General features: G+C 35.9%; 57 protein-coding genes (2 of these 57 cut by a window edge). 34 read left to right on the top strand and 23 right to left on the bottom strand.

The annotated features are described in order from the left end of the window. Window positions 1-920: the 5' portion of a PLP-dependent aspartate aminotransferase family protein gene (locus ABYK18_RS01920; RefSeq protein WP_373034898.1), read on the bottom strand. 316 nt of this gene lie to the left of the window's left edge; the window shows 920 of its 1236 coding nt (coding positions 1-920); its start codon is at window positions 918-920; its stop codon lies off the left edge, out of view. Between the two features lie 49 nt (window positions 921-969). Between ABYK18_RS01920 and bioD the strand changes: the two genes are divergently transcribed. The 17 genes from bioD to dxs all read left to right on the top strand — a co-directional run bounded on the left by bioD (window position 970) and on the right by dxs (window position 17988). Next, window positions 970-1617 (top strand): dethiobiotin synthase, encoded by a 648-nt coding sequence (gene bioD / locus ABYK18_RS01915; RefSeq protein ID WP_373034897.1) that lies wholly within the window; start codon window positions 970-972, stop codon window positions 1615-1617. A 20-nt stretch (window positions 1618-1637) separates the two neighbouring features. Then, entirely contained in the window at window positions 1638-2528 is an 891-nt protein-coding gene (locus tag ABYK18_RS01910; RefSeq protein WP_373034896.1) for an aspartate carbamoyltransferase catalytic subunit, read from the top strand. Beyond that, window positions 2518-3456, top strand: coding sequence for an aminodeoxychorismate synthase component I (locus tag ABYK18_RS01905; protein ID WP_373034895.1), 939 nt, complete (start codon window positions 2518-2520; stop codon window positions 3454-3456). The genes ABYK18_RS01910 and ABYK18_RS01905 overlap by 11 nt, the downstream gene beginning before the upstream one ends. Before the next feature lie 218 nt (window positions 3457-3674). Then, the gene (locus tag ABYK18_RS01900) at window positions 3675-3857 is read left to right on the top strand and encodes a hypothetical protein (RefSeq protein ID WP_373034894.1); all 183 of its coding nucleotides are present in this window, start codon (window positions 3675-3677) and stop codon (window positions 3855-3857) included. A 3-nt stretch (window positions 3858-3860) separates the two neighbouring features. Further along, window positions 3861-4841 carry a transaldolase gene (locus ABYK18_RS01895; RefSeq protein ID WP_373034893.1) on the top strand — a complete coding sequence of 327 codons (981 nt, stop codon included), beginning with the start codon at window positions 3861-3863 and terminating at the stop codon, window positions 4839-4841. After that, window positions 4838-6022 (top strand): type IV pilus twitching motility protein PilT, encoded by a 1185-nt coding sequence (locus ABYK18_RS01890; protein ID WP_373034891.1) that lies wholly within the window; start codon window positions 4838-4840, stop codon window positions 6020-6022. The genes ABYK18_RS01895 and ABYK18_RS01890 overlap by 4 nt, the downstream gene beginning before the upstream one ends. Window positions 6023-6075: 53 nt before the next feature. Further along, complete coding sequence (locus ABYK18_RS01885; protein ID WP_373034890.1) at window positions 6076-6615, top strand: 50S ribosomal protein L25/general stress protein Ctc; 540 nt, start codon at window positions 6076-6078, stop codon at window positions 6613-6615. A 2-nt stretch (window positions 6616-6617) separates the two neighbouring features. Beyond that, complete coding sequence (pth, locus tag ABYK18_RS01880) at window positions 6618-7175, top strand: aminoacyl-tRNA hydrolase (RefSeq protein WP_373034889.1); 558 nt, start codon at window positions 6618-6620, stop codon at window positions 7173-7175. A 69-nt stretch (window positions 7176-7244) separates the two neighbouring features. Then, window positions 7245-8315 carry an LptF/LptG family permease gene (locus tag ABYK18_RS01875; RefSeq protein WP_373034888.1) on the top strand — a complete coding sequence of 357 codons (1071 nt, stop codon included), beginning with the start codon at window positions 7245-7247 and terminating at the stop codon, window positions 8313-8315. A gap of 148 nt (window positions 8316-8463) precedes the next feature. Further along, window positions 8464-9672, top strand: coding sequence for a diaminopimelate decarboxylase (lysA, locus tag ABYK18_RS01870; protein WP_373034887.1), 1209 nt, complete (start codon window positions 8464-8466; stop codon window positions 9670-9672). 1 nt (window position 9673) lies between these two features. Beyond that, window positions 9674-10450, top strand: a complete 777-nt coding sequence (locus ABYK18_RS01865; RefSeq protein WP_373034885.1) for an HAD-IIA family hydrolase — start codon at window positions 9674-9676, stop codon at window positions 10448-10450. Beyond that, window positions 10447-11535, top strand: a complete 1089-nt coding sequence (gene pheA / locus ABYK18_RS01860; RefSeq protein ID WP_373034884.1) for a prephenate dehydratase — start codon at window positions 10447-10449, stop codon at window positions 11533-11535. The genes ABYK18_RS01865 and pheA overlap by 4 nt, the downstream gene beginning before the upstream one ends. After that, window positions 11525-12619, top strand: coding sequence for a histidinol-phosphate transaminase (gene hisC / locus ABYK18_RS01855; RefSeq protein ID WP_373034883.1), 1095 nt, complete (start codon window positions 11525-11527; stop codon window positions 12617-12619). Before pheA ends, hisC begins: the two co-directional genes overlap by 11 nt. 18 nt (window positions 12620-12637) lie before the next feature. After that, complete coding sequence (gene fliF, locus ABYK18_RS01850) at window positions 12638-14350, top strand: flagellar basal-body MS-ring/collar protein FliF (protein ID WP_373034882.1); 1713 nt, start codon at window positions 12638-12640, stop codon at window positions 14348-14350. Next, window positions 14350-15375: a flagellar motor switch protein FliG gene (fliG, locus tag ABYK18_RS01845; protein ID WP_373034881.1), complete on the top strand. Its 1026-nt coding sequence runs from the start codon at window positions 14350-14352 to the stop codon at window positions 15373-15375. The genes fliF and fliG overlap by 1 nt, the downstream gene beginning before the upstream one ends. A gap of 9 nt (window positions 15376-15384) precedes the next feature. Then, the gene (gene fliH / locus ABYK18_RS01840; protein ID WP_373034880.1) at window positions 15385-16161 is read left to right on the top strand and encodes a flagellar assembly protein FliH; all 777 of its coding nucleotides are present in this window, start codon (window positions 15385-15387) and stop codon (window positions 16159-16161) included. A gap of 6 nt (window positions 16162-16167) precedes the next feature. Beyond that, window positions 16168-17988 (top strand): 1-deoxy-D-xylulose-5-phosphate synthase, encoded by a 1821-nt coding sequence (gene dxs, locus ABYK18_RS01835; protein WP_373034879.1) that lies wholly within the window; start codon window positions 16168-16170, stop codon window positions 17986-17988. Here the strand turns inward: dxs and ABYK18_RS01830 are convergent, their stop codons facing one another. Further along, window positions 17989-18426 carry a nucleoside deaminase gene (locus ABYK18_RS01830; RefSeq protein WP_373034878.1) on the bottom strand — a complete coding sequence of 146 codons (438 nt, stop codon included), beginning with the start codon at window positions 18424-18426 and terminating at the stop codon, window positions 17989-17991. A 4-nt stretch (window positions 18427-18430) separates the two neighbouring features. Next, window positions 18431-19186: a peptidoglycan editing factor PgeF gene (pgeF, locus tag ABYK18_RS01825; protein ID WP_373034877.1), complete on the bottom strand. Its 756-nt coding sequence runs from the start codon at window positions 19184-19186 to the stop codon at window positions 18431-18433. A gap of 32 nt (window positions 19187-19218) precedes the next feature. Between pgeF and ovoA the strand changes: the two genes are divergently transcribed. The 6 genes from ovoA (at window position 19219) to ABYK18_RS01795 (ending at window position 24662) form a co-directional block, all read left to right on the top strand. Further along, entirely contained in the window at window positions 19219-21318 is a 2100-nt protein-coding gene (gene ovoA, locus ABYK18_RS01820; RefSeq protein WP_373034876.1) for a 5-histidylcysteine sulfoxide synthase, read from the top strand. Next, window positions 21315-22505: a PatB family C-S lyase gene (locus ABYK18_RS01815; RefSeq protein ID WP_373034875.1), complete on the top strand. Its 1191-nt coding sequence runs from the start codon at window positions 21315-21317 to the stop codon at window positions 22503-22505. The genes ovoA and ABYK18_RS01815 overlap by 4 nt, the downstream gene beginning before the upstream one ends. A gap of 15 nt (window positions 22506-22520) precedes the next feature. Further along, window positions 22521-22739 (top strand): hypothetical protein, encoded by a 219-nt coding sequence (locus ABYK18_RS01810; RefSeq protein WP_373034873.1) that lies wholly within the window; start codon window positions 22521-22523, stop codon window positions 22737-22739. A 1-nt stretch (window position 22740) separates the two neighbouring features. After that, on the top strand, window positions 22741-23166 hold the full coding sequence (locus ABYK18_RS01805) for a pyridoxamine 5'-phosphate oxidase family protein (protein WP_373034872.1): 426 nt from the start codon (window positions 22741-22743) through the stop codon (window positions 23164-23166). Window positions 23167-23396: 230 nt separating this feature from the next. Next, entirely contained in the window at window positions 23397-24089 is a 693-nt protein-coding gene (locus ABYK18_RS01800; protein ID WP_373034871.1) for a dUTP diphosphatase, read from the top strand. Window positions 24090-24092: 3 nt separating this feature from the next. Then, window positions 24093-24662 carry an ABC transporter ATP-binding protein gene (locus ABYK18_RS01795; protein ID WP_373034870.1) on the top strand — a complete coding sequence of 190 codons (570 nt, stop codon included), beginning with the start codon at window positions 24093-24095 and terminating at the stop codon, window positions 24660-24662. Between the two features lie 8 nt (window positions 24663-24670). Here the strand turns inward: ABYK18_RS01795 and crcB are convergent, their stop codons facing one another. Genes crcB through ABYK18_RS01760 form a run of 7 tightly spaced genes read right to left on the bottom strand, consistent with a single transcriptional unit; the run spans window position 24671 to window position 29803 of the window. Further along, window positions 24671-25057 carry a fluoride efflux transporter CrcB gene (crcB, locus tag ABYK18_RS01790; RefSeq protein ID WP_373034869.1) on the bottom strand — a complete coding sequence of 129 codons (387 nt, stop codon included), beginning with the start codon at window positions 25055-25057 and terminating at the stop codon, window positions 24671-24673. Then, window positions 25026-25724 carry a lysophospholipid acyltransferase family protein gene (locus ABYK18_RS01785; RefSeq protein ID WP_373034868.1) on the bottom strand — a complete coding sequence of 233 codons (699 nt, stop codon included), beginning with the start codon at window positions 25722-25724 and terminating at the stop codon, window positions 25026-25028. The genes crcB and ABYK18_RS01785 overlap by 32 nt, the downstream gene beginning before the upstream one ends. Then, window positions 25702-26829: a hypothetical protein gene (locus ABYK18_RS01780; protein ID WP_373034909.1), complete on the bottom strand. Its 1128-nt coding sequence runs from the start codon at window positions 26827-26829 to the stop codon at window positions 25702-25704. Before ABYK18_RS01780 ends, ABYK18_RS01785 begins: the two co-directional genes overlap by 23 nt. Continuing rightward, window positions 26829-27503 (bottom strand): phosphoribosylformylglycinamidine synthase subunit PurQ, encoded by a 675-nt coding sequence (gene purQ, locus ABYK18_RS01775; protein WP_373034866.1) that lies wholly within the window; start codon window positions 27501-27503, stop codon window positions 26829-26831. The genes ABYK18_RS01780 and purQ overlap by 1 nt, the downstream gene beginning before the upstream one ends. After that, window positions 27503-27742 (bottom strand): phosphoribosylformylglycinamidine synthase subunit PurS, encoded by a 240-nt coding sequence (gene purS / locus ABYK18_RS01770; protein WP_373034908.1) that lies wholly within the window; start codon window positions 27740-27742, stop codon window positions 27503-27505. The genes purQ and purS overlap by 1 nt, the downstream gene beginning before the upstream one ends. Window positions 27743-27747: 5 nt before the next feature. Then, window positions 27748-28461, bottom strand: a complete 714-nt coding sequence (gene purC / locus ABYK18_RS01765) for a phosphoribosylaminoimidazolesuccinocarboxamide synthase (protein ID WP_373034865.1) — start codon at window positions 28459-28461, stop codon at window positions 27748-27750. A 7-nt stretch (window positions 28462-28468) separates the two neighbouring features. Beyond that, on the bottom strand, window positions 28469-29803 hold the full coding sequence (locus tag ABYK18_RS01760; RefSeq protein ID WP_373034863.1) for a S41 family peptidase: 1335 nt from the start codon (window positions 29801-29803) through the stop codon (window positions 28469-28471). A 143-nt stretch (window positions 29804-29946) separates the two neighbouring features. On the opposite strand from ABYK18_RS01760, the gene ABYK18_RS01755 reads away from it, so the two are divergent. The 6 genes from ABYK18_RS01755 to ABYK18_RS01730 all read left to right on the top strand — a co-directional run bounded on the left by ABYK18_RS01755 (window position 29947) and on the right by ABYK18_RS01730 (window position 35102). Next, the gene (locus ABYK18_RS01755; RefSeq protein WP_373034862.1) at window positions 29947-30387 is read left to right on the top strand and encodes a hemerythrin domain-containing protein; all 441 of its coding nucleotides are present in this window, start codon (window positions 29947-29949) and stop codon (window positions 30385-30387) included. 17 nt (window positions 30388-30404) lie between these two features. Further along, complete coding sequence (locus tag ABYK18_RS01750; protein ID WP_373034861.1) at window positions 30405-31694, top strand: hypothetical protein; 1290 nt, start codon at window positions 30405-30407, stop codon at window positions 31692-31694. Window positions 31695-31701: 7 nt separating this feature from the next. Next, window positions 31702-32217 (top strand): shikimate kinase, encoded by a 516-nt coding sequence (locus tag ABYK18_RS01745; protein ID WP_373034860.1) that lies wholly within the window; start codon window positions 31702-31704, stop codon window positions 32215-32217. Continuing rightward, window positions 32210-32635, top strand: a complete 426-nt coding sequence (locus ABYK18_RS01740) for a thioredoxin family protein (RefSeq protein WP_373034859.1) — start codon at window positions 32210-32212, stop codon at window positions 32633-32635. Before ABYK18_RS01745 ends, ABYK18_RS01740 begins: the two co-directional genes overlap by 8 nt. Window positions 32636-32637: 2 nt before the next feature. Beyond that, complete coding sequence (gene hisD, locus ABYK18_RS01735; protein ID WP_373034858.1) at window positions 32638-33930, top strand: histidinol dehydrogenase; 1293 nt, start codon at window positions 32638-32640, stop codon at window positions 33928-33930. A gap of 86 nt (window positions 33931-34016) precedes the next feature. Further along, window positions 34017-35102: a PAS domain S-box protein gene (locus ABYK18_RS01730; RefSeq protein ID WP_373034857.1), complete on the top strand. Its 1086-nt coding sequence runs from the start codon at window positions 34017-34019 to the stop codon at window positions 35100-35102. Here the strand turns inward: ABYK18_RS01730 and ABYK18_RS01725 are convergent. Genes ABYK18_RS01725 through ABYK18_RS01715 form a run of 3 tightly spaced genes read right to left on the bottom strand, consistent with a single transcriptional unit; the run spans window position 35092 to window position 39096 of the window. Then, window positions 35092-37149 (bottom strand): ATP-binding protein, encoded by a 2058-nt coding sequence (locus tag ABYK18_RS01725; protein ID WP_373034856.1) that lies wholly within the window; start codon window positions 37147-37149, stop codon window positions 35092-35094. The two genes, ABYK18_RS01730 and ABYK18_RS01725, sit on opposite strands and share 11 nt — an antisense overlap. Then, the gene (locus ABYK18_RS01720; RefSeq protein WP_373034855.1) at window positions 37142-37711 is read right to left on the bottom strand and encodes an SCO family protein; all 570 of its coding nucleotides are present in this window, start codon (window positions 37709-37711) and stop codon (window positions 37142-37144) included. The genes ABYK18_RS01725 and ABYK18_RS01720 overlap by 8 nt, the downstream gene beginning before the upstream one ends. After that, entirely contained in the window at window positions 37711-39096 is a 1386-nt protein-coding gene (locus ABYK18_RS01715; RefSeq protein WP_373034854.1) for an HD domain-containing phosphohydrolase, read from the bottom strand. The genes ABYK18_RS01720 and ABYK18_RS01715 overlap by 1 nt, the downstream gene beginning before the upstream one ends. A gap of 285 nt (window positions 39097-39381) precedes the next feature. Here ABYK18_RS01715 and ABYK18_RS01710 point away from each other — a divergent pair, with 285 nt between their 5' ends. From ABYK18_RS01710 to ABYK18_RS01700, 3 genes are read left to right on the top strand one after another with little or no spacing between them, the layout of a single operon-like run. Further along, complete coding sequence (locus ABYK18_RS01710; protein ID WP_373034852.1) at window positions 39382-40020, top strand: 4Fe-4S dicluster domain-containing protein; 639 nt, start codon at window positions 39382-39384, stop codon at window positions 40018-40020. Next, window positions 40020-40922 carry an NrfD/PsrC family molybdoenzyme membrane anchor subunit gene (gene nrfD, locus ABYK18_RS01705; protein ID WP_373034850.1) on the top strand — a complete coding sequence of 301 codons (903 nt, stop codon included), beginning with the start codon at window positions 40020-40022 and terminating at the stop codon, window positions 40920-40922. The genes ABYK18_RS01710 and nrfD overlap by 1 nt, the downstream gene beginning before the upstream one ends. A 12-nt stretch (window positions 40923-40934) precedes the next feature. Then, on the top strand, window positions 40935-44351 hold the full coding sequence (locus tag ABYK18_RS01700; protein WP_373034849.1) for a molybdopterin-dependent oxidoreductase: 3417 nt from the start codon (window positions 40935-40937) through the stop codon (window positions 44349-44351). Between the two features lie 39 nt (window positions 44352-44390). On the opposite strand, the gene ABYK18_RS01695 is transcribed toward ABYK18_RS01700, so the two are convergent. Continuing rightward, window positions 44391-44888: a redoxin domain-containing protein gene (locus ABYK18_RS01695; RefSeq protein WP_373034848.1), complete on the bottom strand. Its 498-nt coding sequence runs from the start codon at window positions 44886-44888 to the stop codon at window positions 44391-44393. A 99-nt stretch (window positions 44889-44987) separates the two neighbouring features. Here ABYK18_RS01695 and ABYK18_RS01690 point away from each other — a divergent pair, with 99 nt between their 5' ends. Continuing rightward, a complete protein-coding gene (locus tag ABYK18_RS01690) occupies window positions 44988-45476 on the top strand; it encodes a nitrous oxide reductase accessory protein NosL (RefSeq protein WP_373034847.1) in 489 nt (162 codons plus the stop codon). Window positions 45477-45520: 44 nt separating this feature from the next. On the opposite strand, the gene dnaK is transcribed toward ABYK18_RS01690, so the two are convergent. Continuing rightward, the gene (gene dnaK / locus ABYK18_RS01685; RefSeq protein WP_373034846.1) at window positions 45521-47413 is read right to left on the bottom strand and encodes a molecular chaperone DnaK; all 1893 of its coding nucleotides are present in this window, start codon (window positions 47411-47413) and stop codon (window positions 45521-45523) included. Between the two features lie 31 nt (window positions 47414-47444). Next, the gene (grpE, locus tag ABYK18_RS01680) at window positions 47445-48008 is read right to left on the bottom strand and encodes a nucleotide exchange factor GrpE (RefSeq protein WP_373034844.1); all 564 of its coding nucleotides are present in this window, start codon (window positions 48006-48008) and stop codon (window positions 47445-47447) included. Window positions 48009-48192: 184 nt separating this feature from the next. On the opposite strand from grpE, the gene ABYK18_RS01675 reads away from it, so the two are divergent. Continuing rightward, window positions 48193-50190 (top strand): hypothetical protein, encoded by a 1998-nt coding sequence (locus ABYK18_RS01675; protein WP_373034843.1) that lies wholly within the window; start codon window positions 48193-48195, stop codon window positions 50188-50190. Here ABYK18_RS01675 and ABYK18_RS01670 read toward each other — a convergent pair. The 7 genes from ABYK18_RS01670 to ABYK18_RS01640 form a co-directional block, all read right to left on the bottom strand. Continuing rightward, entirely contained in the window at window positions 50170-50610 is a 441-nt protein-coding gene (locus tag ABYK18_RS01670; RefSeq protein WP_373034842.1) for a hypothetical protein, read from the bottom strand. The two genes, ABYK18_RS01675 and ABYK18_RS01670, sit on opposite strands and share 21 nt — an antisense overlap. Further along, window positions 50607-52523, bottom strand: coding sequence for an EAL domain-containing protein (locus ABYK18_RS01665; RefSeq protein ID WP_373034840.1), 1917 nt, complete (start codon window positions 52521-52523; stop codon window positions 50607-50609). The genes ABYK18_RS01670 and ABYK18_RS01665 overlap by 4 nt, the downstream gene beginning before the upstream one ends. Further along, window positions 52517-52948 (bottom strand): hypothetical protein, encoded by a 432-nt coding sequence (locus ABYK18_RS01660; RefSeq protein WP_373034839.1) that lies wholly within the window; start codon window positions 52946-52948, stop codon window positions 52517-52519. Before ABYK18_RS01660 ends, ABYK18_RS01665 begins: the two co-directional genes overlap by 7 nt. Continuing rightward, a complete protein-coding gene (locus tag ABYK18_RS01655) occupies window positions 52949-54805 on the bottom strand; it encodes a TonB-dependent receptor plug domain-containing protein (protein WP_373034838.1) in 1857 nt (618 codons plus the stop codon). Window positions 54806-54863: 58 nt separating this feature from the next. Further along, window positions 54864-55268, bottom strand: a complete 405-nt coding sequence (locus tag ABYK18_RS01650) for a ComF family protein (protein WP_373034837.1) — start codon at window positions 55266-55268, stop codon at window positions 54864-54866. 182 nt (window positions 55269-55450) lie between these two features. Next, the gene (gene lepA / locus ABYK18_RS01645) at window positions 55451-57241 is read right to left on the bottom strand and encodes a translation elongation factor 4 (RefSeq protein WP_373034835.1); all 1791 of its coding nucleotides are present in this window, start codon (window positions 57239-57241) and stop codon (window positions 55451-55453) included. 14 nt (window positions 57242-57255) lie between these two features. After that, window positions 57256-57671: the final stretch of a ribose-phosphate pyrophosphokinase gene (locus ABYK18_RS01640; RefSeq protein WP_373034833.1), read on the bottom strand. 511 nt of this gene lie beyond the right edge of the window; the window shows 416 of its 927 coding nt (coding positions 512-927); the start codon falls outside the window, past its right edge; the stop codon is at window positions 57256-57258.

Here is a 57671-nt window from a genome sequence, read left to right as displayed (position 1 = left end):
TGGTTGATGTTTAAGCCATTTTTCTCAAGTGCTAAAGCTACTGTCTCTACACTCTTGCTTATTCTGGATAGTCTAAGAGGAAGTGTCTCAAGTCCAAGAATCGTTTGATAACTTGCATTTGCATTTGCACTCATTCCGAAGTCTCTTAGTGCTCTTTTTTTCGCATTTGCAAACAGTGCCATTTTCCCTGCACCTTTTATAAACTTTGCTAAAAAGTCATATCTTGTAGACTTTAGTTTGTCATCCTCCTCATTAACGGCTCTAAATACTGCACAACCACCAAGAGCTGATGAGTTGCCCGAGATGATTTTAGTAGTTGAATAGATGCTGATATCGGCACCTAGTTTTAGGGGAGAGATGCAAAGAGGAGTGATGGTATTGTCAACTATTAAAATAACCCCGGCATCATTTGCAATTTGAGCTATGCGTTTAATATCCGGAAGTCTCATATTTGGATTTCCTACACTCTCTAAAAAGATGATCTTTGTACTTTCATTTATGGCATCTTGAATCTTCGTAAAATCATCAACATCGAAAAAATGAGTCTTTACTCCAAAGCGGGTCAGAGTCTCGGAAAAAAGTGCATATGTTCCGCCAAAAAGACCGCCGATAGAGATAATCTCGTCACCGGAGGCAAGAAGTGACATACAAGTCATGGTGATTGCTCCCATACCTGAACTCGTTGCTACGGCTGCAACTCCGCCGTCCATCTCGGCCATGGTGGATTCCAGTTTTGCTGTTGTCGGGTTGCCCATACGAGAGTAGAGAGGCTTTTTAACACTCCCCTCAAAAATTGCTTCTGCAATTTCCGGTGTGCCGTAAGAAAAAGATGCAGAATTTGTAATAACGGGACTGACTGATCCTTCTTTATTCCCAACTGACTGGACAAATTTGGTACAATACTCTTCAAAATTATTCATTAATATATGCCTTTAAATTATAAGTGATTATACCAAAGTAGAGATAAATATGACAAAACGAATTTTTATTACAGCGACAAACACAGATATCGGTAAGACATACACGACAAAACTGTTGTTGCGTGAGTTTGCATCCAGAGGCATAAGAGTAGGTGTAATAAAACCTATAGAAACCGGTGTTGTTGATGATTTTGCTCCTGATGGTAGTGAGCTTTTAGAATGTGTAAAAGAATTAAACAAAGAGTTTAAAGATCTCTGTGTAAAAGATATAGTGCCAATCACTTATGAACTGCCCGCCGCTCCGTTTGTCTCATCAAACAATGCAAAGTTGAATTTGCAGCAACTTGATAAAACTGTAGCAAAGCTGGAAGAACTTTGCGATGTGCTGATCATAGAAGGTGCAGGCGGGCTTTATGTTCCTATTGATGAAGATATGATGATGGTGGATCTGATAAAGCACTTTGGGGCATCTGCACTTCTAGTGACGCATTGTTCACTTGGGTGCATAAATGATACGCTTCTTAGTGAAAAAGTGCTCGAATATAAAAAAATCAAGCATGCCGTAGCTTTTAATTGCCGCGAAAATGATGAGAGTTTTTCAACTGTTTCTGAGCCATACTTCTTAAAAACACAATTTGATGTGCTCAAAGTTGATAAAAATATTGACACCATTTGCGATGTCTTGTATAATCTGTAAATTTATTTAAAAAGATGAGCATGCGACACTTAATCCGTACAGATGATTTTACAGTAGAAGAGATAGAAGAGATTTTTGCAGATGCAAGAAAGTTTGGCGCAAAAAAGAATGGTGATGTCAAGTTCGATAGAATCTTACAAGATAAAATTGTAATCACACTATTTTTTGAAAATTCTACCAGAACTAAAAGCTCATTTGAGATTGCGGCAAAAAGGTTGGGTGCTGAAATGGTCCACCTGGATGCTGCAAAGAGTTCTACGAAAAAGGGTGAGACTCTTGTAGATACCGCAATGAACCTAGATGCTATGAATCCGCATGCAATTATTGTCCGTCATCAAAATGCAGGTGTTCCCAAAATCCTCTCAAACCATACCAAGTCTGCAATAATTAATGCAGGAGACGGTGCTCATGCGCATCCGACTCAGGCACTGCTTGACCTTTTTACGTTAAAAGAGCATTTTGGTGATGTTAAAGGTAAAAAAATAGCTATAGTCGGAGATATTAAAAACTCCAGAGTCGCTAATTCAAATATCGAACTTCTAAGCAGATTCGGTATGGAAGTCATCTTAGTTGCCCCACCGCACTTTTTACCAAAAACGACACTTAGAACAACTCACTTTTTAAAAGAGGTTATTGATGAGGTTGACGTGATTATGAGTCTCAGAACTCAGACAGAGAGACACTCGTCACAAAGCTATGCTTCACTCAAAGATTATGCAAGCGATTTTTGTATAACTACCGAGTTAGTCGGAGACAGAGATATCATACTGCTTCATCCAGGCCCTGTTCATAGAAACATAGATATTTGTGATGCACTCTTGGCAGATGAGAGATGCAAGGTCTTAGAACAGGTTACAAATGGTGTGTCTATAAGAATGGCGGTACTAAAAAAACTAATACATGACGTTTAAGCATCTAAATGAGCTTGGTAAAGAGAGAAAACCATTTTTATTTATAAGTGATTTTCTTGCCCAGAACATTGAAGTAATTCCTTTAGATGAGCTGGACAAACATGATGTTGAGTTTTGTATAGACGAAAATTATGTATTTAAAAAACATGCTCATAGTTTTGAAAAAAAAAGTATAGGGTTTGATAACTATAAAAAGAAGTTTGATAAAATCATAGAACATATAAAGTCAGGCGATACATATCTCTTAAACTTGACGGCTCCGACAATAATTAAATCCGACCTCACACTTAAAGAGATTTATGACTATGCAAATGCCAACTATAAGCTGAGGTATAAAGATAAATTTGTCTGTTTCTCCCCCGAAAAGTTTGTTCGCATAAAAGACTTTGCTATTCATACTTACCCGATGAAAGGGACTATAGATGCATCTATAAAAGATGCCAAAAATAAAATACTTCATGATGAAAAAGAGATGGCAGAACATACGATGGTCGTAGATCTTTTGAGAAACGATCTTTCTATAGTCGCTGTAAATGTAAAAGTGCAGGAGTTTAGATATGTCCAAAAGATAGATTCCGGAGAGAAAGAACTTTTACAGGTCAGTTCACATATCAGCGGTGATGTCGGAGAAGATTGGCATGAGAATATCGGAAATATATTAGAATCTATTCTTCCAGCAGGAAGTATCAGCGGGACGCCGAAAAAAAGTACTTTAGAAATCATCCAAAATATAGAAGGATATGACAGAGGTTTTTTTAGCGGTGTATTTGGCATCTATGACGGTAAAAGCTTTGACAGCGGTGTGATGATACGTTATGTTGAGAAAAACAAAGAGGGATATATCTATAAAAGCGGCGGAGGAATAACTTTGGACAGTGATGCTCTCTTAGAGTATAATGAACTATTAGATAAAGTATATTTACCCTAATAAAGGATTCTGCAAATATGAGACTCATGCAAAAAGTTTTATTTTTTACAGTTGTGCTTACTCTTCATATAATCCTGTTATATCTTTTCGCGCTAAGTTTTTACACGATTTATTTTATAGTTTTGTTTTGCGCTTCATATCTTATATATAAATATTATAATCACTTCTCATACAAAATACTTTTTATATTCTCTGCTCTTCTTATAGGCTTAATCAATATGAATATATATGACGAATACCTCTTTGAATTATATCTTTACTTTGATGCGCTTGATAAAAACATACATGTCAACAGTGAAGTAATGTATGGATTGATAGCACTTCATATGATTGTTTTAATTAATTTAAAAAAATTTGAGAGTTTTTGGGTTATAATGGATAAAAAAATATTTAGGAATTAAAGTATGTATATAGATAATTTGAAGTTTTCATTGTGGGCCGATTTTATTGAAAGAGATTATTTAGATAATGAATTTAAAGACTTAATCAATGATGGAATCATCAATGGAGCGACTTCAAATCCGGCTATCTTTAAAAATGCCATTTTAAATTCTCCTGCATACAAAGAACAACTTGCATCTTTGTCTGCTCTGACTCCAAAAGAAAAATACGAAGCCGTTGCAAAATACGATATAACAAAAGCAGCAGATATTTTAAAACCTCTCTATGATGCTGGTGATGATGGTTATGTCAGTATTGAGGTTGACCCTTTTTTATGTAATGATGCAGATGCGACTATAAAAGAGGGTAAAAGACTTTTTGCAGAGATAGCACGTGACAATGTTATGATAAAAGTCCCTGCAACAGAAGCGGGATATAAGGCTATGCAAGAGCTAACGGCATCGGGGATACCTGTAAATGCTACTTTAATCTTTAAAAAAGAACAGGCTATATCTTGTGCTGAAGCATTTGCGCGTGGATGTGAGAGGTATGGAAAAAAGGTTGATACGGTAATCAGTATTTTTGTAAGCAGAGTTGACCGCGCTTTAGATTCAATACTCGGTGAAAGAGGTGTTGAAGTCGCTCTTAGCGGCATATACAACACAGCAGATATCTACGCAACTATAGAGGTTATGAATGTTCCCGGATGCAGAGCACTTTTTGCAAGCACAGGTGTAAAGGACGACTCATTGCCGGCTTATTATTATGTTGATGAACTGCTTGCTTACAATAGTGTCAATACTGCTCCCATAGATACGATAAAGGCCTTTCATGCAAATGGAGTTAAACAAAAAGCCCTTCCAATTCCACAAGAAGTAATAGATGAGCATTTTATTAAAGTAAAAAATGCAGGTATTGATTTTGAAGCTGTTTTAGATAATCAGATTTTTGATGGACTAGAAGCTTTTAAAGATGCATTTAACGATATATTGGAGACCTTATGAGTAATACAGTAGATGTAAGTAAGTTAACTTTTGTCCAGTTAAACAAGATTAGAGCCTATCTTAAAAAGATGATAGAACTCGGAGGAAGTGACCTCCATGTTAAGGCAAATTCCGTAATCCGTGCAAGAATTAATGGAAATATTGTTCAGTTTGCAGGTGAAATTTTAGCTAAAGATGATGCATTGACCTTTGCAAAAGAGCTGCTTAAAGGAAGATTTGGAGAGTTTATAGAAAAAAAAGAGTTAGACTTGGTCTATCCATTTGATGAGAGAAATCGTTTTCGTGTTAATATTTTCTTTCAAATGGACGGTATATCTGCAGTGTTTCGTGTTATTCCGGTGAATATTCCAACTATCGAAGAGTTATATTTTCCTGATGTTGTGAGAAGTTTTACTCAAAAAGAGAGAGGGCTTGTTTTAGTAACGGGAGTAACAGGTAGCGGTAAATCAACTACATTGGCTGCACTGATAAATGAGATAAATAAAACAAAAAAGAAGCATATTATCACCATAGAAGACCCGATTGAGTTTGTACATAAAGACAAGGGCTGTATTATTAATCAACGCTCTGTCGGGCAAGATACCCTCTCTTTTGGAAATGCACTTCGAGCAGCTCTTCGTGAAGACCCGGATATCATCCTGGTAGGGGAGATGAGGGACAGAGAGACTATAAATCTCGCTCTTCACGCTGCAGATACAGGTCACTTGGTATTTTCAACTCTGCATACTTTAGATGCAAAAGAGACTATTAACCGTATTATTGCGACCTTTCCGACAGATGAGCAAAACCGTGTAAGAACATCTCTTGCAGGGGTTATAGAAGGTATTATCTCTCAAAGACTGATCCCTACGATAGATGGTGGAAGACGAGCCGCCTTGGAAGTATTGGTTCGTACGCCGACAATAGAAAAACTCATTATGGAGAATCGTGATTATGAGATTAGAGATTTTATAGAAAAAGGTAAGGAACACTATCATTCTCAAAGTTTTGATCAATCTATTTTAGAACTTTATAACGAAGGAATCATAACAAAAGAAAAAGCAAAAGATTATGCAACAAGTGCTTCTGACTTGGAGCTTAAAATGAGCGGTCTTTCATCAGGGCAAAACTCAAATAGCCCATCAAATGAAAATAAAGAGATTAAGATTGATAAAAGTGATGATATTTTTGATTTAAAGTAGATTTTAATTCTTTGTTGTGTATAATCCCGAACATTTTTTATTAAGGATTTAATATGTTAGAAGGCATAATTAGAGAGAGTATTGGCAAAAAGGGCACTAAAGCACTGCGTCGTGATGGATATCTAATTGCTAACATTTACGGAAAAGGGCTTGAGAATATCAATGCTGCATTCAAAATGAATGAATATATCCGTACTGTTCGCAACAAAGATACTTTAGCATTTCCAGTTTCAGTGAATGGTAAAGAGATGAATGTTGTAGTTCAATCATATGAATCTCATGCGGTAACTGGTAACCTTTTACACGTTGATTTAATGGTAGCACAACCAGGTGTTGAAACTACTTATAACGTACCTGTTGTAGCAGTTGGCGAAGCGAAAGGTCTTAAAAACAAAGGTCTAGTTCATATGGCTAAACCTCGTTTAACTGTTAAAGCAGCTATCGAGAATCTTCCAAACAGCATTGAAATCGATGTTACTGAAATGGATACTGGTGATTCTAAACTAGTTCGTGATTTAGTGGAAGCTATTCCAAACGTTAAAATTTTAGATGCTGATCGTGTAGCACTAATAAGTATTATTAAAGCTAAATAATCATGCTTATAGTCGGACTGGGTAATCCTGGCCCGGCATATGCAAAAAATCGCCATAACATCGGCTTTATGGTTATAGATGAGCTTATTCGTAGAAACAATGCTCAAAAATTATCTTCTTCATCGTTCAATGGTGAAATTTTCAAATTTTCAAATCATTTTTTATTAAAACCTATGACATATATGAACTTATCAGGTAACTCGATTTTAGCTGTTAAAAAGTTTTATAAGGTAGATGAAGTAGTTGTAATACATGATGATTTGGATTTGCCTTTTGGGGCACTTCGCTTTAAATACGGCGGCGGTCACGGCGGTCATAACGGACTTAAATCTGCGGATCAGATGATAGGGCGTGATTATGCTAGAGTTAGACTCGGAATTGGAAAACCTGAACATAAAGGCGAAGTTTCTTCTTATGTTTTAAGTGATTTTTCCTCAGCGGAGACCGAGCATCTTGACGGTTGGATCACGCATACATGCGAAGCCGTAGAGAATCTGCTTGAAAATTCATTAGAAGATGTGAGCTCTAAATACACAATTAAAAAATTTCAGCTAAAATAACATTTACAATTATAAAATAGTTTTCTCGCCGATGAGCCTGACTTTAGCGATTGTCTGATAAGGAATAATTTGTTAGCATTTAGATATATCTCTTTTCATTACTTAAAATACTTCTCGGTTATCTTAATTGCATTGGTTATGTTTCTTGTCGGATTTGACTATATGGAAAATGCGGATACTCTCTCTTCTTCAGCAAACTTGGTTCTGATTTATTTAGTTTATAAAGCTTTTTTTGCAATAGACATGCTACTTCCGTTGTCTCTTATTTTTGGCATGATATCAACGAAAATTTTTCTTATCCGTTCAAATGCACTTGTCTCTTTTTACTCTCTTGGTTATTCAAGGGTAGATGTTTTGAAGCCTTTTGTTGTTGTCTCAACAGTCATAATTGTCATATTTGTATCTCTTCATGCACTGCCGAGTTTTTCCCGTGCAGATGAGTTTTCCAACAATATTCGTAAAAATGCAGCTTATTTAAGCCCTACAAGAGACTTATTTTTCACATATAAAGATAAATATATATATTTTTCCAAGATGCTGCCTCTTCAAGAAAAAGCTGAGGACGTAAGGGTTTTTAGTATAAAAGAAAATAAGCTTAAAGAGGTTGTTATGGCAAAAGCCGCTACTTATCGAGATGAATATTGGCATATTGCAGAGGCCGATATTATTACAAAACCTGATAATATGAGCTTTGAATCACCGGGTATAAAAGTCGATCATGAAAAAGGGTTAAATATATTGCAAGGGTTTCGCCCAAAAATGCTCGATCAGGTCTATGAAGGTAAAGTAAACTTTACAATTACGGATGCAATAGATGCACTCTTTTTACTTCATGACCAAAATGTTGATACACGCAGCATAAAAGGTGCTTTGTATAAGATATTTGTATATCCTTTCTTTGTGCCTTGTTTGGTAGTGATTATATTTTTCTTTGTTCCGATCAGTGCAAGATTTTTAAATGTTTCGCTTTTTAGTTTTGGTGCGATCCTTGCGACACTTTTAGTTTGGGGAATACTTTTTATGTTTATTGAACTCTCAAATAATAAGACTATTCCAAGTGAAGCAGGAGTTATTGCACCTGTAATTGTCTTATTTTTGATAGCACTTAGACAGTGGCGTAAATATCGCTTGGCAACTTAATAATCTCACATAATTTGGAGTTGTCCAAATTATGCTCAGTCACTAAAGATTCGCCTTTTGCGAGAGAAGGCAAGTGACGATTCCTTTATAACAAAAATATAAGCACTTTTTGGATAGAATCTCTTAAAAAATATTTGGAAATTTTATAATGAACTATAAAGAACTGGCATCTGAGTATAAAACACCATTGTATGTTTATGACTTGGACTATATGGGTGAACAATATCAAGAGTTAAAAGAGGCTTTTAAAGGCAGAAAATCTATCTTGGCTTATGCTGTAAAAGCAAACTCAAATCTCAGTGTGGTAAAACACTTTGCGGATTTGGGAAGCGGGGCAGATTGTGTTTCTATCGGTGAAGTGCGCCGTGCATTTCTTGCAGGAATCCCTGCATATAAAATTATTTTTTCCGGTGTTGGCAAGAGTGACGATGAGATTCGTGAAGCAATAGAAAAAGATATTCTTTACATCAACGTAGAGAGTGAAGCTGAACTGTTTCGTGTTGAATCGATTGCAAAAGAACTGGGTAAGATCTCTCGCATCAGTATTCGTGTAAATCCAAATATTGACCCTAAAACTCATCCGTATATCTCTACTGGATTACATGACAACAAATTCGGTGTTGATCTCGACAGTGCAAAGAGAATGTATATCTTTGCAAAGAACTCAGAAGCTCTTGATCCGGTCGGCGTTCATTTTCATATCGGTTCTCAGCTTACGCATCTGGAACCTATTTATGAGTCGGCGGTCATCGTAGCTGATATGGTGCGTTCATTAGAAGCTATTGACATCAAGTTGAAGTTTTTTGATATTGGCGGTGGACTTGGAGTTACTTATGATGATGAAGTCACGATCAAACCGTATGATTATGCACAGGCAATATTAGCAACGTTAAAAGGGCTTGACCTAACTGTAATCTGTGAACCGGGAAGATTTTTAACTGCAAATGCAGGTTACTTTTTGACAAAAGTTCTTTATGAAAAACAAAACGGTGCTAAAAAATTTGTGGTTGTAGACGGTGCGATGAATGATTTGCTTCGTCCTAGTCTTTACAATGCATATCATAAAATAGAAGCCATTACAGACTCTGCCTCAGATGCAAGAAAAGTTGATATTGTCGGCCCGGTTTGTGAAAGCGGAGACTTCTTTGCCAAAGATTATATGCTTCCTGAGTTAAACCATAATGACCTGCTTGTCGTTCACAGTGCCGGAGCTTACGGTTTTGGTATGGGAAGTAACTACAATACGCGCGGAAGAAGCGCGGAAGTAGCAGTACAAAACGGAAAAGCAAGACTTATAAGAAAAAGAGAAAACTTTGAAGATTTAATCGCTTTAGAGAAAGAGTTCTTGGAAAACTGATATGTACTTTATCGATGTGCAGGGCACTCTAATCAGCGACAGTGATAAGTCTCCGATTCGCGGAAGCATAGAGTTTATTCAGATGTGTAATGAAAAAAAAATACCATATATGGTCATTACAAACAATACCAAAAAAGCGTCTATAGATTTCTATGATTATCTGCGCTCCATAGGTTTTGATTTTGATTTTTCAAAATATCTTGACCCTCTGATGCTTTTAGAGTCCCGTGTAGCAAAGGACTCTGTGGCAGCTTACGGTGCAGATGAGTTTTTAAAAACACTCACAGCAATGGGATATGCTTTAAATTATGAAAACCCTAAGACAGTGCTAGTCGCTATCAAAGAAGATTTCAGTGCAGATGAATATTCTCAGATGATAGAGTTTTTACTCTGCGGTGCAAAACTCGTAGGTATGCATGAGACTTCAATATATGCTAAAAACTCTAAGAGATATCCTGGAGTCGGAGCTATTTTGAAGATGCTTGAGTTTGCAACTTCTGTGACTTATGAAGTCGTAGGAAAACCAAGTGAGGCTTTTTATAACGAGTCATTGGCAAAGTTAAAAGAGCAAGACAACAGTGCTGAGTTTAGTAAAGTGACAATGATAAGCGATGATGTTAAAGGCGATTTGGGTGGAGCAAAAGAGATGGGAATGAAGACCATCTTTGTGACAAGCGGAAAGTATAAAACCGCAGATGAGATAGTCCCGTTTTTAAAATCTGAACTTAGACCGGATGAGGTTTACTGTGATATGCAAGATATTTTGGAGGCTGTATGAAAACTTTAGATGACTGTAGAGATGCCATAGATGCTATTGATAATCAAATATTGGATCTTCTCAACAAAAGGATGAAAGTTGTTGAGAGAGTCGGTGAGATTAAAAATGAGTCTGGCGGTGCGATATATAGACCTGAGAGAGAAAAGGCTATTATAGAGAGACTTGAAAAGCAGAGTATAGAAGCAGGAGGAGCACTGAATAAGAGTGCTATTGAAGCGATATTTTTAGAGATATTTGCAGTTGCGAGAAATTTGGAACGTCCTGAAAAAATAGCTTATCTAGGACCTGAGGGAACATTTACCCATCAGGCGGCTGAGAGTCGCTTTGGTGCTATGAGTGATTATCTTTCTCTTAGTTCTATTCAATCCGTTTTTAAAACTCTCGAGTCAAAAAGAGCTAAATTCGGTGTAGTGCCTATTGAAAACTCAAAAGACGGTATTGTCGGCGAGACACTCGATCTGCTTGCTAAGAGTTCTGTGAAAATCGTGGCTGAACTCTATATGCCGATTCATATGTCTTTTGTCACTCATGCAACAAAACTTGAAGACGTAAAAGTAATATATTCTAAAGATAAGGGTTTTGGACAGTGTAGAGAATTTCTCTCAGAACATGGTCTTATAAATATAGAGCATATACCTGTGGAATCTACTGCAAAAGCGGCAATTTTGGCTTCTGCAGACCCAAAAGCGGCTGCTATTTGCAGTCATATAGCAGCTAAACTTTACGGAGTGCCTACAATGTTTGAGAATGTTGAGGATGCACATGACAGCAGTACCAGATTTGTAATTTTGAGTGATTTTAAAAATGCAAAGAGTGAAGATGACAAGACTTCTATTTTAGTGCGATTAAAAGATGCCGTGGAAGCAGGGTCGCTGGTTCATTTTTTACAGGATTTTGATGCAGAAAATATAAATCTTTCTAAAATCGAGTCCCGTCCTTCAAAAGATCAATCCGGTTTCGGGTACTGGTTTTATATAGATTTTTACGGACATATAGATGATGAAAATATACAAAGAGCAATATCTAAACACAACAGTGAAGTAACATGGCTTGGAAGCTATGTAAAGGGTGAAAATGAAATTTAATGCAAAGATGCAAGATATAAAAAACTATGAGGCCGGAAAGCCAATAGAGTTAGTTGTAAGAGAATTCGGCATAGAACCAAAAGACATTATTAAGTTAGCCAGCAATGAAAATCCAAATGGTTGTTCTCTAAAAGTTCAAGAAGCAGTATCTAAAATAATCTCTAAAATGGCTCTTTATCCGGATGATTCAATGCTGGGCTTAAAAAAAGCGCTAAGCAAAAGATTTGACGTAGAGGACGATAATGTAATCATCGGCTCTGGAAGTGATCAGGTTATAGAGTTTTTAATTCATGCAAAAGCAAATTCAAATTCTAAAATCTTAATGAACTCTATAACATTTGCTATGTATGAGATATACGCAAAACATGTTGGAGCGCAAATTCTTAGAACATCTTCGCAAGAGCATGATTTAGAGGAGTTTTATAAGCTTTATTTAGAGGAGAAACCTTCTATTATCTTTATATGCACACCCAATAATCCGACAGGAGATGCTATAGAAGCTGTAAAACTTTTTGAGTTTGTAAAAAAGATAGACAGTGATACTCTTGTAGTTGTTGATGGTGCTTACATGGAATATGCACTTGCTAAAGACGCTTCTAAAGAAGTAAAACCAAAAGATTTAATAAATCAGTTTGACAATGTCATATATCTTGGAACTTTTTCAAAAGCTTACGGTCTTGGCGGAATGCGTGTCGGTTACGGTATCGCAGATGCAAAAATCATAAAAGAGCTGTACAAACTCAGACCTCCATTTAACATTACAACACTCTCTTTAGAAGCTGCCACAGTTGCTTTAGAAGACGAAGAGTTTGTAAATAAAAGTGTAGTTGATAATTTTAATGAGATGAAACGCTATGAAGAGTTTGCAAAAGAGCAAAAAATAGATATAATTAACAGCTATACAAATTTTGTTACATTATGTCTAAATTCGAGTCAAAAATCATCTAAAGTTGCAGATCTTCTTTTGCGTAAAGGGATGATAGTCAGAGATTTAAGCGGGTATGGAATTAACGCCATAAGAGTAACAGTCGGCACAAAAGAGCAGAATTCACGTTTTTTTGAGTTGGCATCAAAAATTTTGTAATTATAAAATGGGAAGTTAATGGATTTTAAGATACTTTTTTCTCAGTTAGTTGTTCTGTATTCAAAGCTAACTAAACAGCAGAGAATTATTATTGCTGCAGCTATTGTAGGTATAGTGGCATTTTTAATATTCATGGTTGTATATACAGCTCAAAAAAAGACTGATGATAGTTTTGAAATCTTATTTAACTCTTTAAGTTCTGAAGATGCAGCTAAAGTTGTAGAACAGTTAGAAAAAGACGGCATTGTTTATAAACTAGAAGATAACAACGTTATTAAAGTTCCAAAAGATATTGTCTATAAAGAGAGAATAACTATAGCTTCTATGGGGATTCCTAAAAACAGCGGCGTAGGATTTGAACTTTTTGACACACAAGAATTTGGTGCTACGAGTTTTGACCAAAATGTTAAATACCTTCGCGCTCTGGAGGGTGAACTTTCCCGAACTATTAATGCTCTTGGTCCGATAGAGTCGGCCAGCGTAAGTTTAGCTCTTCCAAAAGAAACACTTTTTATTGCTAAACAAGTTGACCCTAGCGCTTCGGTTATGGTGCAGTTGGTTGAAGGTCAAAAACTGTCGGCTAAACAGATACGCGGTATTAAAAACCTTGTATCCGCAGCAGTACCTAAACTCACTTCCGACAATGTAATGCTTATAAACAGCGATGGAGAAACACTCGGTGATGAAGATGAGATGGCTCAGATGAGTGAGCTCTCAGCCGTACAGCAGAAGTTTAAAACAAAAGAAGAGAAAAAAAGACAGAGAAAGATCATACAGGTAATATCTCCTTTTGTAGGAGGAGATGAAAAAGTTGTTGCTCAGGTAACAATAGAATTTGATTTTTCAATTCAAAACTCCACATCTGAAAAATTTGATCCTGAAAATGTTGTAAGAAGTGAGCAGGTCAGTGAAGAAAAAAGAGAGGGAGGAACTCCGCCTGAGATAGGCGGAGTTCCGGGTACAGTTAGTAACATTGGTCCGGTTCAAGGGCTAAAAAGTAATCAGACAAGTGAAAAGTACGAGAAGAACACAGGTACGACTAATTATGAAGTAGGTAAAACCGTATCAACTACCAAATCGCAGTTTGCACGTATAAAAAGAATAAGTGCTGCTGTTATAGTAGATGGCAAGTACAAATATAAACTCGGTGAAGACGGTAAACCTACGTCAGACCTCGAGTATGAAGCATTGGAAGAGAGTGATTTACAGGCTCTTTCTTCACTAGTGAGTCGTTCGATAGGGATTAATGAGGCAAGGGGCGATGAGATAAGCGTTAAAAACTTACAGTTCAAAAGAAGTGACTCTCGCATTGAGATTAATGGTGTGACTCAAGCGGTTACGTTTAGTCAAACTTATTTAGTTCCATTTTCGGGAGTGTTTAAGTATCTTTTTGTACTCCTTTTACTTCTTATACTGTACAAAAAAGTTATATCTCCATTTGCTCTTAGAATGCTTGAGGTCTCTAAAGAGGATGAAGAGTTTGAACGCCCTTCACTTGATATAGACGATGACGAAGAAGAAGATTTGGTAGAAAAAGTTCAACAGATGCGTAGAAAAGTGGAGAGTCAACTTGGTGTTGGTGAAGGCTTTAATGAAGATGAACTTAAACATGAAGTACTACTGGAAAAAGTCAGAACAATGGCTGAAGATGCACCTGAAGAGATAGCGGCACTGCTTCAATCACTCTTAACCGAAGAGGAAGAAGTTGTCAGAGAAAAGAGGACAAGGTAATGAATTTAAGTCCAACACAACAAGCAGCATTCGATGAAATGAGTATGGCTGAGAAAATCGCTATTTTGCTAATGCAGCTCGGTGAAGAATCTACAGCGGCAATTTTCTCAAACATGACGGTAGATGCTATTACGGAAGTCTCAAAGTTCATTGCAGGTAATAGAACAGTAGAAAAAGCTGTTGCAACAGCGATTCTTGAAGAATTTCATGCTATTTTTCAATCTGGGCAATTCCTTACTACAGGCGGTATGGAGTATGCAAGAGAGCTTCTTTACAGAACGCTTGGACCGGAAGAGGCAAAGAAAGTTTTAGAAAAACTCTCAAAAAGTATGCAAAATACTCAAAATTTCTCATATCTTTCAAAAATCAAGCCTCAGCAATTATCAGACTTTATCATTAATGAGCATCCGCAGACTATTGCACTTATTTTAGCTCACATGGATGCAACGGAAGCTGCAGATACTCTGCAATATTTTCCTGATGATCTACGTTCTGAAGTTGCTATGAGAATGGCAAAACTAGGAGATATCTCTCCTTCAGTTATTAAAAGGGTCTCAGCAGTGCTTGAGTCTAAACTTGAATCTCTTGCTTCATATAAAGTTGAGGTTGGAGGGCCGAGAGCTGTTGCAGATATCTTTAACCGTCTTGGTGCAAAATCTGCAAAAGCTACACTTTCTCAAGTTGAACAGGTAGATGAAGAGCTCGCAACGCTTATTAAAGAGATGATGTTTACCTTTGAAGATATCGTGACATTAGATAAGGCTGCTATTACGGAGATTTTAAAAACTGTGGATAAGAAAGAGCTTATGCTTGCTCTAAAAAGTGCACCTGAAGAACTTAAGGAGAAATTTTTCTCTGCAATGTCTGAGAGAGCTAAAGATGCATTTGAAGAAGAGATGCAGTTCCTTGGTGCTGTTAAAATGAAAGATGTTGAGAGTGCTCAAAGAAAAATTGTTGAACTTGTTAACGGACTTGCTGAGGCTGGAACAATACAAATGGGTTCAACTGACGAGATGGTAGAGTAGGCAATAACAATGGCAACAGTAATCGCAAACGAAAGACTGACAAAACATACTATAGATAAGTATACTTTTAAAGTTTTACCTATGAAAGCGCCTAGTGGCGAAGAGTCTGAACCGGCACCAACAAAAGAGCATAATCCAGGACGCAGAGACAGTGACATAGATTCCAGTGCTTTGAGTCAAAATTCAAAAGATTCATTAATAGAGTCATTAATGAAAAAAACAGATGATATGTCGTCAAATTTTATAAAACTGCAGATGAAACTAGAAGCTATGACAGAGGAGCATACAGCAGAATTAGAAAAAGTAAAAGAAGCATCTTTTAACGAAGGAATAACTGCCGGAAAAGAGTTGGCAGCCAAAGAGCTTGAAGGCAATGTGTCAAATTCAATAGCCCAATTTTCCGCTTCTGTAGCTAAATTAGAACAAAGTGCCGCAGAGTATGAAAAAGCTTTAGAAGGTATCAAAAGTGAGCTGGTAAGTGCAGCCATAGATATTTCTAAAGAGGTTATAACTATTGAGTTGAATGAAAACTCAACAAAGATAGCAGAAATTTTATCAAAAGAATTAATAAAAGAGTTACAAAGTGCATCAAAAATAACACTCAAAGTAAACCCGAAAAACCATGGTGAGATTTCTCAAAGCCTGGGTTTACTGGAACATGTAAATATTGTTTCGGACAATGCCGTCAGTGAAGGCGGTGTTATTGCGATAAGTGATGCGGGAAATATAGATGCACAGATATCAAAAAGATTTGAAAGAGTAAAAAGAGCAGCCCTAAGTGAATAAAAAAATATGAATATTAAACAAAAAAGTATAAAAGAACTAGAGGTTCTTTGCCAAGATATAAGAGAAGAGATTTTAAGAGTAGTTAGTAAAAACGGCGGGCATTTAAGTTCAACACTTGGTGCAACAGAGCTGATTGTGGCGATGCACAGAGTCTTTGACTCGAAACAAGATCCCTTTATTTTTGATGTTTCTCATCAATCATATGCTCACAAACTTCTAACTGGCAGATGGGAAGACTTTGGTACGCTTCGTCAATTTGGCGGAGTATGCGGTTACACAAAACCAAGTGAGTCAGAACATGATTATTTTGTAGCTGGACATAGCTCAACATCTATTTCTTTAGGAGTCGGTGCTGCAAAAGCCATTGCCCTAAAAAATGAACAAAGCAGCAGAATACCTGTTATTATGATAGGTGACGGTTCTATGACTGCTGGTATGGTTTATGAAGCACTAAATGAACTCGGCGATAGAAAATATCCAATGGTCATCATACTAAATGACAATGAGATGAGCATCGCAAAGCCAATTGGTGCAATCAGCAGGATGCTTAGTTCTGCGATGGCATCCCCGTTTTATCAAAAGTTTAAAAAACATACTGAAAACTTTGTAGATAATTTTGGTGACGGTGCTCACTATATTGCTAAAAGAATGGAAGAGAGCTTAAAGCTTATCACTCCCGGTATGATGTTTGAAGAGATGGGAATCAATTATATAGGTCCTGTTGACGGACATAATCTAACTCAGTTAATAGATATTATGCAAACGGCAAAAAAACTTAATCAACCTGTTATCATTCACGCTCAGACTTTAAAAGGCAAAGGTTATGATATTGCTGAAGGTCAAGAAGAGAAGTGGCATGGAGTAGGCCCGTTTGACCTCAGCAACGGAGCAAGTTCTAAAAAATCATCTTCTAAAAGTGCAACACAGATATATACTGAAGCTCTTATGCATCTGGCAAAAAATGATGATAAAATTGTCGGTGCTACGGCGGCTATGCCAAGTGGAACAGGTCTTAGTGAATTAATGGAAGCTTATCCAAATAGATTCTGGGACGTGGCAATCGCAGAACAGCATGCGGTAACCTCAATGGCAGCTCTTGCAAAAGAGGGGTTTAAGCCATTTTGTACAATCTACTCCACATTTTTGCAACGTGGATATGATCAAGTGATTCATGATACATGCCTGATGGATCTTCCTGTTGTCTTTGCACTTGACCGTGCCGGGATAGTCGGAGAAGACGGTGAGACTCACCAAGGTGTTTTTGATATAAGCTTTTTAAGAGCTGTGCCAAATATGACTCTTTTTGCTCCAAGAGATGAGAAATCATTTCATCAGGCGTTAGGTTTTGCTGCAGATTATCAACATCCGTGCTCATTAAGATATCCAAGAGGTTCTTTTACCGAAACAGACTTGCCTGAATCAGCTCCGTTTGAATTAGGCAGATCTCAACTGCTCCGCTCAAATGAGAGTAATATACTTTTCATAGGTTACGGAAACGGTGTGGGACGTGCATATGAGACAGCAGAACTTTTAGATGCAGACGTAAATATACTAGACCTAAGGTTTGTAAAACCGCTTGATGAAGAGAAGCTGCGTGATATGGCAGCTAAACATAAAAAATGGTTTGTATTTAGCGACAGTTCAAAAATGGGTGGTGTAGGTTCTGCTATTTTAGAGTTTTTGGCATCAGAGAAGATTTTAGATGTTGAAGTTGAGAGTTTTGAGTATGAAGATGAGTTTATAACTCACGGGAATACAAAACAGGTGGAAGAGTCTTTAGGGCTTTTACCTAAACAACTGGCTAAGAGAGTAGAGGCACTCTCTTAGTTATTCTCCTATATCTTCATTCCATAATTCTGGAGATTCTTTTATAAAAGAATCCATCAGGTTACAGCACTCTTGATTATCTACAACTTCTACCTCTACACCTCGTGATTTTACATATTCTTCAGGACCTTGAAATGTTTTATTTTCTCCGATTATTACTCTTTTGATTCCATATAAAAGTATCGCACCGCTACACATGTCACATGGAGAAAGAGTTGAGTAAATAGTGGCTTTTTTGTAGTCACTAGCACTAAGTCTTCCTGCATTTTCTAAACAATCCATTTCTGCGTGCAAAATGGCACTTGATTTTTGAACACGTCTGTTGTGCCCCCGTCCTACTATTTTATTGTCAATGACAAGCACAGAACCGATAGGGATTCCACCCTCAGCTAAGCCTTTTTTTGCTTCTTTGATAGCTTCTCGTAAAAAAATATCCATTTTCTTATTCCTTCATCATCAATAGACCGGCGAATCTTCCGGTTATTCCATCTGCTCTATATGAGAAATACTTGTCATTTTTGCAACAGGTGCATTCATTTAATATTTCAATATTTTCTTCTTTTATGGCAGAAGTGAGCAGTTGAGTCATTAAGATTTTGTTTACATCTAAATAAAAGGAATCATCTCTTTTTTCTACAGCATAATCAAGATTCAGTTTTTTTGCTTCTTCGTAAATCTCATAACCGACTTCATAACAGCAGACACCGATATCAGAACCAATACTCACAAATATATTTTCTGTATGAGAGTCATATATGTTAGTAAAAGTGTTGATGACATTTTGAACTATATTTTTAAAAGCACCTTGTCGTCCTGCGTGTGCAACTGCTATGACTTTTTTTCTATCATCATAAAAGAGGATAGGGCTGCAGTCGGCCACCATAACCATAAGAGGTGTGTTCTTTTTATTGCTTATGAGGGCATCACAGGCAGGTGGATTGTCAAATTTGTCTTTTGCATCAACAACATGGACTATATTTGAGTGTATTTGCTTCATGTGAACAAGCGTTCTTCTGTCGTAACCAAGCTCAGATGCCAATATGTCGTGGTTTCTTGTCACAACCAAAGGGTCATCTCCTACGTGAAAGGCAAGGTTTAAAGAATCATATGGAGCACTGCTTAATCCTCCATCCTTAGTAGTGAACGCATGAGTTAAATTTGAGAAATTATTTAATATAGGACTTTGATAAATTTTCATATAATGATTATAACAAAATTTAAAGGCTTAATTTGAGTAATATTAGTATGTATCCCGTAACGCTTGATGGAAGCGATGTACAAAAAAAGCGAGAAGAGATAAGAGAGTATTTTCATAACACATATACTCTCTTTGAAAAAGTGTTTGAATTGTTAAAAGACGATAGCGTGTTTTACAAAAAATCTGAGCTTACCCGCCATCCTATGATATTTTATTTTGGACACACGGCAACATTTTTCGTAAACAAGCTAATAAATATGAAAATCATAAATGAAAGAGTAGATGCAAACTTTGAGTCAATCTTTGCCGTAGGTGTCGATGAGATGGCTTGGGATGATGTCGATTCTAAAAACTACGCTTGGCCGAAAGTCGATGAGGTCAGAGAGTATAGAGCAAAAGTCAAAGAGCTTGTGGATGAGCTGATCATGAACATGCCTCTGACTCTTCCGATAACTCAAGATTCCGATATGTGGATAATCCTTATGGGCATTGAGCACGAGCGGATTCATATTGAGACTTCTTTGGTTCTGCATCGTCAGATGCCCATAGAGTTTGTAAAAGAAGTCGATACATTTAAGATTTGCACTCACAGTTCTCACGCCCCTGCCAATGAGATGATAAACATAAAAGGCGGACATATAAAACTTGGAAAAGATGAGTCTCATCATCTCTATGGCTGGGATAATGAGTATGGCAATTATGAAGAGGATGTAAAAGATTTCAAAAGCTCAAAATATCTTGTAAGTAACGGTGAATTTATGGAGTTTGTAAACTCTGGAGGTTATGAGTGTGAAGATTTTTGGGATGAGGAAGGGAAAGATTTTTTAAAATACACCAAAGCCTCGCATCCGGTATTTTGGGTATTAGATGATGGGGTATATAAGTATAGAGCACTGAGTAAGATAATAGAGATGCCGCTTGACTGGCCCGTTGATGTAAATGCCCTTGAAGCAGAAGCGTTTTGCAGGTACAAGAGTAAAAAAGAGGGTGTGACATATACTCTTCCAAGTGAAGCTGAGTATAGAGCTCTGTATAATCATGCGGGTCTTGAAGATCTGCCTGGATTTCATGAGAGCAGGGCAAACCTTAACTTCTATCACTTTTCAAGTTCATGTCCTGTCAATGAGTTTAGCTTCAATGGAGTCTATGATGTAGTAGGAAATGTCTGGCAGTGGAGCAGAACCCCGATAAGAGGCTTTGAGGGCTTTAAGGTGCATGAAGCTTATGATGATTTCTCAGTACCTACATTTGATGATAGACATGCCATGATTCTGGGTTCATCGTGGGCTAGCAGCGGGAATCTGATAATGAAGCATTCACGTTACGCCTTTAGAAAACATTTTCCTCAAAATGCAGGTTTTAGATATGTCATCTCGGATAATACCGATGAAGCTCAAGCCGATGTATATGAAAGTGATGAATTAGTCTCACAATATTGCGAGTTTCAGTACGGTGAGACTTATTTTGGTGTCAATAATTTTGCCATAGAGTGCGCAAAAATAGCTTCAAAATATGCACTTAATAAGACAAAAGCACTGGACTTGGGCTGTGCGACGGGCAGAGCTACGTATGAGCTTGCAAAAGAGTTTGATGAGGTTGAGGGGATTGATTTTTCTGTTCGTTTTGTTCAAGTCGGAGCAAATTTAAAGGAAACGGGAGAGATAAAATTTCGCTTACCTGAAGAAGGCAGCCTTTTTAGAACAAAAAGTGTCACCATCGAAGAGTTGGGATATGAAAATTTAAAGGACAAAGTCTCTTTTTGGCAGGGAGATGCCTGTAACCTAAAACCAAATTTCAACTCTTATGACCTTGTAATAGCGACTAACCTGATTGATAGGCTCTATAATCCAAGACTATTTTTAGATACCATAGATGAGAGGCTAAACGATGAGGGCGTTCTTATTTTGACTTCTCCATATACTTGGCAGGAAAGCTCTACAGCAAAAGAGTTGTGGCTTGGCGGTTATGTAGATGCAGAGGGCAATGAGGTTAGGACTTTAGACACGCTAAAAAATATTTTAGGTGATAGATTTGAGTTGATTCATCTGCAGGACTTGGAGTTTGTTATAAAAGAGACTCCAAGAAAGTTTCAGCATACTATCTCACAAGTAAGTGTTTGGAAAAAACGTTGAAATACAGCTTTGAAAAATCAGCAGACAGAGAGCATACAAATGCAGAAAAGTATGCTCTAAGAGAGAAGCTCTTTGGTACAAAAGATGTGTTGCCCGTATGGGTTGCAGATATGGACATAGATACTCCTGATTTTGTATTGGATGCTGTAAAAAAGAGACTGCAACATCCAATCGTAGGATATGAAGAAGTGCCTGTTAGTGCCTTTGAAGCTCAGATAGAGTGGATAAAAAAAGAACACGGCATAAGTTTTGAGGTAGAAGATATGTTCTACTCACACTCTGTAGTAGCATCTATGAGTCTCGCTATTGAAGCCTTTAGTGATGTCGGTGATAAAGTGATAGTTCAGACACCAGTCTACCCTCCGTTTTTTCACAGTGTGATGAAACATGAGAGAGAACTGCTGAAAAATCCTCTAAAGCAAAACGCGGACGGAAAATATGTTTTTGACATAGAAGATTTAAAGTCAAAGATTGATGACAAAACAAAACTTCTGCTTCTGTGCTCGCCTCATAATCCAGTGGGAAGAGTTTGGCATAAAGAAGAATTAGAAGAGATTTTACAAGTCTGTTTAGAGCATAATATAGTCGTCTTTAGCGATGAGATACATTCAGATTTAGTCTATGCTCCAAACAAACATATCCCTTTTGCATCAATCAGTAAAGAAGCAAGAGATATCACGGTAACTGCAATAGGTGTGGGAAAAACTTTCAATATGGCAGGCTTTGCGATGAGCAGTGTCGCTATACAAAATAAAGAGTTAAGAGAAAAGTTTTCAAAATGTTATAAATGTGTTCATTTTGCCGAAGGCTCAGTTCTAAGTCATGCTGCATTTGAATCTGCATATATAAACGGTAAAGAGTGGCTTGAAGATTTAAAGAAGCATCTGCAAAAAAACTACAAGATGCTTCAAGAAGTCTGCGAAAAATACAGCGAGCAAATAAAAATAATACCTATTGAGGCAACATATTTAGCTTGGCTTGACTGCCGAGGTATGGATCTAAGCTCAAAAGAGTTGAGAAGGTTTTTTGTTGAGGAAGCAAAGCTTGGTCTTAATGCCGGTCTTAGTTTCGGCAGAGAGGGCGATGGTTTTATGAGATTGAACTTTGCGGTATCAACTACAATAATGTTAGAAGTAATTAAGCGATTAGACAAAGCACTTTCGCTAAAATATCGCAAATTATTATAATAGTAGGAAATTACATTGGCAGCATTTGATTGGGATGAATATAAAGAGTTTAAAAAGTTCAGTGGTAAAGATGATAAGCTTCAGGTAGCTATAGACTTTATGAGAAGTTACTACAACATGAGTGGTCCAAGAGAGCTATATGAGATGCTAAGAGAAGATGACATTGGTAAAATGATGTTAGAAAAAAGAGATATTACAGATGCAGAAGGTTTAGAGAACTTTATGTTTCAGTAATATGAATAGTGACTTAGAAAAAATAGTAAAATTTATAAAAGAGCACCATGTTCTGAGTCTTGCAACTTTTGCAGACTCAGAACTTAGTGTTTGTAACCTCTTTTACGCTTTTGATGAAAAAGAGGTCTCTTTTGTCGTTGCAAGCAGTGACGACACAACGCATATACAACACATATTAAAAAATCCAAATATTGCCGGAACTATTGTTTTAGAGACAAAAACTGTCGGTAAAATCCAAGGTTTGCAGTTTAGGGGAACTTTCTCGCTTTTAAAAGATGAAAATCTTAAAAAGCTGTACTTTAAAACATTTCCTTACGCCTTGGCAATGAGTCCAAAACTTTGGAAGATAAAAATAGAGTATTTTAAAATGACGGACAATAATCTAGGGTTTGGAAAAAAGATTATTTTGAAGGCGCCTTTTCTTTAAACATCGAACAATCCATACCACTGCTTTGAAAAACTACAAGTGAAGGAATTTGCTGTGATTTAAAGCCATAGGCCTTACACCCGTGTGGCTGGTTTTTCTGCCAGGTTACAAAATAAAATTGGCATCTTCTGCAATTGATTCTTTTCATAAATCTTTCTTTATTTAAGTAGGGAATTCTAGCATATTAGATAAAATAAACGAATTAATTTATTAAAAAGAGAACTTAACCTATGGACAAAATATTATTAATGCTACAGCTTCAAGCACAACTAAATGATGCTACAAACGGTGAGAAGTGGACTAAAGGTGTTACAAAGAATGGAAAAGAGATCAATTGGAAGAGATGCATTTATATGGAATGTGCAGAGATGATCGACAGTTTTTCATGGAAACATTGGAAAAGCATCCATCAAGAGCCTGACTGGGAGAACTTGCAGATAGAAGTCATTGATGTGTGGCACTTTATAATGAGTTTGGCTATTGAGAATTATTCACAAACTCTAAGAGGCCAAATTGAAGATTTAGCTATAAATATTTCAAGCCTAGAGAGCTTTGCTGCCATAGACACAAATAATGAACTTTTTGGATCTCAAAGAGATATTATCAAAAAAGTTGAGGATATTATGCTTGCCGTTTTGAGCCATGATGAACTTGACCTGGATGCTCTTGTAACAGACTTTTTTGATTTGGCTCTAATGAGCGGTCTTGACTTAGAAACTTTGTACCGTCTGTATGTAGGTAAAAATATTTTAAATCAGTTTCGTCAGGATAACGGTTATAAAGACGGTTCTTACATCAAAGTTTGGGACGGCGAAGAAGATAATGTTGTCATGAAACGAATTTGGGAAGAAAACGGTGATATTAAGCCTGATACTCTTTATAAAGAAATGACCAAACTATATTTAGCCCTTACTAAGAGTTGATTATTGAGCCAGATATTAGAAGTTAAAAATTTATCTTTCGGATATAAAAAAGATGTTTTACTTTTTAATGATCTCTCAATCACTTTAAAAAAAGGTGAGATAAAGGCTATAGTCGGAGCCAGTGGTGCAGGTAAGAGTACACTTTTTGAGTTGATACTGGGTAACTTAAAACCTATCAGCGGAAGTGTGAAATGTGCAGAAGCATCCGAAGTCTTTCAAGACCCTTACAGCTCATTTCACCCAAGTTACTCTTTGTTAAACCAAATAAAAGATGTGGCATCTACGGATGAGATTGATGTTTATCTTAAAAATCTGAATCTTGAACCCAAAATACTTTCAAAACTTCCGCATGAACTCTCAGGCGGGCAGCTTCAGCGTGCTTCCATACTTAGAGCGATGCTGATGAAACCGGATATCTTACTGTTAGATGAGCCGACATCTGCTCTTGATAATGTCATACAGCTTGAAGTTATGAATATGCTGATGAACTCTCTTGATAAGATGGGAATGCTTTTAATCACACACGACTTGGAGCTTGCAAAGTGGTGTGCTGATGAGATTATTATGTTATAACTATGTAATTATTTTAAAAAATATTTAGCAGCATAAAATCCGCCACCGGCCATAAAAATAGTTCCAAACGAATTTAGCGAGATATTTGCAAGTGCCAAAAAGATATGACCGCCTTCTAGGAGTAAAAAACTCTCTATGGCAAAAGTCGAGTATGTTGTAAGGGCACCTAGTATTCCTGTTGAGAGAAAAGATTTTGCAGAAAGAGAAAAAAGTGTAGTATACATAAAATAAGCGATGAGTATACCCATTAAAAAACTGCCTATCAGGTTTACTCCAAGAGTACCAAACGGAAGATCATGAGGTAGTCTGTGAGATATCAGACCATTGAAATATGCTCTTAAAACAGCTCCGATAAAACCGCCGCTACCTATGGCCAGGATTGTTTGCCAACTCATCATCATATACCTTTTGCATTTTTGCTCTTAACTCATTTAGCCATTCTTTGTCATTTTTATCGGCTATAAACGATTCCATATAAATTACTTTTATACGACCCGGTTTGTAATAAAAGTTTTTAACATTGTAATATTTGGCTGTTTGCATAAGTACTACTGGTTGAACACGAAGTTTATATTTGTCTGCAACCATCTTAGCACCTGATTTAAAAGGCAGCATTTTTCCCTTTGTTGAACGTGTCCCTTCTGGAAACATGGTGATTGTTCTGCCTTTATCAAGTCTGCTTTTTGCATCTTTTAAAAGTTTAATAAGGGAAGTTTTACTTTCTCTTTCAACTGCTATATCTTGTGGCAGTTTTAGAGCAAGTCCAAAAAAAGGTATCTCAAAAAGCTCTTTTTTTGCAACCCATGCCAAGTCTTTATTTGTGATAGTCTCCATAATTCCTATGTCTAAGTCACTTTGATGATTTAGTAAAAACATCTGAGTCTCGGGATCTTCTTTCCCTTGGATATCAACTGAATAGAAAGTCGTAAGTCTGATTATCCATGCGGATATTTTTCTAGAGTATGGTCTCGGGACAATATAATAAAGCAGTATCATCAAGCCTAAAGAAGATAATATGACTATTGTCGCAAAAAGCCAACTAATCCTTGCAAATATCTTCATTTTTCACCCAACCTATTTTTTCATTTTTTAGTTTTACTTTTACAAAATCTTTTATGCTTCCCTCTTTTTGCAAATGGTATACGCTGCTTGTTCTTTCAAAAATTGTTCCATTATTAACAGGAAGAAGGTAGATGCTAGATCCTACCTTTATACACACCTCTTTAGAGGGTACTCCAATATAAGCAATATAAGCTAAAGGGATAAGAATAAAAATCAAATATATATACTTTTTTCTCCACAGTATAAAAATAAATGCTACAAGGGCAATTATACCTGCTATAGTCATTTTTAATCTTTGACGAGATTGATCGATCGGTTTAAGGTCAGTTTGTGTAGTCACACTGTCATCATTTACTATTATAGGAATATTTAGACGTAAAAACTTGTTTTTTTCCAAGTTAAAGTATGTAAATGAGAAGTTTTGAATATCTTTATTTATTACAACGTAATAAACTATTTTAGAGTCAAAGTGTGATTCTGTAATTGATTCGATACCTTGCTTATAAACATTCTGGAGTTTAAATGCACTGATATCACAGTTTGTAGCAGTCGCTACAAAAACTACTATATTGTGTTGTTCATCATAAGAAGTAGTCTTATACTCAAGCAATTCGAAAGAGTTTGCAATTATATTTGAAAAGTTCTTTTTTGGATTAAGAGTTACTACATTTAGCTCTTTTCCGTTGAGTGTGGTATCTTTATACACAGTGTTATTATAATCATGCAGCGTGGCAGTAAAGTCCGGCAGTACAGCTTTGCTTGACGTTGTTAAAAAATAAAAAGTATCATGGTAATATTTAGGGTCTTCTTCTCTATATGGAATCTCATTAAGGATTTTAAGACCTTCATGATTGGTAAGTTCGTAAGTAATATCTACAAAAGAAGGAACAGTGGAGAGAGTTTTGAGAGTTACGGAAAATATTTCACCTTTTATAACTCTATCGGGTGTTTTTTCAAAACTAAGATATAAAACTTTTGGTAAATCCGGAGTTATTTGATTATTTTCATATGAATTATATGTGTTGTTAGTATCATTAATGATAGTAGTAGTTTCATTTGAGCTTAGGGTTGTAAACAGTAACAACCCTAAAAGAAGTAAACGCATCACGCTTCTAAAAATCCTTGAAGCATTTTAACTCCATCATCACTCCCTAGAAGTGATTCCATTGCACGTTCAGGATGAGGCATAAGACCAAATACATTTTTTTCTTTGTTGCATATACCTGCAATAGATTCAACACTTCCGTTAGGGTTTAGTATATCACCGTTTGCATCTGTATATTTTAAAAGTATTTGATTGTTTTCTTCCAACTCTTTTAGTCCATCGGCATCTATAAAGTAGTTTCCGTCATGGTGAGCAATGGGAATATTTACAACATCATTATTATTTAGTTTTTCTAAGAAGATATTGTCATTGTTTATAACTTTTAGGTTATGGTGCTTAGAGATAAAGTGAAGGCTCTCATTTCTTTTAAGTGCACCCGGAAGCAGTCCCGATTCAGTTAAAACCTGAAAACCGTTACAAATGCCAAGAACTTTACCACCTGCTTTAGCATATTGACCAACTGCTTTCATTACAGGACTGAACTTAGCTATTGCTCCGCTTCTTAGGTAATCACCGTATGAGAAACCGCCTGCAACTACTAAAAGATCAGTATCACTTGGAATTGATTCGGACTTGTGCCAGATTATCTCTGTCTCAGCTCCCAATTTTTCAAATGCATGTTGTGTGTCGTATTCACAGTTAGTTCCAGGGAATTGAAGGATAGATACTTTCATTAAACTAGCTCTATCTCATAATCTTCAATTACCGTGTTTGCCAAAAGCTCTTCACACATCTTAGTCACATCAGCCATTGCTGCTGTTTTATCTTCAGTTTCCAGTTTTAAAATAATTTGTTTGCCGACACGAACATCGCTTACATTGTCAAAGTGAAGAGAGCCTAGAGCGTGGTGTACAGCTTTACCTTGAGAGTCTAAAACACCTGCTTTAAGAGATACGTTTACTATTGCTTTTATCATTATTATTTTCCTAAAATTCTATTTAATACTTGCTCGTAAGCTACTGTTATTCCGCCGAGACCTTGACGGAATCTGTCTTTATCCATCTTTTCGCCGCTCTCAACATCCCAAAAACGACAATTGTCCGGAGATATCTCATCAACCAAGATTATATTTCCGCTGCTGTCTTTTCCAAACTCTAATTTGAAGTCAACAAGATTAAGACCTTTTTCAAAAAAGTAAGGACGAAGAATATCGTTTACCTGTCTCGCCATTCTTCTAAGCTTGTCAAGTTCATCTTGGTAATCTACCAGTCCAAGTATTAAGGCATGCTGGTCATTTAGTTTAGGATCACCCAACTCATCATTTTTATAATCAAATTCAACTAGAGTGAACGGAAGAACTTTTCCATCTTCTATACCAAGGTTACGGCTCAAACTACCGGTTGCAATATTACGCACTATAACTTCGATTAAAATCACATCGACTTTTTTGTGAAGCATGTGATTGTCATCTAGCATCTTTACAAAGTGAGTTTGGATTCCGTTAGCTTCTAAAAGTTTAAATAGCTCAGTAGAAATTTTATTATTAAGTGCGCCTTTACCGGACTCACTTGATTTTTTTTCGCCATTAAACGCTGTTAAATCATCTTTAAACTCTGAAATTACTAAGTTTTCATCAACAGTTAAAAATAATTTTTTAGCTTTTCCTTCGTAAAGTAGTTCTCTTTTTTCCATTTCCTATTTATCCTTTTACTATTATTAACGCTTTAATAACATCAACCGATTCTTTTAGTTGAATATCTTTATACAATTGTTCTTTCGTAATTATATCTTTTTTAGCCTTATCTTTTTTAGACTTTTTATCTTTATCTTTGTCATTACCGTTAACTTTAACAAGTTCTTCTTCTAAGTGTTTTTTTAGATCAGCCTCTTTAATAGAAAATCCGTTTTCTTTAGTCTGGACTTCTCCGGGTTGAACTTCAATATCCGGTTTAACTCCGACAGCTTGAATAGTCCTTCCGCTTGGAAGGTAGTATCTTGCAATTGTAAGTTTGATAGCTTCTTTTTGAGTAATAGGGAGTACTACTTGAACACTTCCTTTTCCAAAAGTGTTTTCACCGATGATTACACCACGTCTGTGGTCTTGAAGTGCTCCGCTTACAATCTCAGATGCAGAGGCGCTTCCTCCGTTTACTAAAACAACTAAAGGTACATTTGTAATCGTATTGCTCTTTTTTGCTTTGTATACTTGGTTGTCTGATTCCTTGCGGCCTTTTTGAGAAACAATATCTCCCTCATTCACAAATAAATCAACAAGTCCAACAGCCTGGTCAAGTAAACCGCCCGGGTTATTTCTTAAATCAAGAATGATTCCTTTTGTGGTTGCTTTTTTCTTGTTTATAGATTTCATTACATCTTCAACAACTTTTTTATCAAAGCTTGTAACACGAACATATAGAATATCTTTGCCGATAGTTTTTGTGTAGACTGACTCAATAGTTATAATACCTCTAACTATTTTTATAGGAAGGGGTTTAGCTTCTCCTTTACGGACAATTGTAATCTCAATAGGGTCACCCACTTTTCCTCTCATAATAGAAACTGCTTCATCTATTGTCATATTCAGAGTCGATTTTTCGTTAATCTTTAGGATTATATCACCGGCTTTGAGTCCCGCTAAATCTGCAGGAGTACCCTCAATAGGTGCTATTACAGTCAGTGCCCCGTCTCTGATTCCTACAGTGATGCCAAGTCCTCCAAATTCACCGTCTGTTTGAACTTTTAGTTTTTTATAATCTTTTTGAGTAAGAAAGTTTGAATGGGCATCAAGATTACTCATCATACCTTGGAGTGCTTTGTCCATAAGTTCTTCAATCGTAACGTCATCGACATTGTATTGCTCAACTATGCTTATAACCTTTGTAAATTTAGCCAGGGCTTGAAGTCTTGAAGCTTCTTTTTTAGTGTCCTCACCAGTATTATCAGTAGTTTTTGCAAAAAGTTCTGCAGAAAAAATTATAGAGATTGCAATTGTTGCAGCGGCAAAACCAAGAGTTATATATTTTTTGTTTTTCATATTTTTTCCTATTATATTTAAAGAGGGATATTATAGTAAAAAGCTGTTTAAATAACAACTTTATTGATTTGTGACCAGATATATTTATATTATTTCTATATAATACGAAAATTAATAAAAGCATTATTTAAAAAGGGATAAAAATGAGTACAATTAAAGAGTATTTAACATCTGACCATGCTAGATGCGATGAGTTCTTTGCATCTATGGAAGCAAAAGCAAATGAGTCTTTATCAGATGCAAAAAGTGATTTTGAAGAGTTCGCAAATGCTACAGAGAGACACTTCCAGATGGAAGAGAGAGTTATGTTTTTAGAGTTTGAGACTAAGACAGGTATGACAGAGGGTCCTACTGCCATGATGAGACATGAACATGTTCAAATGAGAAATCTGATAAAACAGATGGGCGAAGCTATTGATGATGGAAACAAAGATAAGTTTTTTGGACTTTCAGAGACTCTTATGATTCTTATGCAACAACATAACATGAAAGAAGAGCAGATGCTATATACTATGGCTCAACAACATTTAAGCGCAGAGGCACCAAGAATAGTAGATATGATGGAGTCTATGATTGTTGAGTAGTTTTATCGGAGTCAATTATGGAACTTAACGGTTTATCAATAGATCAAGCCCCTCCAATATTTGCGCCAATCAGATTTTATTTAACGGCACCGCTGTTTGCAATACTTGCGGGATTTTTAATCTTTTTTAGCGATGCCGGTATTTTGATGAGTAGATATTCTACGGATGCTATTGTCATTACACATGCATTGACAATCGGTTTTTTAGGTTTTATAATGCTTGGTTCATTAACTCAGATGCTTCCTGTTCTGGCAGGTGTGCAAATCCCAAGAGTAAATTTAGTCTCAAAAATTTCATATATCTTTTTAGTCCTTGGTACTCTTTTTATGATACTTGGACTGAAAAATGAAGCTGTTGTCTTTGATACGGCTGCCCTATTTTTACTAGGTCTTGGTTTTAGTATGATGATAGTGGTTATCGCAATGGCGATAGTCAAAGTAAAAAACTTTAGTCCTACCGTAAAAGCAATGAGCGTCAGCCTCGTATTTGCATCTATAACAGTTTTAATGGGACTATTTTTACTATTTACTTATGTTGATGAGGACTATGCACTTTACAGAAATGTTGTCGCGAATGTTCACAGTGTGTGGGGAATATTCGGATTTGGAGGAATCTTGATTATAGGTGTAACATTTCAGGTTTTGCCGATGTTTTATGTTGCACCGAGATTTAAACAGTTTTGTAAAAGAAGAGTAGTCTTGCTTATTAGTCTTGGTCTAGTGATCTGGTTGCTTACAAATGTATTTGCAGAGTCTTACTCTGTCATCGGAAAGTCTTGGATTGCACTTTTTTTCTGGGCATTTGCCACTACTGTTTGGCGAAAGTTGAGTGCTCGTCGCCGTCCTATAAGTGATGTGACGGTATGGTACTGGAGAATTGCGAGTATATCTTTGACTCTGGGAGCTTTTCTTTGGATTTTTGATGAATACTTTCATCATGAGTATATAGTAATGGTAGCTATTTTGCTTGGCGGCGGGTTTATACTCTCGATAATGATGGGAATGCTTTATAAAATAATCCCGTTTCTTGTCTGGTTTCATCTTAATGCCATGGGATACATGAGTATTCCTACAATGAATGAGATGATAGATAAAAACTTATCTAGAATCCAATTTATTTTATTTGTGGCATCTTTAATCGGTTTTATCTTTGCATTTTATATTCCTGTTTTACTAAAAATTTCTGCACTTAGTTTTATAATAAGTATGGTAATTTTACAATATAATGTCATAGCACCGGTTTTGATATATAACAAGACTAAAAAAACTAAACCTGATTTTGACATGAGTGCATTTACAATAACTTAGGGTGGTGATGAAGAATATAATTTTAATAGGATTTATGGGAGTTGGAAAGGGTAGTGTGGCCAGAGAAGTCATAAAACACTCTGATTACATTGCCATAGATACCGATGATCTGATTGAGAGTATGCAAAACAAAAGAATCAAAAAGATTTTTGAAGAAGATGGTGAAGCTTATTTTAGAAAATTAGAGCATGATGTCGCTCTGTGGCTTGAATCAAGTGTTAAAAATACTCTTATTTCGACAGGCGGCGGTTTTTACAAACAAAAAAATCTAAAAAAAATAGGTATAGTAGTCCTTTTGGATTCACCGTTTGACAAGATAATAAAACGAATCAAAAATCATCCAAATGCGGATAGAAAACTTAAAAAAAGACCTCTTTTGAATGACTTGGAAAAGGCAAAAGAACTTTATAACGAGCGTCGTCCCGAATATCTTGCTTTAGCAGATATTGTCATAGACGTAACAAAAAAAAGCGCGTTAGAGTGCTCAAATGAACTTCTTAAAAAGGTGAAAAAACATGCGTAAGATTTTAATATACTTAATGTTGCTGTTTTCTACAACGATTATGGCATCAGAGATTAAATGGGCTAAAGATTATGATTCAGGAATAAAAGAGGCAGCAAGATTCGTTAGGCCGGTACTGTTCATCTCATCAAGACATACATGCAAGTTTTGCGTTATCCTGGATAATACAACTTTAAAAGATGAAAGAGTTGTAAAAGCTTTAAATAAAGACTTTGTTTCTATTATTGCATACAGTGATGAACAGGATTATATGCCTAGAGAGCTTTACCAACCGGGTACACCGGCAATATGGTTCTTGTTACCAAGCGGTGAGCCGATGTTCCAGCCAATCATGGGTGCAATAGATGCAGAGAATTTTTTAAATGCACTAAAAATTGTTAAAAAAGAGTTTGATGACTTCATGAAGAGCGGAAAATAATTATGATTTTCACAGATACAAATAAGAGTGATTTTGCTGATAATTTCAATGAACTTTTACAACGGGGAAAGATGGACATAGCACATGTAAGTGCTATTGTCGGAAATATCATAAATGAGATCAGAGAGGATAAAAACAGCGCTTTAAAACAACATATAGCAAAGTTTGATAATTGGACTCCTTTAAGTGATGAAGATCTGAAAATTTCAACGGAATCTATGGAAAAAGCTTATAATAATATAGACGCAAAATTAAAAGCTTCTTTGCACTTGGCATATGATAGAATTAAAGTTTATCATGAAAAACAAAAGCCAAAATCATGGTTTGACACGGAAGACAATGGAACAATTTTAGGTCAAAAAGTTACGGCGGTAGATAGTGCAGGGCTTTATATCCCAGGCGGAAAAGCAGCTTACCCGTCATCACTTTTGATGAATGTTATTCCTGCACAGGTTGCGGGAGTTGAAAATATAGTCGTATGTACACCGACACCCGATAATGAACCAAATGAACTTCTTCTTGCTGCTTGTCATCTTTGCGGTGTCAGTGAAGTTTACAAAGTGGGCGGAGCGAGTGCAATCGCTGCAATGGCTTATGGAACTGAGAATATACCAAAGGTAGATGTGATCACAGGGCCTGGTAATATTTTTGTAGCAACTGCAAAAAAGATGGTCTTTGGTGATGTGAATATTGATATGATTGCAGGGCCTAGTGAGATAGGGATACTGGCAGATGATAGTGCAAATGCTAATCATCTTGCGGTAGATATGTTATCTCAAGCTGAACATGACGAGATGGCAAGTTCTATCTTAATAACTCCATCACAAAAGTTGGCAGATGCAGTAAAGATTGAGATAGAAGAGTGGCTGAAAAAACTTCCACGTGAAGAGATAGCAAGAAAATCAATGGAAGAGCGCGGGGCTATTATAGTCACATCGGATATGGATGAAGCTATAAAACTTATGAATGAAATAGCGCCTGAGCATCTGGAAGTCGCAACTGATAATTCTTTTGAACTTCTGCCGTTTATCAAACATGCAGGTGCAATTTTCTTGGGGCATAACACTCCTGAGGCAATCGGTGATTATGTAGCCGGACCAAACCATACTCTACCTACCGGCGGAACAGCCAAGTTTTACTCTCCGCTCGGAGTAGAGAATTTCATGAAGAAAACTTCAATCATCTCTTTTTCAAGTAAAGCTATAAATGAGATAGGTGAAGAATGTGCGCTTATAGCAAACACCGAAGGCTTGACGGCTCATGAGCAATCAGTGCGAGTAAGACTTAGCAAATAACATTAAATAATAATAATTGACTTTGTTATTTTAATTAGTTATACTTTTTAATTATAAAATTATTTATAGATAAAGTAGCTTTGCTAATGAGAAAATGTGAGTCGAATATATTAGAACAATACCGATATATTGTAGATGAAACAAGCATGGTTTCAAAGTCTGATTTAATTGGGACTATAACTTACGTAAACAGCAAGTTTCTTGAAGTTACCGGTTACACTGCGCAAGAACTTTTAGGAAAACCGCACTCTATTTTAAGAAATCCGGAGACTCCGGTTGAAGTTTTTAAAGAGCTGTGGGATACTATCCAGGCAAAAAAGGTTTGGAGCGGTGTAATTGAGAACCTTAGAAAAGACGGCACAAAATATACTGTAGAAGTTTCCATATATCCTATTCTTAACTGCGATGGTGAAATACTGGAATACATATCTATTCGCAATAATATCACAAAACTTATAGAATTAAATCAAAAAAATGAAACTCTTCGTGAGCATGATATGCAACAACAACATATTGCAAGAGAAAAACTTGAATCCGGTATTGTAAATGAGTTGGATTCACAAAGCTGTAAAGTTATTTATCATCCATCAGGCATTATAAGCGGTGATTTTTATTCAATTTACAAACGTGAAGATGGCTCAATATTTATATATCTGTTAGATGGGCAAGGTCATGGCGTCTCTCCTGCAATGACTGTTTTTGCAGCCTCTGCAACCATTAAGCAGCTTCATAATGAAGAAGGCTGTTTGAAAGAACTGGGAAAGAAGTTTTTTCCTACGATAAGAACATTTTTGGGAGAGCTTGAACAACTCTCGTATATAATGATTATGATTTGTCCGGAAGGGAAAAAACTGACTTACGCATCTGGCGGGATGTATCCTTTTAAAGTTAAGATAAATGATGAGATTATTAGGATAAAAGCAAATAATCTTCCCTTCATGGAATTTTCGGAAATACCTGAAGTAGATGCTATTGATATAACTGATTGGAAATCTATTTTGTTATACAGTGATGGATTGGTAGAACATGAAAATAAAGACGAAAAGCACTTTTTACCAAGAGAACTTATCAATGACCCTAAACTGATAGACTACGCTTTAAACTCACTTCATAATTATGAATTTAGTGATGATGTAACTTTGATTCATTTACAAAACAGATTTAATGCTTAAATATATTCAATAAAACTTCACACTCGCCTATATCAAAGCTCTCTACTGCAATAGATAACTTCTTAGAAATATTTTTAAAACTCTCAATATTGTCTTTTTTTGCATAGAAATCAAGTTGATCTGCAAATTCTTGAATCAACTCTATATCTCCCGCTATTTGAGCATTACGTAGTAGCTCTTTAAGAGACGGGTATTTATCTAAAGAGATATCGTTTGTTTGAAAGTGACTGTTAATCTTGTCATTTTTTAATGGTTCGATTTTAGATTCTAAAAATTCAGACATCGCAAATAATAAATCATTTTCTTTTAATGGTTTATGTAAAAAATTATCAAATATGTCATGTTCAGGATTTTTCATGTTAAATACTACAGATGCGGTTATTGCAATTACCGGTATGTCTTTAAAGTTTTTAATCTCATTTGTAGCCTCAATCCCATTTTTCTTTGGCATTTTGATATCCATAAGGATTAGATCTACATGCTGTGCTTTAGCGATATCCACAGCTTCTTGTCCATCTACTGCTTCTAAAATTGTTAGTGGCGTGTCTTTTAGATACTCCATGATCAGTTTTCTGTTTAGTTCAATATCATCTGCAACAAGTATAGTCGCCTTGTTAAATGTAATTTTTCTATTTCGTTTTAAATATGTGTTTTTAGTGTTATTTGCTATCTCAACATCATATAATGTGATTCTAAAGGTTGAACCTTCATTCTTAGTACTGTTGACACTTATTTTTCCGCCCATCAAGTTGACTAGTTGCTTTGTAATAGCCAATCCAAGACCTGTCCCGCCATACTCTTTATTGCTTTGATTTGTATGTTGTGAAAATGCTTCAAACATTTTTTCTTGCTCAGGTGTATTCATGCCTATTCCGCTGTCTTGAACTTCTAAAATCAGGTTGACCCGATCTTTGTTTTCACTTGAAGAGGTAAAGATATTTAAATTAACATAGCCATTATGAGTGAATTTAATAGCATTACTCATAAGATTAAGCAGTATCTGTCTCACTCTTACTTCATCAAGCATTAAAGCCTCAGGAACTAAATCATCTATTTTTACGTTTAATTCCAATGCTTTGGATTTTGCTTTATGGTAAAAGACATTTTTAATCTCATCTCCGACTGCTCTTATGTCTGTGGCTGTCTTTTGTATTTCCAGTTTTCCTGCTTCAACTTTTGAGAGATCCAATATATCGTTGATTATTGCAAGGAGTATTTTTGAGCTGTCTTGAACAGATTTCACATAATTATGACTTGTAGTGTCTTGAACAGTTTTTTTCAGTAAATCAGTAAAACCGATAATTGCGTTCATAGGCGTTCTGATCTCATGTGACATATTTGCGAGAAATTCTGATTTCATTTTATTGGCAGAATCTGCATCTTCTTTTGCCAGTTTGAGCTCCAGAGTCCTTATCTCGACCATACTTTCAAGATTTTTGTTTACAGATTCCAATGCTTCTTTGGTCCTGTGTAACTCTTGATGTGTTTTATTCATATAAAAAACTATATTTGCAAGAACAAACCATTCAAATATGACAAATGCCCCATGCAGTAAAACTATGTCCAGACCGCATCCATAATTAAAAACAACAATAGGCGTATCAAATACATAGATGTTGTGCTGCTGCAGATAGTTAAAGAGCAGATGATGAAGTATGGTAAATATAGATCCAAGAGAGATTGTTTTATGGTCTCTATATATGACCAAAAATGAAAGTGCTCCAAAGATATGAAAGTGCATCTCTATTCGACCGAGACTCTGCTGTATCATGATGATGGAAAATGTGAGCAGGACCAACGCCAGAACATACCTGTATGTCTGTGTACCCGCAAATGATTTGTATGTAAAATAGGTTATCCCAAAAAGAGTTCCGCCGCCTATGAAACCTATTAAATATGCGTCAAAAAGATAAGCTGTTATAGTGGATACTATTATCCAATGTGCAAATACAAGTTTTAACATAAAGGCATCGGCATGTGCGTACTCTTTATTCATGTCTGATGACAAAGTGTTATTTAGGAAAAACAGTTTCAATAAACTATTCATAAAGCAACTCCTCTATATCTAGTTTTATTTGTTTAAAGTCATAAGGATAAGAATTGTATACATATCTTATCTCTTTTTTATTCCCCGTTCTTTTTATAAGATATAAATTTGCAGTGTGGTCATATTCTGTTTTGTCAAAAAGAGATTGATTAAAATAAACACTAAATTCTTTTGTGTAGTCTCTTACAATATCTTTGTCCAGATATATACCTTTAAACTCTTTATTGAAATAAAGAGCAAATTTTTCAGGAAGTTTTTTATCATTCGGCATCGAGATGTCCAAAAACTCTATACCGACTCTTTTTGTCGTATCATGTTCTAATGATTTGTATAATTTGTTTAAGTCATATAATCTTGGTGCACATATCTTGTCGCATCCCGAGTATCCGAAAAACAGAAGTTTGATGTCTTTGTCATCGTCCAATATAAGTGGCAGCTCAAACTCTTTGTACAAGGAGGTTCTTGAAATATTTTTGGTAAAAAAAGTAGGAATAATGACTATCAGCAGAGATATAACAACGACTAATGTCAGTATTAGTACACCATATAGTTTTTTTTTCATTATTTGTTGTATTTATTTTTTATTTTTAGTATTTCATCTATATTTTCAAACAGTAAATCCACAAGCTTAGGTTCAAATGCAAGTCCTCTTTGACTTTTTATAAAATCCAATGTTTCTTCAATGCTCCAGGCTTTCTTGTAAACTCTGTCATTGCTAAGAGCATCAAATACATCTGCTATAGCAGTAATCCTGCCAAATATATGGATATCTTCACCTCTTAGACTATTTGGATATCCGCTGCCGTTCCATTTTTCATGATGTTCATGCGATATGAGAGCTGCTGCTTGCAGAAGTTGATGTTTGGATTTGTTGAAAATTTCCCAACCAAAAGTAGTATGATTTTTCATTATCTGCATCTCTTTATCTGTAAGTTTTGCAGGCTTTAAGAGTATTGAATCGGGGATAATGACCTTACCTATATCATGCATAGGAGAAGCCATTTTAAGAAGTTTTACATTTTCTTCGCTGCAGCCATAGGCACTTGCAAGCAGTTCAGAGATTAAAGATACCCTGTTTACATGATCCCCAGTCTCTTTTGATCTCCATTCTCCAAGTTCACCCAGCGTGTGCAGAACTTCTTCTTGCGTTGCAATTATGTCATTTTGAAGTTCCATCTCTTTTGTTATATCTGTTCGTATGCTGATATACTCTACTATATCATTATTATAATTTAGAATCGGGAATATTGTTGCTTCAAAGTAATAGTAACTTCCATCTTTTGCAATATTTTTGATTAGTCCGTTCCATGTCTTTTTACTCTGTATAGTCTCCCACATATTTTTATAAAATTCATCACTAACTTCAGGACTCCTGAAAATCCTGTGATTTTTACCGAGGAGTTCTTCTTTTGAATACTTGCTTAGTTCACAAAATCTATCATTAACATAGGTTATATTTCCGTCCAAATCTGCTTTTGAGACTGAAGCACTGGCATCAACCGCTAGTTTGTATTGTTCTAATAATGTTTTGGTCTCATTTACTTCTTCACGAAGTTTTTCTTTGGCTTCGTGAAGATCTACATGTGTCTTTACTCGATGAAGAAGCTCAAGTTCATCAAAAGGTTTTGTAATATAGTCTTCTCCTCCATATTCAAAGCCCTTTCTAATATTTTCCTGGTTAACATTTGCACTTAAGAAGATAATAGGAATCTCTTTAAAGGTAGTGTCTTTTTTTATGATAGAAGCTGTCTCATAACCGCTTAGACCCGGCATATTGATATCTAGTAGTATAAGAGAGTATTTACGAAGCTGCAACTGTTCTATTGCTTGCTCTCCGCTTGTAGAAAAAAATATATTGTACAAATCTGTCGATTTTAAAACATTTGCTGCTAATTGTATATTTTTAGTATTGTCATCTACAATCAAAATATTATGTTTATTTATCATAATCAGCTACTTATGTTTATTTTAACTATTATAAATTGTACACGAATAATTCTAACAAAATCTTTAATGCAACATCACACTTTGTTATTTCACAAAACTACTCAACAATGAAAATTTATCAAAATATTATCACTTATTTATAACTAGTTTAAGGTTACTTAGATACTATTTTTAACAGTAAAAGACCCTATTTTACGACTATAAGGGGTTCTTTTGTAATGTATTAGACATAGTTATAAATCTTAAATTTGCCATTAAAAATTAAAAAAGGCCAAAGGAGAATATATGCAATTAGGGTTCCTAGTTGATTTGCATCTGTGTATGGGATGTAAAGGATGTGAGATCGCATGTAAAGTGGAAAATGAAGTTCCGCTTAGTACATGGAGACTCCGTGTTAAATATGTGGACGTGGGAACTTTCCCAGAAACAAAGAGAACATTTACTCCACTTAGATGTAATCACTGTGAGAATGCTCCATGTGAAAGAATCTGTCCGGTAAGTGCACTACATTATTTGGATAACGGTATTGTAAATATCGATAAAGAGCGTTGTATCGGTTGTGCCGGTTGTGTTATGGCTTGTCCATACGGAGCGATTTATATAGATCCTCAAACACAAACTGCTGATAAATGTACATACTGTGCACACCGTGTTGCGTCGTCCATGATGCCTGCTTGTGTTGTAGCTTGTCCTGTTCAAGCGAATATTTTCGGTGATTTAGATGATCCAACTTCAAATATATCTAAATATATCCAGCATAATCAAAGTAATGTTCAAGTACGTAAACCGGAGAAGGGAACAAACCCTCATCATTTCTATGTAAACGGAGGTAATGTTAACCTTAACCCTCTTGCATCTCATAGAGTAGAAGGTCATTCACTATTTAACAAGATTACAACACTTCCAGTAGGAGGACATCACTAATGGCAGCACATGAAATATTAGCAGCAACAAATGCTGTAGTAACTTTAGATGTAGCTTTACCGGGTACAGTTTGGCCTTGGTTGGTTACGGTAAATATGTGGGCAAAAAGTATTGGTACTGGTGTAATCTTTATGCTTTTCTTACTTCTTAGAACGCATCCTGATTCAGTAAAAAATTTAAGATTACCGACAGCGTTGGCTGCATTTATCTTTATTAATATATTCTTATTATTTACATTGGCTGATTTACATCAACCGTTTAGAATGTGGCATATATTTGTTTACCCTAGCTTCTCATCAGCAATTGCTTGGGGTTCAATGATGGCTACGACATTCTTGGGTCTATTGACTCTTCTAATCCTTTTAGCTTGGAAAAAGAATGACGAAGTATACGACAAAGTATTATTATGGACAACTATTTTAGCAATTCCTGTAACACTTTATACAGCTGCACTTATGTCTCAATGTACAGCTCGTGAATTATGGCAAATGCCGACAGAAGCAGCTCAAATGGTTTTAGCAGCACTACTTTCAGGTTCTGCATTTATGATTTTAATGGGTGGAAGCAAATTATCTTACGAAGCTAAAAAATCTTTAGGCGTAATACTTGGTTTAAGTGCACTAATGTCTTTTATTATCTATATGTCAGAGTATATTTTCGGTCCAATGAAAGCAGAAGAAGTTGCAGCAGTTTTAGAGTACATAAAAGGTGACGGGCCGTACACTGTTATGTTCTGGTTAGGTCAATGGATTACATATCTATTACCAATGCTTTTAATAATATTAAGTCGTTCAAGCAAAAGTGAGAGCATTTTAAAACTTGCAGCGATTTTAGCACTAGTGGGTTTATTCATAGTTAAACATGTTTGGCTGATGATTCCACAATTATTACCAATGAGTTAGGGAGAAATATAAATGTATTTACAAAGTAGAAGAACATTTTTAAAAGGTGCTGCATTCACAGTTGCTGGTGCTGCTATTGCTAAAGGTGTATTTACGACAGACGCACAGGCTGAGTCTGTTGCTGATAGCAAGTTTACAAATACTCCGGACTCATTGTCATTCTATCCTCCAATGGAGGAATGGGCTGATTTTAAAGAGTTAGACGGAGATGATTGGAAAAGAGGTGGTATTGATCGTCACGGTGTAAGAAGTGAATCAAATCCTGAAGGTATTGAAGTTAATGATTACATGATCGTTCCTACTGCATGTTCTAACTGTGAGGCTTCTTGTGGTCTTACTGCATGGATCGATAAAAAAACTTTTACAGTTAAAAAGTATATGGGTAATCCATTGCATCCGGCTTCTCGTGGTCGCAACTGTGCAAAAGGTTATGCAACACAATCACAAATGTATGATCCGGATCGTATCGCATTCCCACTAAAAAGAGCTCCAGGTTCTGCTCGTGGTGAAGGTAAATGGATTCGTACAACTTGGGATGAAGCAATGACTGCCATCGGTAAAAAGATGGGAGATACACTTGCAAAAGGTGACGAGTTATCCAAAAAAACAGTAATGTTCCATGTCGGTCGTCCAAATGAGAATGGATTTACAGGTAAAGTATGGCATACACTTGGATGTGATGCATTTAACTCACATACAAATATCTGTTCTTCAGGTGGTCGTACTCCGACTATCCAATGGGCAAATGATGATAGAAGTTCTCCGGATTGGGCTAATGCGAAGTTAGTATTCCTTAACTCATCTCACGCTGCAGATGCCGGTCACTACTTTCAACAATCAGCTTCATTTATCGCAGATGCCAGAGCTAAAGGTGCTAAACTTGTAGTTATGGATCCTCGTATGTCTAACTCTGCAGGTATGGCAGATTTATGGATTGCTGCATGGCCTGGTACTGAGCCTCTAATATATCTTTACCTAACTCAGAGAATTCTGAATGAAGGTAAAGTAGATAGAGACTTTGTTAAGAAATGGATGAACTGGGAAGTATTTTTAGATAACAAAAAATATTTAGATTTTATGGTTGAAAAAGGGTATATCTCTAAAGCTCCAACTAAAAATGATTTTGATACATTCTTGGATACTTTACAAGAACTATATACTCCTTATACTCTAGATCATGTATCTAAAGAGACTCATGTTCCTGCATATAAGCTTGAAGAGTTATATGATATGTTCATTTGGGCTGGTACTTCAATTTCTTCATATTTCTGGAGAGCAACTGCTGCGGGTAACCGTGGTGGCTGGATGAGTGGTCGTACAGGTTTCTTACCAATCGCTCTTCGTGGTGCTATCGGTCCTGAAGGTGGTACATTCTTCCACCATTTCCATGTTATTTCCGTAGCTGGTAAAGGCGGTAGTTCAACGGTAGGTCAAGGTAAGCGTGGTTCAAACATTCCTAAAGTTGATGTTTATAATGAGCTTAGTTTCCCGCCAGAGTGGCCACTATCGACTTATGAGATGTCATTCTTACTTCCTCACCTACTTGCAGATACTAAATGGCAGCAAAAATGGATTGACAAGGGTCTTAACGTACCACAGAAACTTTCTGTTTGGATTCCTCGTATGTATAATCCTGTTTGGATTAATCCGGATGGTTTCAGATGGATCGAGACTATCAAAGATGAGAAGAAAATGGAACTTACATTCAATCTTTCTCCTGTATGGTCTGAGACAAACTGGTATGTTGATTATATTCTACCTGTTGGTTTGGCCGGTGAAAGACACGATCAGCACTCTGAAGCTACAATGCCTGCAAGATGGACTTCATTCCGTCAACCAGTTATGAGAGTTGCTCTTGAAAAATCTGGTTGGAAACCTAAAAATCCAGCTCGTGCTACACTTGAAGCTCACATTAAAGCCGGACTTGGTGAAGTTTGGGAAGAGAATGAGTTTTGGTTTGACATGTGTGTTAATTACATCGATCCAGATGGTAAAATCTTTATTGATGATGCTAAGACTAAATCAATCAGATCAATGTGGGAATCTAAAAAGACTCCTGGTACACCTGTTACTATCGCTGAGTGGTATGATGCGGCATTTGGCGATAACTTACCAAATCTTAAAGCTACAGCTACTTCTGATGCTAGATACAAAAATGCTGAATTCCCGGTATATGAGTATATGAGGGATCACGGTGCTTGGATGGAAGAGAATAAAATCTATTCTGCTCAAGAAAAAGAGATTAAAGATGACGGTGAGAATTACATCTCTCACGGGCATAAATATGATAAAAAACATGTTCATACTGACAAACGTACAGGTGTTATGACTACAGAGTCTCACGGTAAGAAAAAATCTATCGGTATTGAAATTGATGGTAAGAAATTTGAAGGTTTCGCTACTTTAGATAAGAAACTTGACTTCTTCTGTGAGTGGTTAGCTGATGATTGGAAATGGCCGGAATATGCTATTCCTTTCTATCCAAGAACACCAAAAGAGAAAAAAGAAATGGTTCACATCGTATCTCATGTTGACCACTCTTATATGACTGAGAAAAATTCATATGCGCTTAACACAGTTTTCCGTCTGCCGTATAATATTCATACGCGTTCTGCAAACTCTAAGCACCTTATGGAAATTTCACAAAATCATGATCCTATCTGGATCTCGACTCCAGATGCTAAGCGTCAAGGTTTCAAACGTGGTGACGCGATTCGTGTAAGAATTACTGATAGTGTTACTGGTTTAGAGTCCGGTTATTTTGTAGCTATGGCAGTTCCAACAGAAGGTGTACTTCCGGGAACACTCGCATGTTCTCACCACGGTGGTAGATGGAAACTTGTTAATTCAGTTTCAGTACCAAACGGTGTTACTGATGGTAAAGTTGATTCTCAGCCGGTTAAGCGTAATATGAATGATCCAAAATTTATGGCTCACTCACCTGAAAATGTAGGTAAAGTTGGTGCTCAGATTAAGATTGAAGATTATGACGGTACAAGCGGTATCAATAGCTTTGGTGTTCCAACTGCTGAACTTCAGATGGACGGTAAAGAAGGTAAACTTAAATATGTTGAGGGTATTAAACCTTTCCATGCCCAAAGATTTGCAGAATATAACAGTGACAGCGGTAACATCTGGTGGGATGGTCTAAGCGGTTCATGGCAAAATGCTGTAGCTGCAGCTCATCCTGATCCAATTTCCGGTATGCACTGTTGGCACCAGAAAGTTATCTTAGAGCCTGCACAGCAAGGTGATAAGATTGGTGATATCTATGTAAATTATGATAATAACTTCAAAATTTATCAAGGATGGAGAGATGATTTAACTCGTGAGTTAAATTCTAACGATAAACTTCGTCGTCCTCAACACATCAAACGTCCGTGGGTTCCTCTTTCGGATAAAGCTTATGCTGTTGAAATCAAAAGCTAAAAATATGAGCTTTTAAATCAAAGGGTTTAAACCCTTTGATTATAAACCGGCCCACCACATCCTAAGCCATAATCCCCAAGTACTTGTAAATCCTACTTCACTAAATACCAGATTTTTATTTTTGTCATATATGAAAGTTGTAGGATAAGCCGCAATTTTAAATTCTTTGGCAAAAAAACCATTTGTGTCGTTGTAGACTTTATAATTTAATTTATGCTCATCCATATACTTTTGTAGGTCGCTATTGGTTCCGGAGTTAACAGCAATAGTAAGAACCTCAAATTTCTCAGATATACTCTGTATATTTGAAGCCTCAAGTTTACATGTAGGGCACCAAGTTGCCCAAAAATGTATGAGTATAGGTTTTTCATCAGGATATTTGTATTCTTGTGAATTTAAGAGTGTTATATTTATATTTTGCAGAGGGTCTTTGTTTAAATCACTGCTTTTATAAAAACTGATTATATTTGCTAAGATTGTTAAAAATATAAAAAATGTAATAAGCTCTTTTAAATACTTTTTGATTTTTTCTTTCATTTAGTTAACTTTTTGTCATAATTTTGTCACTTTTAACACTTTTGTAATTGTTACGTGGTAATATTACCACAATAATAAAAAAACGGGGAATAAAATATTATGAAAATAGTTGTAGCAATAATAGCAATCTTTCTACTGGTAGGTTGTGGGCCTGATAATGAACCGCAAGTTAAATCTAGTATGTTTCAATCAGTGAGTTCACAAGAAGCAACACTTGTTCAAAGTGGAAAAGAGAAAGGTTCATGTTCAAGATGTGGAATGAACTTAGTTATGTTTTACAAGACCAGCCATGCAGCTGAGCTTGATGGCAAACATTATCAGTATTGTTCGATTCACTGTTTGGAAGATCATCTTGGTGAAGGTACGACTCTTAAAAATCCAAAAGTTGTTGACGTTGATTCATTAAGATTGATACCTGTAGGAGATGCTCACTACATTGTTGGAAGTAAAAAAAATGGAACCATGACTAGAGTTAGCAAGTATGCTTTTTTAGATATAGAAATGGCTAAAAAGTTTCAAGCAAAATATGGTGGGAAAATAATGGATTTTAGTGGAGCATTAGCAAAAGCTAAAGAGGATTTTAAATAGTATATATACAAGCTATCATTTGATAGCTTGCTATGAGATAGAACTTACTCTATCTCAGCATCGATAACGTCGTCATCTTCTTTTTTCTTCTTTTGGTCAGCTTCACCGGCTTGCTCACCGCCTTGTTCTTTGTCTTTATACATTTGCTCAGCCATTTTATGACTTGCCTCTGTAAGAGCTTTTACTTTTTCTTCGATTTGTTCTTTTGTAGCAGACTCATCTTTTATAACTTCTTTTAGATCAGCTATTGCAGTTTCAATCTTAGCTTTTTCTTCTGCTTCGATTTTTTCACCCATCTCAGTTAAAGATTTTTCAGTTTGAGCGATAAGTGCATCTGCCTGGTTTCTTAAATCAACCATTGCTTTTCTTGCTTCATCTTCAGCTTTATGAGCTTCAGCGTCTTGAACCATTTTGTTGATTTCTTCTTCACTTAATCCAGATGATCCTGAGATTGTGATTGATTGAGATTTACCAGTACCTTTGTCAGTTGAAGAAACTGTCAGGATACCATTTGCATCGATGTCAAATGTAACTTCGATTTGAGGTACACCGCGTGGGGCAGCTGGAATATCACCAAGTTCAAACAGACCTAAAGATTTGTTATCTTTAGCGAACTCTCTCTCACCTTGAACAACTGAGATGCTAACAGCCGGTTGGTTGTCTTCTGCAGTTGAGAATACTTGAGATTTCTTAACAGGGATAGTAGTACCTTTTTCAATAATCTTAGTAGCAACACCGCCTAAAGTCTCAATACCTAGTGATAATGGAGTAACATCTAGAAGAAGAACATCTTTAACATCGCCTCTTAAAACACCACCTTGAATAGCAGCACCTGCAGCAACAACTTCATCTGGGTTTACACCTTTGTTTAGTGATTTACCGCCAAAGTATTTAGAAACAGCTTCTTGAGCAGCCGGTACACGAGTTGAACCCCCAACCATGATTATCTCTTTGATATCACCGTTATCTAAGTCAGCTTCTTTCATAGCTGTTTTGATGTGATCGATTGTCTCATCAACAAGAGAAGCAATCATACCTTCAAATTTAGCACGAGTCAGTTTAATAACCAAGTGCTGTGGTCCAGCTTCCGTCATAGTGATAAACGGTAAGTTGATCTCTGTCTCAGTTGAAGAACTTAACTCTTTTTTAGCATTTTCAGCAGCGTCTTTTAGACGTTGAAGTGCCATTTTGTCATTTTTAAGATCAATTCCGTGAGAAGATTTGAACTCAGCATTTAAAAAGTCAACAATCTTGTTATCAAAATCATCTCCACCCAAAAAAGCATTACCGTCAGTAGAAAGAACTTCAAAAGTACCGTCTGAGATCTCTAAAACAGTAACGTCAAATGTACCACCACCAAGGTCATATACAAGTACATTCTCTTCAGCTTTGCTCTCTAGTCCGTAAGCAAGTGCAGATGCTGTCGGCTCATTGATAATACGAAGAACATTAAGACCGGCAATAGTACCAGCATCTTTAGTCGCTTTTCTTTGTGCATCGTTGAAGTACGCAGGAACTGTAATAACCGCGTCAGTTACTGTAGAACCGATATAAGCCTCTGCATCTTCTTTTAGTTTTGTTAAGATTTTAGCTGAAATCTCTTGTGGAGTGTAAATCTTTCCTGCAACATCAACAGCTGCTGAACCATCTTTGTCTACGATGTTGTATGTTACTTTATCGTGCGCCGCCTTGGCATTTTCCTCGTTCATCATTAGACCCATAATTCTCTTGATTGAAGAGATTGTTTTTTCAGGGTTTGTGATAGCTTGACGTTTTGCCGGATCACCAACTAAAACATCACCTTTATCTGTGAAAGCTACTACTGAAGGTGTTGTGTTTTTACCTTCTTTATTTGGGATGATTTTCGCTTCACCACCCTCATAAACTGCTACACATGAATTTGTTGTTCCTAAATCTATACCGATTACTTTACTCATTTTTTATTCCTTAATTTAATTTATATTTTTATTATTTAGCTACTATAACCATTGCTTCACGCAGTGGTCTGTTCTTGTATTTATAACCTGTTTGAAAAGTTTGGACAATCTGTCCGCTCTCTACATCATCACTCTCAACACTTTGAACCGCATTATGAATATTTGGGTCAAAAGGTTCATCATGTGATACCATTGTTACACCGTGTTTCTCTAAAGATGTAGTAAACTGTTTGATTGTCAGCTCAATACCTTCTTTAAGTTTTTCTAAAAGCTCATCTGAAGTTCCCTCAGTAGCTGTAGAAGTCATTGCCATTTGGAGTGCGTCCATAACAGGAATCATATCTTTAGCAAATTTCTCATTTGAGTATTCTACTGCCGTATACTTTTCTCTTTCTAATCTTTTTTTGATATTATCAAAATCAGCATGAACTCTCGCATATTTGTCTTTTAGAGCAAGTAACTCTTCTTGAAGAAGGTCAAACTCATTCTCTACAGCTTCAGCTTCAGCCTCTGCTTCATCGTTGTTTAATTCTATATTTTCATCTTCATTTTCTTGAAGATCGCTTTGTAATTCTTCGTCTGATTTTTTTGACATAGTTGTTAAATCACTCCTTATTTTAAAAAGATAACACTATTATACATATTGAGTGTAACAATGTCAAGTAATAGTTAAACTTTTTTTGTTAGATAAGTTGAGTCTTATTGTATCAAGTTTAAGGAAATAGAAATTTAAAGGTAAAACTAGTATTATTATAGATATTTAGTTTTGGGAGTTTTCTATGAAATACTTAGCATGGATCGGCGGGATATTTGCGACTATAGTGATAAGTGTTTATGTTGTAGCATTTACACCTTTGGGAAATGGTATAGTACAACCAATAGTAGAGGGCAAAATAAAAGAGCAGACAAACTTGGACAGTAAACTCACTCTTTTTTCTTTAACCATGAGTGAGTTGGAGATAGTTTTAGAGTTAAACCAAAATAATATTATTACCATAAAAGGGAACTACTCTTTATTTTCACAATCTTTTGACGTAGCTTATGATGTCAAGCTTGATGAACTTACAACTTTAAAATCACTAACAGGTGTCGAACTTCACAGATCATTTCATACTAATGGTAAAGTAAAAGGAGATATGGCGTTTATAGAAGTTGACGGTATCAGTGATGTAGCATCTTCAGATACTGCATATCATGTAGAATTAACAGAGTTCAATCCTACGTCTATCATTGCAAAAGTCAAAGGTTTAAAACTTCAAGAGCTTTTAGATATAGGTGCTCGTAAGCCATATGCAAGTGCAGATGTAAATCTGGATATAAACTTTAAAAATATCAAGCCTCATGCTTTAGATGGAAACATACTCCTTAAAACACAAGGTGCAAAGATAAATACACAAGTTATGAAAAATGACTTTAACATCACTATACCAAATACTGATTTTACAATGGATTTGGATGCTAAACTAAAAGGAGACGATGTTGATTATACTTACAATCTGGCATCTAATCTCTTTAAAATAACTTCTTCAGGTAAAGTAATCCCGACACTTCTAAAAACAGATATAAAGTATGCCCTAGATATAAAAGAGCTGGCATTGCTTAAGCCTGTGAGTGGAGCAGATGTTAGAGGTGCATTTAGATTAAATGGCACTGTTAAAGGGACAAAAGCAAAGCTTGTTGTAGATGGAAAGAGCGATGTCGCATCTTCAGATACAAAGTTTGAAGCTGTACTAAAGGAGTTTGCTCCAGCAAGTATAAAAGCAAATATGAAAAATCTAAAACTCTCGCATCTTCTCTACATGGTAAAACAGCCTCATTATGCCGATGGAATCTTTTCTCTTAATGTTGATATACCGGATGCCAGAAGCGGTAAGCTAGAGGGTAAAGTGACCTCAAGCATTAAAAAAGGCTTGTTGGATGTAAAATATATGACAAAGACTTACGAGTTTAAAACGCCTATGCCTCAAACAGCATTCCAGATGATTACAAACACTACTCTCTCAGGAGACATTATCGACTCTAAAATTGATTTAGACTCTACACTTGCCACTTTTAATATACAAAGAGCAAGAGTGAATCTAAAAAATAACACTGTAATAAGTGACTATAAAGCTGCAGTATCAAACTTAGACAAACTCTTCTTTGTAACTGAGCAGCACATGAAAGGCGGTATAGTCGTAAACGGAGAGTTTAAAAAAGGCAAGGATTTGGATTTGAGTATCTTATCTAATGTAGCAGGCGGCAAGATAGACGCAAAACTTCACAATGATGATTTTCATGCCGACTTATTGTCTATCCAGACATTAGATGCTCTGCATATGCTTGTATACCCTGAGATATTTAAAGCATCTCTAAATGCTAAGCTTGATTATAATCTAGCACACAAAAAAGGCAAGTTTGACGGTCACTTGGTAGATGGAAAATTTACTAAAAATCAGATGTTCGCTCTTATAAAACAGTATGCCAAAGTTGACTTGTATGTAGAGAAGTTCAAAGGCGATGTCCATGCCGATATCAACAAAGAAAAGATAGTCGCATCTATGGATCTGAAATCTAATACTTCATCTATTAAAACAAAAAATACGAAGTTAAACACTAAGACAAAGACCATTGACTCAAAAATTGATGTCATGGCAAATAAAAATCCTGTAACTGTGATGTTAAAAGGTAAGACATCTTCTCCTAAAGTAAGTGTAGATGTACAAGAGCTAATTAAAAAAGAAGCAGGAAAGGCAATAGAAAAAGAGGTTGGAAAACTACTTAAGAACTTTTTCTAGCTCTTGTGAATTTTTAATATAGATAATCTTTCGCACTTTTGTATCTTTTACATATAAAAGTGTGATTATATCTGCTTTAAAAGGCAGTGTGAGATTATATCTTTTATCAAAGCTAAGTAGAATAGGGTGTTTGTATTTCTTCATCTTTGGACGGGCAAAAAGAGAAAATATGCCGGACGGAATCTCGGATGTATCAACGATGAGGTTCATATTATCCGGCATCTTGTGCTCATCAAAATATCTGTTTGCTATTTTTGTTGTAGCTTTATTCCAAGAGATAATCCAGATGCCGTTATTTACCAAAGTGTACACTTTGTCGTGTTGAGATTTCAGCTTAATCTGCTTTACTCTATCTCCGACTTGAAGCATCTGTGCATTTAGCATTAAAGATGTAATAAGTATTAAAAATATAACTCTCAAGACTCTTCTTTAAAAAGTTCTTCTTCACTAAGTAGCTTGTTCTCAGGTGCAGCAATAAAATAACCTTGCATATAATTAACACCGAGTTCTTTTAGCTTGTCATAAATTTCTTTGGAGTGAACGAATTCAGCAATTGTTTCCATGTTTGCTTCTTTTGCAAAATGTATGATGCTCTTTACAACTTTAAAGTCTTTTTCACTTACGTCTATGTTTTTTACTAAAGAACCGTCTATTTTTAAGTAGTTAGCTTCGATGTCTAAAATTGTTTTAAAATTAGAGTAACCGCTTCCAAAATCATCTATGGATACTTTTGCGTTAAAACTATGCAGCAGGTCTATCTTTTCTTTAAAGAGGATCATATTTTCTATCTCGTCACTCTCAAGTATTTCAAAAGTAACTCTGGAAGCCAGGTCCGGATTAGCTCTGAATGTGTCTGTGATGGTTGTCTCAATGTCGTTGTTGATAAGGTCTGAGAAATTGATATTTATACTTACAGATTCTTTTGAATCTTTAAATCTTTCAAATACAATAGCGAGTATTCTTTGTGTAAGTTTGTAGTGTATATTTGTATGTTTTAGTCCCGGAAGAAAAAACATTGGAGAGATTATATTTCCATTTATGTCTATTATTCTGACTAAAGCTTCATATTTTAATATTTTATTTTTATTATAGTCGTATATTGGTTGATAACAACAAATAACACGGTCTTGAGAAATCGCTTGTTTTACAAAATCTATGTCTTTGGCTTTTGAGAGCATTATGTTCTCAGGTTTGTCATTATAATAAATAACTCTGTTTCTACCCTCTTTCTTGGCAATATATAACATCTTGTCGGCTTTTTTAATAGCCTCATTCAGACTTTTCTCAGATGCAGGAGTTTTGTGAACACCGATTGAGATGTGCATCTCTATTTTATGTGTATCGTAAGTAAATATATGTGATTGTATATTTACTCTAATTCTCTCACATATCTCTGAGGCGCTGCCGGTTTGATTTCTATCGTAGATAAGCAGTAAAAATTCTTCTCCGCCGTAACGTATGAGTATGTCATTATCTCTAATAGAACTTTTTATAATCATACTGCTTTGAGAGAGTATCAAGTCACCGGCTTTATGTCCGTAAATGTCGTTTACAAGTTTAAATCTGTCAAGATCAAGCATTGCTACACTGTAGTGATTCAAGTTGAGCTTTGGTGCTATCTCTTGAAAATAGTTTCTGTTGTATACTTGAGTAAGAGGATCTGTAAAGATTTTCTTTCTTGTAATAAAGTAGTGGAAAACTTGCGTAATCGTCATAAGGATGAGTAAAAATACGAAAACAATTAATACTATAAAAAATGTCTCAAGAGGTTTTATAAGTTTTAAAATTGTTTTTTGAATATCTGTTGTGATGTCTACACTGAGTATTCCTATTACCTTACCAGAGCTTTTCACGGGATAGAGATATGTTAGATATAGATTTTCCATATCGTGTTGTTTAATGATTTGAGGTTTAGAGTCTTTGTACAGGTTTGAGTAGGCTTTGTCAAAAACATCAAATTTTTGGTAGAAATTTGCCTTGTCCTCTTTTGAAGCGTCGAGTAAAAATCTGAATTTGTCCTCTTTGTCTTTGTAAAGCAAATATATATATTTGACACTCGGAGTTAAATAGAGAGATATTTTATCTTCAAACGTCTCTCTTGTCTTTTTGTCGGACAATAAGTAGATGAGGTCATTTTCATTTTTTATTGAATGATTGTTTATTATGTCATCTTCTATATTTTTTAAAACACTAGAGACGTTTTTGATTTTGTTACTTTCTATCCTCTGGAATATATCATCTTGAGTTTGTTTGATATAAAGATAGATATAGATAAAAAACACACCTAAAAGAAGAAGTAGTGAAAATAAGAACAGTTCCTTTTTCTTTACCATATCTTTTCCTCAAGATAAGGTTTTAAATCATTTGATATTTTAATTGACTGAGCTTTTAGCCTTGATTTGAGTATTACAATATTAGGTCTGCCTTTTTTCCAAAAAAGAGCTCCAAAACTTTGGGGAATATTTGACAGGAGTTGATAGTTTAAAACAAAGATATGTTTTGAAGCACATTCTAGTGGGAGGCTGTTTTTATTTTCTAATATTATTATTGTGGCATCTTTACAACTTTCGGATGTATTTAGTTTATTATGCTCTTTAAGATGAGTAAATATATCTTGATTGTCACTCCATATATATACTTCTTTTTCAATAGATATTTCAGTAATGATTTTTTCTAAAATTTGTATTTTTATACTATCTGCGTTATCAAAAGCAAATGAAACAGTTGAAAAAATGATAAGTATCAGTAGACGTTTCATTTAAAAAGTGTACTCCATAGTTAATAAACCTCGCCTTTCCATTACAGGAACATTCACTCCGTTTATAGGAACTTCATGAGCTTTGTTTAAGAGGTTTTCACCTTTTAGTTTCACTTCAAGTTGTTTATTCACAGGATAAATAACTCCTAAAGAGTAGTCGTATCCAGCAGGCATGTTAATGCCGTCTGAAGATTTATAGTCTGATCTGTAGACAAGTTCATTGTAGATATCAAACTTACCGATTTTGTTAAAGAATTGAATTAGTCCGCCTTCACCTGGACTTACATAATTGTCTTGAAAGAGTTTAAAATATTCTAGAGTTATTTTATTATTGATATCAAAAAGATGATCAACTCTTACAAATCCTCTTTGGAATCTGCTTACTTCATCATTGTTGACATATTTTTTGAGTGCCTGGTTAAATATAATAGAGTCTTTTGCTTCACCGTTACCGCCGCTTAGTGTAAGAGTTGTCTTGTCATTTTTATATATTAGCTCCGCAGTAAATAACCTGTTTCTGATACTTTTAAGATCTGGATTGATGTTAAGATTTGGTGAAAAGGTGGTCTGTCTAAAAGTAGGATAAACATAACCCTTCAATGCAAAAAGTTTAATCGTCCAGCTTTCATCAAGTAAGGCTACATAACCTAGTCTTAGTATGTGCTCAGTAGATGATTTTGAAGTATCATTTTCATAATGGTCTAGTTTTGCACTAAAAGTGATTAGATTGTTTTCATTAATGTTATAAAGGTTTTCCAGATATGCCATATATATATTTCTTTTTTGAGGTCCCCATACCTTAGGCGTAGAGACGTTATCTCTTTTATACTCATTAATGTCAAATTCTTGTTGCTTAATATGCGCTCCCAAAAATAAGTCATTTGCCTCATAAACATATCTTTTCTCTACTATAGCACTATATACATTGCTTCCAACATTTACATCAAGTTGCTTAGGCATACTTCCGTCTGCCATTGGTATTGCTATGGCATCTTTGTTTAAAACATCCAACTCTTCATGCGAGATGCTAAAAATTACATTTAGTTCATCATCAAAATGTTTTGTTGCCTGAATATAAAAATTTTCAGCATTTATATGCCCATTTAAAGGAGCAGTTGACAAACCGCTGAAAGAGTCGTATTTCTCTTTTGAAACACCGCCTTCTATGTCATAGCTGTCTTTTTTTGAAAACTTTACATAGAGTTGACCTCTTACTTCATCTCGGGACATATCATAGCCGTTTGTATTGTAAGTGTCATAGTTATTCTTACTGATATCTACATTTGCCAGATAAGAATACTCTCCAAGTTCTCTGGCATCCACAGCTCTTAAATTTAAACTCTTTCTCGTATCAACTGATATTTGGGTAGATGTACTGTTTTCACGTGATGGTTCTTTTGTGTAGAGTTTAATAATCATGCTTCCCGGTTCATTGCCGAATGTTACGGAATTCCCTGCTTGATATACCTCTATGTGGTCTATAAAGTAAAGACCCATTTTCCCGTATTGAGTCATTGCATTGCCCATAGTTGCGGAATTTAATTCATGGGAATTTATAAATATTTTTACCGGATTTGATACAACTTGACTGCTTCCGCTCTTCACAAGAGTAGTCATTCCCATTTGCGTAGCTTCTAAGTTAAACATTCTGAGAGTTCTTAATACATCATTTAGTGTAAAAGCCTGCATCTTATCAAGGTCGGATCGTGAAAAAAGTATAAGATGCCCGGCACTCTCTTTTTTTGTTTTATGATATAAAGATTCTGAGTTTTCATATTTTGTAAGCAGATCGTCAAGCAATATATCTCTTGAGAACAATAGAGTTGATAATATAAGAAATAATAATGTTGTTTTCATAAGCTAACCTAATTTATAATGAAACATTCTAGTTTAAATGTCCTTGTAGTATGCTTAGTTATTTTCTCCCCGCATCTGCCAAAGTTAGGCAAAATAAGGCGTTTTTATCACTTTTGTCTATACAGCTTATGGCTTGTGAGAGTGTTGAACCAGTTGTTATAATATCGTCTACAACTATTATCTCTTTTTTCAAATTGCCTTTAAGTGTAAAGTCTCTTGAATTCATCATTCTGAATTCTCTGCTTTTACCTGAGTAGGAGATGTTATTATTTGCTCGAAGAGAGTTAAATTCAGGTTTTATATATTTACTTTGAAGAGATTTGTTCAATATCGCAGTATGAGAATAACCGCTTTTTACATTATCATCAACAGCAATTGAACTAATCACATCAGAGTATTCAAAGTTTTGAGCAAATAGTTTTAAAGAATTTTCTGCAAGAATAGAATATATATAATAGCCCAAGTCGGTGTGTTTTGTGTGTAGGAGATCTTTTATGTCGTCATATTTGTAAAAAGAGATGACTTCGACATTATTTAGAATTTTTCGCTTATAGATGCTAGGAGTTAAAAAGGTTTCTTGACAGGAGGAGCAGATGTGTGTGAGGGATAAACTCTCACACAACATGCATTTCATACTGAAACTACTTAGTCCATTTTTAAAACTGACATAAAGGCTTCTTGAGGAAGTTGGACTTTTCCTATAGACTTCATACGTTTTTTACCCGCTTTTTGTTTCTCTAAAAGTTTACGTTTACGAGTAATATCTCCACCGTAACATTTGGCAGTAACGTTCTTGCCCATAGATTTTACAGTCTCACGAGCTATAATCTGAGAACCCAAAGATGCTTGGACGGCTACTTCAAAAAGTTGTCTAGGAATCTGCTCTTTCATGTTTTTAACCAAAACACGGCCACGGGCAAGAGCCTGAGTACGAGGAACAACAACACTTAGCGCATCTACCGCTTCTCCTGCTACTTTTATGTCAAGTTTTACAAGGTCGCCGGTTTTGAAGTCTATCGGGTCATAATCAAATGAAGCATAGCCCTTTGAGATAGACTTTAGTGTGTCATAAAAATCCATGACTATCTCATTCATAGGTATCTCATACTCCAGCATAACTCTATCTTCATTGAGGTAAGTCATTTTTGTTTGAGTACCGCGTTTACTGATGAGTAGAGTTATAATATTTCCAAGATATTCACTAGGAGTGATTACGGTAGCCCTTACATACGGTTCTTCTATATGGTCTATTTTCTGAATTTCAGGTAGTTGAGAAGGGTTTTGAACATCAACCATAGTTCCATTTGTAAGATAGACTTTATATATAACAGACGGTGCAGATGCTATTAGATCAAGATTAAACTCGCGTTCTAGTCTCTCTTTGATGACTTCCATGTGGAGCATACCAAGAAAACCGACACGAAAACCAAAACCTAGAGCTACGGATGTTTCAGGCTCGTAGCTAAGAGAAGAGTCATTTAATTTCAACTTATCAAGTGCATCTCTAAGGTCTTCAAATTTATCTGTGTCTATAGGATATATTCCGGCAAATACAAAAGGTTTTGCAGGTTCGTATTTTCCGACAGGTTCTTTTGCAGGGTTTTTCGCATCTGTGATCGTGTCACCGACATTTACAACACTGACTTCTTTAAGACCTAAAACAACAATACCGATTTCACCGCACTCTATAGTATTTGTTTTGATTTTTTTCATAGGATGAGGATACATCAAGTCTAGTATCTGATGCTCTTCATTGTTACTCATAAGCTTAATGTTCTGACCTTTTTTCACTTGACCGTCAAACACACGTACAAGAGCAAGAGCTCCTAAGTATTGGTCAAACCAAGAATCATAAATAATGGCCTTGGTAGTAGCATCCGGGTTGCCCACAGGAGCAGGAACACGATCGACTATAGCGTCGATAAGCTCGCGAATCCCGACACCTGTTTTTGCAGACACAAGGCAGGCATCCGTAGCATCTATGCCTATACTTGTTTCAATCTCTTCAGCAACTTTTATAGGGTCGGCAGCAGGAAGGTCTATTTTATTGATTACAGGAATAAGTTCAAGGTTGTTATCAAGTGCCAAATAAACATTAGCGATAGTCTGAGCCTCAACACCTTGAGCAGCATCTACTATAAGTAAAGCTCCGTCACTGGATGCTAAAGACTTGCTGACTTCATAAGAGAAGTCAACATGGCCCGGAGTGTCTATGAGGTTAAGGATGTAATGCTCACCGTCTTTTACATAATCAAGTCTAACGCTTTGAGCCTTGATGGTTATACCGCGCTCTTGTTCGATGTCCATAGTGTCCATCATCTGAGTCTTGAGTTCTCTCTCAGTAACTGAACCACACTCCTGGATGATACGGTCAGCCAGTGTGCTCTTACCGTGGTCGATATGAGCGATTATAGAAAAGTTTCTAATATTTTTCAATTAATATTTCCTGCTTAAGCAAAAAGTGAATTTACACTTTCGTTGTGATATACACGGCGAATTACTTCTGCAAAAAGAGGAGCAACCGTTAGTACTTTTATCTTTTTGTGTGCTTTTGACTCTAATGTGTTAGTTACAATTAGTTCATCAAGCTCACCGTGTTCTAGATTGTCATAAGCTTTTCCGCTAAGAACGGCGTGAGTAGCACATGCCATTACAGAAACAGCTCCGTTATTTTTCAGTGCTGTTGCAGCTTTTACCATAGTCCCGGCAGTATCTACCATATCGTCAATCATAATTACGTCATGACCTTCAACATTACCGATGATGTTCATAACTTCAGACTCATTTGCTTTTTCACGGCGTTTATCTACGATAACCATCTCTAGGCCCATACGTTTTGCAAAGTATCTCGCACGAGCAACACCGC

The organism is Sulfurimonas sp. (assembly GCF_041563495.1).
Classification (GTDB): domain Bacteria; phylum Campylobacterota; class Campylobacteria; order Campylobacterales; family Sulfurimonadaceae; genus Sulfurimonas.
Note: the sequence above shows the minus strand (reverse complement) of the source record. Positions and strands in the feature narration are given on the sequence as shown.

Coding starts and splice junctions, on each gene's coding strand:
- ABYK18_RS01760 (WP_373034863.1), bottom strand. CDS start 29,803: ATGAAAAACAAAAAATATATAACTCTTGGTTTTGCCGCTGCAACAATT.
- crcB (WP_373034869.1), bottom strand. CDS start 25,057: ATGAGTTGGCAAACAATCCTGGCCATAGGTAGCGGCGGTTTTATCGGA.
- bioD (WP_373034897.1), top strand. CDS start 970: ATGACAAAACGAATTTTTATTACAGCGACAAACACAGATATCGGTAAG.
- ABYK18_RS01655 (WP_373034838.1), bottom strand. CDS start 54,805: ATGAAAACAACATTATTATTTCTTATATTATCAACTCTATTGTTCTCA.
- ABYK18_RS01725 (WP_373034856.1), bottom strand. CDS start 37,149: ATGAATAGTTTATTGAAACTGTTTTTCCTAAATAACACTTTGTCATCA.
- fliF (WP_373034882.1), top strand. CDS start 12,638: ATGGATTTTAAGATACTTTTTTCTCAGTTAGTTGTTCTGTATTCAAAG.
- ABYK18_RS01800 (WP_373034871.1), top strand. CDS start 23,397: ATGGACAAAATATTATTAATGCTACAGCTTCAAGCACAACTAAATGAT.
- ABYK18_RS01910 (WP_373034896.1), top strand. CDS start 1,638: ATGCGACACTTAATCCGTACAGATGATTTTACAGTAGAAGAGATAGAA.
- ABYK18_RS01715 (WP_373034854.1), bottom strand. CDS start 39,096: ATGATAAATAAACATAATATTTTGATTGTAGATGACAATACTAAAAAT.
- ABYK18_RS01700 (WP_373034849.1), top strand. CDS start 40,935: ATGTATTTACAAAGTAGAAGAACATTTTTAAAAGGTGCTGCATTCACA.
- pgeF (WP_373034877.1), bottom strand. CDS start 19,186: ATGAAAATTTATCAAAGTCCTATATTAAATAATTTCTCAAATTTAACT.
- ABYK18_RS01740 (WP_373034859.1), top strand. CDS start 32,210: ATGCGTAAGATTTTAATATACTTAATGTTGCTGTTTTCTACAACGATT.
- nrfD (WP_373034850.1), top strand. CDS start 40,020: ATGGCAGCACATGAAATATTAGCAGCAACAAATGCTGTAGTAACTTTA.
- ABYK18_RS01720 (WP_373034855.1), bottom strand. CDS start 37,711: ATGAAAAAAAAACTATATGGTGTACTAATACTGACATTAGTCGTTGTT.
- purC (WP_373034865.1), bottom strand. CDS start 28,461: ATGGAAAAAAGAGAACTACTTTACGAAGGAAAAGCTAAAAAATTATTT.
- ABYK18_RS01895 (WP_373034893.1), top strand. CDS start 3,861: ATGTATATAGATAATTTGAAGTTTTCATTGTGGGCCGATTTTATTGAA.
- ABYK18_RS01730 (WP_373034857.1), top strand. CDS start 34,017: ATGAGAAAATGTGAGTCGAATATATTAGAACAATACCGATATATTGTA.
- ABYK18_RS01830 (WP_373034878.1), bottom strand. CDS start 18,426: ATGGATATTTTTTTACGAGAAGCTATCAAAGAAGCAAAAAAAGGCTTA.
- ABYK18_RS01865 (WP_373034885.1), top strand. CDS start 9,674: ATGTACTTTATCGATGTGCAGGGCACTCTAATCAGCGACAGTGATAAG.
- grpE (WP_373034844.1), bottom strand. CDS start 48,008: ATGTCAAAAAAATCAGACGAAGAATTACAAAGCGATCTTCAAGAAAAT.
- ABYK18_RS01665 (WP_373034840.1), bottom strand. CDS start 52,523: ATGGTAAAGAAAAAGGAACTGTTCTTATTTTCACTACTTCTTCTTTTA.
- dnaK (WP_373034846.1), bottom strand. CDS start 47,413: ATGAGTAAAGTAATCGGTATAGATTTAGGAACAACAAATTCATGTGTA.
- ABYK18_RS01805 (WP_373034872.1), top strand. CDS start 22,741: ATGAATAGTGACTTAGAAAAAATAGTAAAATTTATAAAAGAGCACCAT.
- ABYK18_RS01750 (WP_373034861.1), top strand. CDS start 30,405: ATGGAACTTAACGGTTTATCAATAGATCAAGCCCCTCCAATATTTGCG.
- ABYK18_RS01785 (WP_373034868.1), bottom strand. CDS start 25,724: ATGAAGATATTTGCAAGGATTAGTTGGCTTTTTGCGACAATAGTCATA.
- ABYK18_RS01890 (WP_373034891.1), top strand. CDS start 4,838: ATGAGTAATACAGTAGATGTAAGTAAGTTAACTTTTGTCCAGTTAAAC.
- ABYK18_RS01780 (WP_373034909.1), bottom strand. CDS start 26,829: ATGCGTTTACTTCTTTTAGGGTTGTTACTGTTTACAACCCTAAGCTCA.
- ABYK18_RS01900 (WP_373034894.1), top strand. CDS start 3,675: ATGAATATATATGACGAATACCTCTTTGAATTATATCTTTACTTTGAT.
- ABYK18_RS01660 (WP_373034839.1), bottom strand. CDS start 52,948: ATGAAACGTCTACTGATACTTATCATTTTTTCAACTGTTTCATTTGCT.
- ABYK18_RS01745 (WP_373034860.1), top strand. CDS start 31,702: ATGAAGAATATAATTTTAATAGGATTTATGGGAGTTGGAAAGGGTAGT.
- fliG (WP_373034881.1), top strand. CDS start 14,350: ATGAATTTAAGTCCAACACAACAAGCAGCATTCGATGAAATGAGTATG.
- ABYK18_RS01755 (WP_373034862.1), top strand. CDS start 29,947: ATGAGTACAATTAAAGAGTATTTAACATCTGACCATGCTAGATGCGAT.
- dxs (WP_373034879.1), top strand. CDS start 16,168: ATGAATATTAAACAAAAAAGTATAAAAGAACTAGAGGTTCTTTGCCAA.
- ABYK18_RS01690 (WP_373034847.1), top strand. CDS start 44,988: ATGAAAATAGTTGTAGCAATAATAGCAATCTTTCTACTGGTAGGTTGT.
- hisD (WP_373034858.1), top strand. CDS start 32,638: ATGATTTTCACAGATACAAATAAGAGTGATTTTGCTGATAATTTCAAT.
- ABYK18_RS01905 (WP_373034895.1), top strand. CDS start 2,518: ATGACGTTTAAGCATCTAAATGAGCTTGGTAAAGAGAGAAAACCATTT.
- ABYK18_RS01695 (WP_373034848.1), bottom strand. CDS start 44,888: ATGAAAGAAAAAATCAAAAAGTATTTAAAAGAGCTTATTACATTTTTT.
- fliH (WP_373034880.1), top strand. CDS start 15,385: ATGGCAACAGTAATCGCAAACGAAAGACTGACAAAACATACTATAGAT.
- ABYK18_RS01710 (WP_373034852.1), top strand. CDS start 39,382: ATGCAATTAGGGTTCCTAGTTGATTTGCATCTGTGTATGGGATGTAAA.
- purQ (WP_373034866.1), bottom strand. CDS start 27,503: ATGAAAGTATCTATCCTTCAATTCCCTGGAACTAACTGTGAATACGAC.
- lysA (WP_373034887.1), top strand. CDS start 8,464: ATGAACTATAAAGAACTGGCATCTGAGTATAAAACACCATTGTATGTT.
- pheA (WP_373034884.1), top strand. CDS start 10,447: ATGAAAACTTTAGATGACTGTAGAGATGCCATAGATGCTATTGATAAT.
- hisC (WP_373034883.1), top strand. CDS start 11,525: ATGAAATTTAATGCAAAGATGCAAGATATAAAAAACTATGAGGCCGGA.
- ABYK18_RS01885 (WP_373034890.1), top strand. CDS start 6,076: ATGTTAGAAGGCATAATTAGAGAGAGTATTGGCAAAAAGGGCACTAAA.
- pth (WP_373034889.1), top strand. CDS start 6,618: ATGCTTATAGTCGGACTGGGTAATCCTGGCCCGGCATATGCAAAAAAT.
- ABYK18_RS01675 (WP_373034843.1), top strand. CDS start 48,193: ATGAAATACTTAGCATGGATCGGCGGGATATTTGCGACTATAGTGATA.